Annotated in this window: 55 protein-coding genes and 1 pseudogene (2 of these 56 running past the window's edge); 25 read left to right on the top strand and 31 right to left on the bottom strand. The window is 74.2% G+C overall.

Annotated elements, in window-relative coordinates; all coding sequences use genetic code 11:
- The 3 genes in view from WCD41_RS13260 to WCD41_RS13250 are tightly spaced (at most 31 nt apart) and all read left to right on the top strand, a layout consistent with a single transcriptional unit that may run on beyond the window.
- Positions 1 to 688 carry the 3' portion of a hypothetical protein gene (locus WCD41_RS13260; RefSeq protein WP_337713890.1) on the top strand. 317 nt of this gene lie to the left of the window's left edge, so 688 of the gene's 1005 nt are visible here — the last part of the coding sequence; its start codon lies off the left edge, out of view; its stop codon occupies positions 686 to 688.
- A complete protein-coding gene (locus tag WCD41_RS13255; RefSeq protein ID WP_337713889.1) occupies positions 685 to 1125 on the top strand; it encodes a hypothetical protein in 441 nt (146 codons plus the stop codon). Before WCD41_RS13260 ends, WCD41_RS13255 begins: the two co-directional genes overlap by 4 nt.
- Before the next feature lie 31 nt (positions 1126 to 1156).
- Positions 1157 to 1936, top strand: coding sequence for a hypothetical protein (locus WCD41_RS13250; protein ID WP_337713888.1), 780 nt, complete (start codon positions 1157 to 1159; stop codon positions 1934 to 1936).
- Here WCD41_RS13250 and egtD read toward each other — a convergent pair.
- From egtD to WCD41_RS31125, 8 genes and pseudogenes are all read right to left on the bottom strand, one after another.
- On the bottom strand, positions 1887 to 2858 hold the full coding sequence (gene egtD, locus WCD41_RS13245) for an L-histidine N(alpha)-methyltransferase (protein ID WP_337713887.1): 972 nt from the start codon (positions 2856 to 2858) through the stop codon (positions 1887 to 1889). The genes WCD41_RS13250 and egtD overlap by 50 nt on opposite strands.
- Positions 2859 to 2950: 92 nt before the next feature.
- On the bottom strand, positions 2951 to 3745 hold the full coding sequence (egtC, locus tag WCD41_RS13240) for an ergothioneine biosynthesis protein EgtC (protein WP_337713886.1): 795 nt from the start codon (positions 3743 to 3745) through the stop codon (positions 2951 to 2953).
- A gap of 1 nt (position 3746) precedes the next feature.
- Entirely contained in the window at positions 3747 to 5126 is a 1380-nt protein-coding gene (gene egtB, locus WCD41_RS13235) for an ergothioneine biosynthesis protein EgtB (protein WP_337713885.1), read from the bottom strand.
- Complete coding sequence (egtA, locus tag WCD41_RS13230; protein WP_337713884.1) at positions 5123 to 6460, bottom strand: ergothioneine biosynthesis glutamate--cysteine ligase EgtA; 1338 nt, start codon at positions 6458 to 6460, stop codon at positions 5123 to 5125. Before egtA ends, egtB begins: the two co-directional genes overlap by 4 nt.
- 219 nt (positions 6461 to 6679) lie before the next feature.
- On the bottom strand, positions 6680 to 8542 hold the full coding sequence (locus WCD41_RS13225; protein WP_337713883.1) for an ABC transporter ATP-binding protein: 1863 nt from the start codon (positions 8540 to 8542) through the stop codon (positions 6680 to 6682).
- Positions 8543 to 8650: 108 nt separating this feature from the next.
- Positions 8651 to 8860 carry a helix-turn-helix domain-containing protein gene (locus WCD41_RS13220; RefSeq protein ID WP_133828818.1) on the bottom strand — a complete coding sequence of 70 codons (210 nt, stop codon included), beginning with the start codon at positions 8858 to 8860 and terminating at the stop codon, positions 8651 to 8653.
- A 158-nt stretch (positions 8861 to 9018) separates the two neighbouring features.
- On the bottom strand, positions 9019 to 9945 hold the full coding sequence (locus WCD41_RS31130; protein WP_373695138.1) for an ATP-binding cassette domain-containing protein: 927 nt from the start codon (positions 9943 to 9945) through the stop codon (positions 9019 to 9021).
- A 123-nt stretch (positions 9946 to 10068) separates the two neighbouring features.
- Positions 10069 to 10614, bottom strand: a pseudogene (locus WCD41_RS31125) (ATP-binding cassette domain-containing protein); the annotation flags it as partial.
- A 155-nt stretch (positions 10615 to 10769) separates the two neighbouring features.
- On the opposite strand from WCD41_RS31125, the gene WCD41_RS13210 reads away from it, so the two are divergent.
- From WCD41_RS13210 to WCD41_RS13190, 5 genes are all read left to right on the top strand, one after another.
- Entirely contained in the window at positions 10770 to 11543 is a 774-nt protein-coding gene (locus WCD41_RS13210; RefSeq protein WP_337713881.1) for an SDR family oxidoreductase, read from the top strand.
- Positions 11544 to 11620: 77 nt separating this feature from the next.
- Complete coding sequence (locus WCD41_RS13205; RefSeq protein WP_337713880.1) at positions 11621 to 12022, top strand: hypothetical protein; 402 nt, start codon at positions 11621 to 11623, stop codon at positions 12020 to 12022.
- Entirely contained in the window at positions 12019 to 13263 is a 1245-nt protein-coding gene (locus WCD41_RS13200; protein WP_337713879.1) for a lycopene cyclase family protein, read from the top strand. The genes WCD41_RS13205 and WCD41_RS13200 overlap by 4 nt, the downstream gene beginning before the upstream one ends.
- A gap of 68 nt (positions 13264 to 13331) precedes the next feature.
- Positions 13332 to 13778: a universal stress protein gene (locus tag WCD41_RS13195; protein WP_337713878.1), complete on the top strand. Its 447-nt coding sequence runs from the start codon at positions 13332 to 13334 to the stop codon at positions 13776 to 13778.
- A complete protein-coding gene (locus tag WCD41_RS13190; protein ID WP_337713877.1) occupies positions 13775 to 14806 on the top strand; it encodes an adenylate/guanylate cyclase domain-containing protein in 1032 nt (343 codons plus the stop codon). Before WCD41_RS13195 ends, WCD41_RS13190 begins: the two co-directional genes overlap by 4 nt.
- A 218-nt stretch (positions 14807 to 15024) precedes the next feature.
- On the opposite strand, the gene WCD41_RS13185 is transcribed toward WCD41_RS13190, so the two are convergent.
- The 7 genes from WCD41_RS13185 to WCD41_RS13155 are packed head-to-tail and all read right to left on the bottom strand — an operon-like array spanning position 15025 to position 21558.
- Positions 15025 to 15423, bottom strand: a complete 399-nt coding sequence (locus WCD41_RS13185; RefSeq protein ID WP_337713876.1) for a metal-sulfur cluster assembly factor — start codon at positions 15421 to 15423, stop codon at positions 15025 to 15027.
- Positions 15420 to 15881: a Fe-S cluster assembly sulfur transfer protein SufU gene (sufU, locus tag WCD41_RS13180; protein WP_133828827.1), complete on the bottom strand. Its 462-nt coding sequence runs from the start codon at positions 15879 to 15881 to the stop codon at positions 15420 to 15422. Before sufU ends, WCD41_RS13185 begins: the two co-directional genes overlap by 4 nt.
- Positions 15878 to 17182 carry a cysteine desulfurase gene (locus WCD41_RS13175; protein ID WP_337713875.1) on the bottom strand — a complete coding sequence of 435 codons (1305 nt, stop codon included), beginning with the start codon at positions 17180 to 17182 and terminating at the stop codon, positions 15878 to 15880. The genes sufU and WCD41_RS13175 overlap by 4 nt, the downstream gene beginning before the upstream one ends.
- On the bottom strand, positions 17179 to 17958 hold the full coding sequence (sufC, locus tag WCD41_RS13170; RefSeq protein ID WP_337713874.1) for a Fe-S cluster assembly ATPase SufC: 780 nt from the start codon (positions 17956 to 17958) through the stop codon (positions 17179 to 17181). The genes WCD41_RS13175 and sufC overlap by 4 nt, the downstream gene beginning before the upstream one ends.
- A 47-nt stretch (positions 17959 to 18005) precedes the next feature.
- Positions 18006 to 19268: a Fe-S cluster assembly protein SufD gene (sufD, locus tag WCD41_RS13165; RefSeq protein ID WP_337713873.1), complete on the bottom strand. Its 1263-nt coding sequence runs from the start codon at positions 19266 to 19268 to the stop codon at positions 18006 to 18008.
- A complete protein-coding gene (sufB, locus tag WCD41_RS13160) occupies positions 19265 to 20716 on the bottom strand; it encodes a Fe-S cluster assembly protein SufB (RefSeq protein WP_337713872.1) in 1452 nt (483 codons plus the stop codon). The genes sufD and sufB overlap by 4 nt, the downstream gene beginning before the upstream one ends.
- The gene (locus tag WCD41_RS13155; RefSeq protein ID WP_337713871.1) at positions 20713 to 21558 is read right to left on the bottom strand and encodes a helix-turn-helix transcriptional regulator; all 846 of its coding nucleotides are present in this window, start codon (positions 21556 to 21558) and stop codon (positions 20713 to 20715) included. Before WCD41_RS13155 ends, sufB begins: the two co-directional genes overlap by 4 nt.
- 68 nt (positions 21559 to 21626) lie before the next feature.
- Between WCD41_RS13155 and mptB the strand changes: the two genes are divergently transcribed.
- From mptB to WCD41_RS13130, 5 genes are all read left to right on the top strand, one after another.
- Positions 21627 to 23171: a polyprenol phosphomannose-dependent alpha 1,6 mannosyltransferase MptB gene (gene mptB / locus WCD41_RS13150; protein WP_337713870.1), complete on the top strand. Its 1545-nt coding sequence runs from the start codon at positions 21627 to 21629 to the stop codon at positions 23169 to 23171.
- A gap of 10 nt (positions 23172 to 23181) precedes the next feature.
- The gene (locus WCD41_RS13145; RefSeq protein WP_373695125.1) at positions 23182 to 24111 is read left to right on the top strand and encodes an ABC transporter ATP-binding protein; all 930 of its coding nucleotides are present in this window, start codon (positions 23182 to 23184) and stop codon (positions 24109 to 24111) included.
- Positions 24108 to 24881: an ABC transporter permease gene (locus WCD41_RS13140; protein ID WP_373695124.1), complete on the top strand. Its 774-nt coding sequence runs from the start codon at positions 24108 to 24110 to the stop codon at positions 24879 to 24881. Before WCD41_RS13145 ends, WCD41_RS13140 begins: the two co-directional genes overlap by 4 nt.
- 66 nt (positions 24882 to 24947) lie before the next feature.
- A complete protein-coding gene (locus WCD41_RS13135; RefSeq protein WP_373695137.1) occupies positions 24948 to 25880 on the top strand; it encodes a COX15/CtaA family protein in 933 nt (310 codons plus the stop codon).
- A 12-nt stretch (positions 25881 to 25892) separates the two neighbouring features.
- Positions 25893 to 26849 (top strand): quinone oxidoreductase family protein, encoded by a 957-nt coding sequence (locus tag WCD41_RS13130; RefSeq protein ID WP_337714219.1) that lies wholly within the window; start codon positions 25893 to 25895, stop codon positions 26847 to 26849.
- Between the two features lie 43 nt (positions 26850 to 26892).
- Here WCD41_RS13130 and WCD41_RS13125 read toward each other — a convergent pair whose 3' ends face one another.
- Both WCD41_RS13125 and WCD41_RS13120 read right to left on the bottom strand, forming a co-directional pair.
- Positions 26893 to 27777, bottom strand: coding sequence for an endonuclease domain-containing protein (locus WCD41_RS13125; RefSeq protein ID WP_337713868.1), 885 nt, complete (start codon positions 27775 to 27777; stop codon positions 26893 to 26895).
- A gap of 113 nt (positions 27778 to 27890) precedes the next feature.
- Positions 27891 to 28826, bottom strand: coding sequence for a heme o synthase (locus WCD41_RS13120; protein ID WP_337713867.1), 936 nt, complete (start codon positions 28824 to 28826; stop codon positions 27891 to 27893).
- A gap of 399 nt (positions 28827 to 29225) precedes the next feature.
- On the opposite strand from WCD41_RS13120, the gene tkt reads away from it, so the two are divergent.
- The 6 genes from tkt to pgl are packed head-to-tail and all read left to right on the top strand — an operon-like array spanning position 29226 to position 37464.
- A complete protein-coding gene (gene tkt, locus WCD41_RS13115; protein ID WP_337714218.1) occupies positions 29226 to 31313 on the top strand; it encodes a transketolase in 2088 nt (695 codons plus the stop codon).
- Positions 31314 to 31346: 33 nt separating this feature from the next.
- Positions 31347 to 32471: a transaldolase gene (gene tal / locus WCD41_RS13110; RefSeq protein ID WP_337713866.1), complete on the top strand. Its 1125-nt coding sequence runs from the start codon at positions 31347 to 31349 to the stop codon at positions 32469 to 32471.
- Positions 32468 to 34153 (top strand): phosphoglucose isomerase-related protein, encoded by a 1686-nt coding sequence (locus WCD41_RS13105; RefSeq protein WP_337713865.1) that lies wholly within the window; start codon positions 32468 to 32470, stop codon positions 34151 to 34153. Before tal ends, WCD41_RS13105 begins: the two co-directional genes overlap by 4 nt.
- On the top strand, positions 34150 to 35700 hold the full coding sequence (zwf, locus tag WCD41_RS13100) for a glucose-6-phosphate dehydrogenase (protein WP_337713864.1): 1551 nt from the start codon (positions 34150 to 34152) through the stop codon (positions 35698 to 35700). Before WCD41_RS13105 ends, zwf begins: the two co-directional genes overlap by 4 nt.
- A 16-nt stretch (positions 35701 to 35716) precedes the next feature.
- Entirely contained in the window at positions 35717 to 36679 is a 963-nt protein-coding gene (locus WCD41_RS13095; RefSeq protein ID WP_337713863.1) for a glucose-6-phosphate dehydrogenase assembly protein OpcA, read from the top strand.
- Positions 36676 to 37464 (top strand): 6-phosphogluconolactonase, encoded by a 789-nt coding sequence (pgl, locus tag WCD41_RS13090; RefSeq protein WP_337713862.1) that lies wholly within the window; start codon positions 36676 to 36678, stop codon positions 37462 to 37464. The genes WCD41_RS13095 and pgl overlap by 4 nt, the downstream gene beginning before the upstream one ends.
- Before the next feature lie 34 nt (positions 37465 to 37498).
- Here pgl and WCD41_RS13085 read toward each other — a convergent pair whose 3' ends face one another.
- Positions 37499 to 37777: a hypothetical protein gene (locus WCD41_RS13085; RefSeq protein ID WP_337713861.1), complete on the bottom strand. Its 279-nt coding sequence runs from the start codon at positions 37775 to 37777 to the stop codon at positions 37499 to 37501.
- Positions 37778 to 37898: 121 nt separating this feature from the next.
- Here WCD41_RS13085 and yczR point away from each other — a divergent pair, with 121 nt between their 5' ends.
- Entirely contained in the window at positions 37899 to 39437 is a 1539-nt protein-coding gene (gene yczR / locus WCD41_RS13080) for a MocR-like transcription factor YczR (protein WP_337713860.1), read from the top strand.
- Here the strand turns inward: yczR and WCD41_RS13075 are convergent.
- The gene (locus tag WCD41_RS13075) at positions 39421 to 39684 is read right to left on the bottom strand and encodes a hypothetical protein (RefSeq protein WP_337713859.1); all 264 of its coding nucleotides are present in this window, start codon (positions 39682 to 39684) and stop codon (positions 39421 to 39423) included. The genes yczR and WCD41_RS13075 overlap by 17 nt on opposite strands.
- 94 nt (positions 39685 to 39778) lie before the next feature.
- Here WCD41_RS13075 and WCD41_RS13070 point away from each other — a divergent pair, with 94 nt between their 5' ends.
- Positions 39779 to 40270: an Lrp/AsnC family transcriptional regulator gene (locus WCD41_RS13070; RefSeq protein ID WP_337713858.1), complete on the top strand. Its 492-nt coding sequence runs from the start codon at positions 39779 to 39781 to the stop codon at positions 40268 to 40270.
- Positions 40271 to 40279: 9 nt separating this feature from the next.
- Here WCD41_RS13070 and mdlC read toward each other — a convergent pair whose 3' ends face one another.
- The 5 genes from mdlC to WCD41_RS13045 form a co-directional block, all read right to left on the bottom strand.
- Positions 40280 to 41920 (bottom strand): benzoylformate decarboxylase, encoded by a 1641-nt coding sequence (gene mdlC / locus WCD41_RS13065; RefSeq protein WP_337713857.1) that lies wholly within the window; start codon positions 41918 to 41920, stop codon positions 40280 to 40282.
- 6 nt (positions 41921 to 41926) lie between these two features.
- Positions 41927 to 43207 (bottom strand): TrpB-like pyridoxal phosphate-dependent enzyme, encoded by a 1281-nt coding sequence (locus tag WCD41_RS13060; protein WP_337713856.1) that lies wholly within the window; start codon positions 43205 to 43207, stop codon positions 41927 to 41929.
- Positions 43208 to 43255: 48 nt separating this feature from the next.
- On the bottom strand, positions 43256 to 43600 hold the full coding sequence (locus WCD41_RS13055; protein WP_337713855.1) for an RNA polymerase-binding protein RbpA: 345 nt from the start codon (positions 43598 to 43600) through the stop codon (positions 43256 to 43258).
- Positions 43601 to 43655: 55 nt separating this feature from the next.
- Complete coding sequence (secG, locus tag WCD41_RS13050; protein ID WP_116707491.1) at positions 43656 to 43892, bottom strand: preprotein translocase subunit SecG; 237 nt, start codon at positions 43890 to 43892, stop codon at positions 43656 to 43658.
- Between the two features lie 346 nt (positions 43893 to 44238).
- Positions 44239 to 45369, bottom strand: a complete 1131-nt coding sequence (locus WCD41_RS13045; protein WP_337713854.1) for a glycosyltransferase family 4 protein — start codon at positions 45367 to 45369, stop codon at positions 44239 to 44241.
- 23 nt (positions 45370 to 45392) lie between these two features.
- On the opposite strand from WCD41_RS13045, the gene WCD41_RS13040 reads away from it, so the two are divergent.
- Genes WCD41_RS13040 through WCD41_RS13030 form a run of 3 tightly spaced genes read left to right on the top strand, consistent with a single transcriptional unit; the run spans position 45393 to position 47961 of the window.
- Positions 45393 to 46574, top strand: coding sequence for a carboxylate--amine ligase (locus tag WCD41_RS13040; RefSeq protein ID WP_337713853.1), 1182 nt, complete (start codon positions 45393 to 45395; stop codon positions 46572 to 46574).
- The gene (locus WCD41_RS13035; RefSeq protein ID WP_337713852.1) at positions 46571 to 47611 is read left to right on the top strand and encodes an amidohydrolase family protein; all 1041 of its coding nucleotides are present in this window, start codon (positions 46571 to 46573) and stop codon (positions 47609 to 47611) included. The genes WCD41_RS13040 and WCD41_RS13035 overlap by 4 nt, the downstream gene beginning before the upstream one ends.
- A complete protein-coding gene (locus tag WCD41_RS13030; RefSeq protein WP_337713851.1) occupies positions 47608 to 47961 on the top strand; it encodes a Rieske (2Fe-2S) protein in 354 nt (117 codons plus the stop codon). Before WCD41_RS13035 ends, WCD41_RS13030 begins: the two co-directional genes overlap by 4 nt.
- Here WCD41_RS13030 and WCD41_RS13025 read toward each other — a convergent pair.
- Both WCD41_RS13025 and WCD41_RS13020 read right to left on the bottom strand, forming a co-directional pair.
- Complete coding sequence (locus tag WCD41_RS13025) at positions 47945 to 49018, bottom strand: Ldh family oxidoreductase (protein WP_337713850.1); 1074 nt, start codon at positions 49016 to 49018, stop codon at positions 47945 to 47947. The genes WCD41_RS13030 and WCD41_RS13025 overlap by 17 nt on opposite strands.
- Positions 49015 to 49806, bottom strand: a complete 792-nt coding sequence (locus tag WCD41_RS13020) for an RraA family protein (RefSeq protein ID WP_337713849.1) — start codon at positions 49804 to 49806, stop codon at positions 49015 to 49017. The genes WCD41_RS13025 and WCD41_RS13020 overlap by 4 nt, the downstream gene beginning before the upstream one ends.
- A gap of 78 nt (positions 49807 to 49884) precedes the next feature.
- On the opposite strand from WCD41_RS13020, the gene WCD41_RS13015 reads away from it, so the two are divergent.
- Entirely contained in the window at positions 49885 to 51048 is a 1164-nt protein-coding gene (locus WCD41_RS13015; protein WP_337713848.1) for a glycosyltransferase family 4 protein, read from the top strand.
- Positions 51049 to 51108: 60 nt separating this feature from the next.
- Here WCD41_RS13015 and tpiA read toward each other — a convergent pair whose 3' ends face one another.
- The 5 genes from tpiA to WCD41_RS12990 form a co-directional block, all read right to left on the bottom strand.
- The gene (gene tpiA / locus WCD41_RS13010) at positions 51109 to 51894 is read right to left on the bottom strand and encodes a triose-phosphate isomerase (RefSeq protein WP_337713847.1); all 786 of its coding nucleotides are present in this window, start codon (positions 51892 to 51894) and stop codon (positions 51109 to 51111) included.
- Positions 51894 to 53102: a phosphoglycerate kinase gene (locus tag WCD41_RS13005; RefSeq protein ID WP_337713846.1), complete on the bottom strand. Its 1209-nt coding sequence runs from the start codon at positions 53100 to 53102 to the stop codon at positions 51894 to 51896. The genes tpiA and WCD41_RS13005 overlap by 1 nt, the downstream gene beginning before the upstream one ends.
- A 5-nt stretch (positions 53103 to 53107) precedes the next feature.
- The gene (gap, locus tag WCD41_RS13000) at positions 53108 to 54124 is read right to left on the bottom strand and encodes a type I glyceraldehyde-3-phosphate dehydrogenase (protein ID WP_337713845.1); all 1017 of its coding nucleotides are present in this window, start codon (positions 54122 to 54124) and stop codon (positions 53108 to 53110) included.
- 122 nt (positions 54125 to 54246) lie between these two features.
- A complete protein-coding gene (gene whiA, locus WCD41_RS12995) occupies positions 54247 to 55236 on the bottom strand; it encodes a DNA-binding protein WhiA (RefSeq protein WP_337713843.1) in 990 nt (329 codons plus the stop codon).
- Positions 55227 to 56121, bottom strand: the 3' portion of a protein-coding gene (locus tag WCD41_RS12990) for a gluconeogenesis factor YvcK family protein (protein ID WP_337714217.1). The gene runs 176 nt beyond the window's last position; the window shows 895 of its 1071 coding nt (coding positions 177–1071); the start codon falls outside the window, past its right edge; it ends in the stop codon at positions 55227 to 55229. The genes whiA and WCD41_RS12990 overlap by 10 nt, the downstream gene beginning before the upstream one ends.

Below are 56121 nucleotides of genomic sequence, written 5' to 3'. Positions count from 1 at the left end.
CGCCACGGCCGGCCCGGCGGCCCACCCCACCCCCGCGGCGAACCCGGGCCCGGCCCGGCCGGCCGAGCTCCCCGCGGGACCGTCGTCGACGGAGACGTCCCGGGGCCCGTCCCCGGAGCCGTCGGCGGCACCTCCCCCCGCGCGACGGTCGAACCCCTGGCCCGTCCGCGTCCCGTCCACGACCCGCTCGCCGGCAGCCTCGTCGATGCCGCCGCCGACGAGCGGACCGGCGACCCCGGTGGGCACCGCTGCCCTGGCGCCCGCCGCGTTGCCGGCTCCGGCTCCGGCTCCGAACCGACCGGACACGCCGAATCGGCCGGACCGACCGTCCCGAGCGGCGCCGGTGTCCGCCCCGGCGGCGGCACCGGTGTTCCGGACCTCGCCGCCCCGGTCGGCAGCGCCGCCGACACCGCCGCCGACACCGCCGCCGACGTTGCCGGCACCCCGCCGCCCGGCCCCCGCGGACACGCTGCCCGCGGGCCCGGCCCCGCCGGCGGACGAGGACGCGGCACCGCCCCCGGACTCGGCCGGTGTGCTCGGCCAACGCTGGCGCACCGACCCGGAGACCTTGCGGCGGGTCCTCGCCGGCCTGCTCCGCCTGGGGCGGACACCCCACCCGGCACTCGCCGGTAGCCCCGAAACCACCACCCGCTCCCCCGGAGCGACCCCGACACGGAGGAACCCATGAGTGATGTCGAGTACGCCCTGAACGCCGCCGCCAACATCAAGGGCGCGTTCGCCGTGGCGATCGTCGACTACGACAGCGGCATGACCCTCGGGTCACGCGGCGGCAGTGCCGAGTTCGACCTGGACGTCGCCGCGCCCGGCAACAGCGAGGTCGTCCGCGCGAAGTTCGACGTCATGCAGAAGCTGGGCCTGCGCGAGACGATCGAGGACATCCTGATCACCCTCGACACGCAGTACCACCTGATCCGGCCGATCTACTCGAACGGCGACGACAAGCTGTTCTTCTACCTGGTCCTCAACCGCCAGCAGGCCAACCTCGCGATGGCCCGCCGCGACCTCAAGGTCATCGGCCAGCGCTTCTACCTCGACGACCCGTCGTCGGCGCCGGCCGTCCCCGCGCAGGACCAGGGCTACTACCAGCAGGTCGGACGCCGCTGACACCGGATCACTACCGAGGGGAGCCGCGAGGGTGGGGCGACACCGCCACCTGACGTGCGTGCGGTCGGACGGGCTGTCGGCGGTGCTCCGCCCGCTGCTCGACGACCGCCGCATCGTCGCCGCCACCCTCGTGGACGTCGACAGCGGCCTGATCCTCGACGGCTACGCGAGCGATCCGGCCGACCCGGGCGCCGGGCCCGCGTTCGCCGACCTCGACCTGCTCGGGGCGGCGCACGCCGACATGGTGCAGGCCGCCTCGGCGGTCTCACCGCAGCTCACGGAGCTGACCGTGAGCACCGACGACGGCCACCACCACGTCCTGCTCGCCGTGCCCGACCCGCACGGCGAGCGGCTGGTGGTGGCCGTCGTCGTGCACGGGGCGCCGCGTCACGTCGCCCGGGCCCGGCTGCGCCTGCAGGCGGTGTCGGTCGAGGCGCTGACCGCCGGCCCCACCCTCGCCCGGCGTCCCGTCGACGGCAGCTGGGTCGTCGAGGAGCCGGTCCCGGAACGCACCGGGCCGGACGGGGACGCCGCCGCCGACGGCACCGCCGACGGGAGAGACGACGGCACCCCCGCGGACGTCCCGATGCCCAGCGGTGCACCGCTGTCGGCGATGGCCCCGCGCGGCATCACGGCCCCGAGCGCGGACAGGGCCCCCTCGGCGACCGTGTCCTCGGTGGCGTCGTCGCTCGCCACGGGCCTCTCGCCGGGGCTGTCGTCCCCCCTCGTGCCCGTCAGCCCCGTGAGCCCGGCCAGTCCCGTCAGCGCCGCACGGCCAGGGACAGCGCGAACCGGCCCCGCGGGTCGGTGAACCACCCGTCGTGGGAGAACCCCGCGGCGGCCAGCTCGTCCCGGACGCGCTCGCGGGTGAACTTCGTGGAGATCTCGGTCCGCATCTCCTCGCCCTCGGCGAAGTCGATCGCGAGGTCGAGCTCGGGCACCCGCACGTGCATGGGCCGCCGGGCCCGCAGCCGCATCTCGATGCGGCTGGACTGCGGCACCCACACGGCGAGGTGCTCGAAGCCGTCCGGGTCGAAGTCGGCGCCCAGCACGCGGTTGAGCACCGAGAGCACGTTGAGGTCGAACGCCGCGGTGACGCCCTGCGGGTCGTCGTAGGCCGCGACGAGGGTCGCCTCGTCCTTGACGAGGTCGGTGCCGACGAGGAACGCCTCCCCCGGGTCGAGGGCGTCGGCGAGCGCTTCGAGGAACGCCTGGCGGCCGGCGGGCTCGAAGTTGCCGAGCGTCCCGCCGAGCAGCGCCACCAGGCGGCGCCCGTCGCGCGGCACGCTGCGCAGGTCGCTGGTGAAGTCGGCGACGACGCCGTGCACGTCGAGCCCCGGGTAGGCCTCGACCAGCCCCGGCACGGCGTCTTCGAGCGCGGAGGGCGACACGTCCACCGGGATGTAGCGGCGCAGGGTCCCGGCCCGGTGCAGGGCGTCGAGCAGCACCGGCGTCTTCGACGACGACCCCGAGCCGAGCTCGACCAGCGTGTCGGCGGCCGCGGTGCGGGCGATCGCGTCGGCGTGCTCGGTGAGGGCCTCGCGCTCGGCGGTGAAGGGGTAGTACTCCGGCAGCGCGGTGATCTCCTCGAACAGCTCGCTGCCCCGGGCGTCGTAGAGCCACTGGGGGGTGAGCACCTTGGGGGTCGAGGTCAGGCCACGGCGGGCGTCGGCGCGCAGGGCGGCGTCGGCGTCTTCGGCGGTGAGGTGTACGTCGAGCGCGGGCAGGCTCATCGGTGTCGGGTCACGTCCTGGGGTCGGGGCACGCGCCGGTCGGGCGCGCGCGGCCTTCACGGCGTCGGGAAGGGCAGCCGGCAGCGCTGGGTCTACAGCGGCGACACGGCGACGGAGGGCGGGTCGTGCACGCCGCCCGGCCGGGCGACGAGCAGCGATCCGTCGGGCACCGGGACCCACGAGGGGTCGGGGTCCAGGGGCTCCGAGGCGACGGTGACGGCACCGTCGGGGTGGGTCCGGTAGGACAGGGCGTGGTCGACGGCGGTGGCGACGATCTGCCCGCCGTCGCCGACCAGCAGGTTCAGGCGCGAGCCGGGGGCGGCGGCCAGGGTGTCGGCGACGACGCCCGCGACCGCGTCGGCGACGTCCTTGCCGGCGGACAGGCGCGCCCGGACGAGGGCCCAGAGCAGGGCCGAGTCGGTCGCGGCCTCGAGGGTGAGCAGGTCGAGCGCGGGCAGCGTCGCGGCCAGGTCGGCCATGCTGTCGGGCCAGCCGCGGACGACGCCGTTGTGGCTGAACAGGAGCCCGTCCGCCCGGAACGGCGCGCACGCCGCGGTCGACACCGGCATCCCGACCGTGGCGGAGCGCACGGCCGCCACCAGCGCGGTCGTCTCCACCCCACGTGCGACGTCGAGGAACGACGCGTCGGTCCACATCGGGTCGTCGCGCCGATACAGCACCGGCTCCGTATGTGAGCGAACTTCGGTGCTATAGCCCCGAAGTTCGCTCACATACCAGCCCGCCCCGAACCCGTCGGCGTTGACCGTGCCGCCGCCCCGCATGTCGGACGGCGCGTAGCTCTGCACGAGCAGGGAGTGCTCCGGCTCGGTCAGCAGCGACGCCAGCGTGACCGGCGTCGGGCCCACGTGGGCCAGGTGGCGGCACACCTCAGGCGGACCGGGACACGGAGCGGGCGCAGCGGAAGCCGGAGAAGATCTGGCGACGGATCGGCAGGTCCCAGTTGCGGAACGTCGCGCGCGCGTTCGGGGTGCCGACGCCGAACGACGAGCCGCGCAGCATGCGGAAGTCGCCGCCGAAGAAGACCTCGGAGTACTCCTTGTACGGGAACGGCTCGAAGCCCGGGTAGCCCTCGAACCCCGAGTCGCACCACTCCCAGACGTCGCCGATCAGCTGGTGGACGCCCCGCGGCGACGCGCCGGCCGGGTAGGCGCCGACGGGCGCGGGCTGCAGGTGGCGCTGGTCGAGGTTGGCGCGCTCGGGCGTCGGGTCGTCGTCACCCCACGGGAAGCGGCGGGTGGTGCCCGTCGCGGGGTCGTGGCGGGCCGCGAACTCCCACTCGACCTCCGTCGGCAGGCGCTTGCCGGCCCACGCGGCGTAGGCGGCGGCCTCGCCGAAGCTCACGTGCAGGACGGGCTGGTCGGCCACGTCCCCGATCGCCTCGCGCACCCCGAACGACGTCCGGTGCCACACCCCCTCGACCTGCTCCCAGGTCATCGGCGCGGTCCAGCCCTCGGCGGTGATGTGCTCCCAGGCGGCGTCCGACCACAGCGACCGGTCGCGGTACCCGCCGGCGTCGACGAAGCGCGCGTACTCGGCGTTGGTGACCGGCGCGGCGTCGAGCCAGAAGTCCGCGACCCGCACGGGGTGGGCGGGCTTCTCGTTGTCGAGCGCGGCGGGCTCGGTGGAGGTCCCCATCAGGAACTCCGCACCGGCGTGGAACACCTCGGTGCCCGGCAGTCCGGGCACCGACGACGCCGGCGGCGGGTCCGCGTGCAGCACGGGCGCGCCGGCGCGGAGCTGGTGGGTGGCGAGCATCGTCTCCACGTGCTGCTGCTCGTGCTGCACGATCATCGAGAAGACGAAGCCGTCGGCGAGGGTGCGGCGCTCGTCGAACGCTGCGGCCTCGAGGTGCTCCAGGGCGCGCTCGCGCACCCGGTCGCCGTAGACCCGGGCGCCGGCGGGGTCGAGCAGCGGCAGCGCGGGACGGCCGGCGCGCGGGTTGGTGAACGCGTCGTAGAGGTGGTCGATGTCCTCGCGCACGCCGGCGACGAGGTCCGCGTCGGGCGCCGCCCGGCGCGCCAGCCAGTAGTCCTCCATGTTCGCGATGTGCGCGACGTCCCAGTGCAGGGGCGACATCAGCGGGGAGTGCTGGCGGGTCAGGTCCGGGTGGTCGCTGCCGAACACGTCGTGCGTCAGCGACCGCGTCCGGGCACGGGCCGCCGCGAGCTCGGCCGCGAGGCGGTGGCGCAGAGCGGTGCGGTCCGTGCGGCCGGTGCGGTCGGTGCTGCCGGGGGTCGTGGCGGTCATGCGTGCTCACCTCCGAGGAGGGGGACGTCGGGATCGTCGGGCTCGAGCGGCTCGTCCGACGGCGGGCCGGAAGCGAGGACGTCCTCGGCCGCGTCGAGCGGGTCGTCGGCGGGGCAGCGGCCCCGCAGCACCCGCTCGGTGATGAACCGGTCGACGAGCTCGTGCACGTCGGACGGGAGGTCGGCGAACGCCGGGCCGGCGAGCGTGCGGTGGGCCTGCGCGAACACGTCCCCCGCGGCGCGGCGCAGCACGCGGTCGGCGAGGCCGTACCGCGCCGCGGCGGTCCAGCGGTCGACGGCGGGCTCCGCCGCGGCGCGGGCGCGGGCCACGGTGTCCGGGTCCTGCATCAGCGCCGCGACGACGACCAGCGGGACGACCCACTCGTCGCCCGCCTGCTGGTCGAGGTAGCGGACCTCGAGGTGGCCCTGCGGCCGGACGGGCGGGAAGAGCGTCGTGAGGTGGTAGTCGAGGTCCGCCCGGACGGGCGCGGGGGCGAGCCCGCCGTCGATCCACTGGGCGAACGTGACGTCGGGCGCGTCCCACGCCCCGTCCCGGCGCAGGCAGAGCAGCCGGGTGTCGAGCGCGCGGCGGGCGTACTCGGAGGCCGGGTCGTCACCGAAGGTGCGGGGCGGGCCGGTGCGCTCGGGGTCGAGCGCCATCCACGCGGCCCAGCGGGACGACTTCCACCCGGTGCGGCGACCGTGGACGGCCGGGGAGTTGGCGAACGCGGCGAGCAGGACCGGGCCCAGCTCGTGCAGGGCTGCCCAGCGCCGGGCGACGTCGTCACCCTCCCCCGCGTCGACGCAGACCTGCACCGCCGTGGTGGAGCACATCATCGTGCGGCCGTGCGGGCCGATGCGGTCGAACGTCGCCTCCATCGCCGCGTAGCGCGGGATCCGGAGCAGGCGGCGCGGGGGACGCAGCGGGTCGCTCGCGCGCGGCACGGTGGTCAGCCCCTCGGCGGCGAGCAGGGTGTGCAGGCCGGCCACGTCGGTGCGGACGGCGCGCACGAGGGCGCCGACGGTCGGCAGCGGCGGGCTGGCGATCTCCACCTGGCCACCGGGCTCGACGGTGACCGTGCCGCCTGCGGGGAGGGGCGCGGGGCCGGAGCCGTTGGTGCGCGCGTGGGGTGTGAGGGTGCCGGGCGCGTGCGGTCCGAGGGCACGGGCCAGCACGGCGGGGTCGAGGGGGCGGGCGGGGTCGTCGTCGTGGCGCACGAGCCATTCGAGCTCGGTGCCGACGAGGCGCGGCGGACCGTGCTTGAAGCACACGGACGCGACGTAGGCCTCGGCCGCGGCGCGGTCCGGCAGCGGGCCGTTGGGGTCGATCGCCACGCGATCACGAGCCGCGGTCGACACGCCGCCCGCGCCGGAGCGCACGGAAGGTGTCGGAGCCGGCACGGAGCCTCCCTGATCGACCGACACCGGCAGTGATCACCGGGGTCGCTGTTGCAGACGCACACGGACTCTCAGCGACGCTACACGCGGGTCGGGCGACCCGCAGGAGGTCCGAGAACGATTGGCCGCGATGCGAAGGTCACAGTGAGTGATCGCTCAGGCGACGGCGCGCGACGGGGCGAACTGCGTGTGGTAGAGGTCCGCGTACCGGCCGCCCCGCTCGAGCAGCGACGTGTGCGTGCCCTGCTCGACGACCCGCCCGTGCTCCACGACGGCGATGGTGTCCGCCGCCCGGACCGTCGAGAGGCGGTGGGCGATCACCACCGACGTGCGCCCGACGAGGGCCTCGGTGAGCGCCTCCTGCACCGCGTGCTCCGACTCCGAGTCCAGGTGCGCGGTGGCCTCGTCGAGGATCACGACCCGGGGCGACGCCAGCAGCAGGCGCGCGATCGTGAGCCGCTGGCGCTCACCGCCGGAGAGCCGGTGGCCCCGCTCCCCCACGACGGTGTCGAGCCCGGCCGGCAGGGCGTCGAGCAGCTCGCCGAGCCGTGCCCGGACCATCGCCTCGCGCAGCTCGGCGTCCGTGGCGTCGGGCGCGGCGTAGAGCAGGTTGGCCCGGACCGTGTCGTGGAACAGGTGCCCGTCCTGGGTGACGACGCCCACCGCGTCGCGCAGGTCGGCGAACGAGAGCTCGCGCACGTCGACCCCGCCGACCGCGATGCTCCCGCTGTCGACGTCGTAGAGGCGCGGGATCAGCGACGCGATCGTCGACCTCCCGGCACCGGACGGGCCCACCAGGGCGAGCATCCGCCCCGGCTCGACGTGCAGGTCGACGCCGTGGAGCACCTCGTGGTCGGGGCGCTCCTCGAGACGGGTGACCTCCTCCAGCGAGGCGAGCGACACCGCCGAGGCCGCGGGGTAGGTGAACCGGACGCGGTCCATCGTCACCCCGAGCGGGCCGGCGGCCAGCGGGGTGGGGTGCTCCGGCTCGGTCAGGGCCGGCTGCAGGTCCAGCACCTCGAAGACCCGCTCGAAGCTGACGAGGGCGCTCATGACGTCGATCCGGGCGTTGGCCAGTGACGTGAGCGGCGAGTACAGGCGCGTGAGCAGCAGCGCGAGGCTGACGACCGTGCCGGCGTCGAGGCGCCCGGTGACGGCGAGCCACCCGCCGAGGCCGTAGACCAGCGCCTGCGCGAGCGCGGCGACGAGGGTCAGGCAGGTCAGGAAGACGCGGTTGACCATCGCCGTGCGCACGCCGACGCCCCGGACGCGGTCGGCACGGTCACCGAACTCGTCGGCCTCGGCCTCGGGGCGGCCGAAGAGCTTCACCAGCGTGGCGCCGCCGGCGGAGAAGCGCTCGGTCATCTGCCCGGTCATGGCGGCGTTGAGGTCCGCCGACTCGCGCTGCAGCGCGGCGATCCGCCGGCCCATCCGGCGCGCGGGCAGCACGAAGATCGGCAGCAGGATCAGCGCCAGCAGCGTGACCTGCCAGGCGAGCGCCACCATGACCACGACGGCCAGCACGAGCTGGATGACGTTGGTGACGAGGCCGGAGAGCGTCGAGGTGAAGGCGCGCTGGGCCCCGATCACGTCGTTGTTGAGCCTGCTGACGAGCGAGCCGGTGCGCGTGCGCGTGAAGAACGCGAGCGGCATGCGCTGGACGTGCGCGAACACCGCCCGGCGCAGGTCGTAGATCAGCCCCTCGCCGATCCGGGCGGACAGCCAGCGCTCGCCGAGGGTGAGCCCCGCGTCGAGCACGGCGAGACCCGCGATGACGAGCGCGATGGTCACCACGACCGACGGCGCGGAGCGCTCGGTGATCGCGGAGACGACCCGCCCGGCGAGGACGGGGGTGGCCACGCCGATCACCGCCGAGGCCGTCGACAGCAGCAGGAACACCGCCAGCGTCCGGTGGTGACGCGCGGCGAAGCGCCAGATGCGCGGCAGTGTCCCCTTGGGCACCGACCGCGGCACGCTGTCCGCCTGCGCCGCGGACTGCATCAACGACCAGGCGTCCATCGCCCGCTCCCGTCGCTCGAGGACCGTGTGCCCCGCGAGCGTGCGACCTCGACCTTGGTGGAGGTCAAGTCCGAGGTGGAGGGAACCCCGCCGCGCGGGGCGGGCCCGCTACTTCTTCTTGGTGCGCGTGGCGCCCCCGCGCCCGCGCAGCGTGACCCCCGATTCGGAGAGCACGCGGTGCACGAATCCGTACGAACGTCCGGTCGACTCGGCCAGCGAACGGATGCTCGCGCCCTTCTCGTACTTCTTCTTCAGGTCATTGGCGAGCTTGTCGCGCTGGGTGCCGGTGATCCGCGCACCCTTCTTCAGGTCGGCCATCTCGTGTTCCACCCCTCGTCCGACCGCAGGTCCGGTCGACCCATGATGATCGTTCGGAGGGGTGTGCGCCACGGCACAATTCCCGTGATCGGTAAGCGGTTCGGCCGATCGGCGTGATCGAGGTCCGTTTGTCTGATCCTTCGGGAGGTGCACAAACCTCAGGCGAGCTCGACCAGTTCGAGATGGTCGGCAGAGAAATGGTCCTCCGTCCCGTCGGGGAGCAGGATCACCCGCTCGGGTTCGAGGGCCTCCACCGCACCCGGGTCGTGGGTCACGAGCACCACCGCGCCCTCGAAGCGCCGCAGGGCGTCGAGCACCTTCTCGCGGCTCGCCGGGTCGAGGTTGTTGGTCGGCTCGTCGAGCAGCAGCACGTTCGCGGCGCTCGACACGAGACCGGCGAGCGCGAGGCGGGTGCGCTCGCCGCCGGAGAGCGTGCCGGCGGGCTGCTCCAGCTGCTCGCCGGTGAACATGAACGCGCCGAGGAGCGTGCGCAGCTGCTGCTCAGGGGTGTCCGGGGCGGCGCTGCGGGCGTTCTCCCAGACCGATCGCGCCATGTCGAGGGTGTCGTGCTCCTGCGCGAAGTACCCGGTGCGCAGGCCGTGGCCGGCCTGGACCTCCCCGGTGTCGGGCGTCTCGGCCCCGGCGAGAATACGCAGCAGCGTGGTCTTGCCGGCGCCGTTGAGGCCGAGGATCACGACCCGCGACCCGCGGTCCACCGCGAGGTCGACGCCGGTGAACACCTCGAGCGAGCCGTAGGTCTTCGACAGGCCCTCGGCGGTCATCGGCACCCGGCCGCACGGGGCGGGCGCGGGGAACCGGATGTGCGCCACCTTGTCGTCGACGCGCTGCTCGTCCAGCCCGTCGAGCATGGCCTGGGCGCGTCGCGCCATCTGCTTGGCCGCGACCGCCTTGGTGGCCTTCGCCCCCATCTTCGCGGCCTGCACCTGCAGCGCGCCCGCCTTCTTCTCGGCGTTGGCGCGCTCGCGGCGCCGGCGGGCCTCGTCGTCGGCACGGGCCTGCTGGTACTTCTTCCAGCCCATGTTGTAGACGTCGAGCTCGCCGCGGGTGGCGTCGAGGAACCACACCTTGTTCACCACGGCGTCGATGAGCTCGGTGTCGTGGCTGATGACCACGACCCCGCCCTCGTGGGCCTGCAGGAACGAGCGCAGCCAGCCGATCGAGTCGGCGTCGAGGTGGTTGGTGGGCTCGTCGAGCAGCAGCGTGGTGCCCGCGTTGCCCCCGGCGTCACCGCTGGCGGCGAACAGGATGCGGGCGAGCTCGACGCGCCGGCGCTGCCCGCCCGAGAGCGTGCGCAGCGGCTGGGCCAGTACGCGGGAGGGCAGGCCGAGGTTCGAGCAGATCCGCCCGGCCTCGCTCTCCGCGGCGTAGCCGCCGAGGTCGGCGAAGCGCTCCTCGAGGCGCCCGTACTTGGCGATGGCCCGGTCGCGCGCCGCGTCGTCGGCGAGCTCGGCCATCGCGGTCTGGGTCTTCTCCATCTCGCGCAGCAGCTCGTCGAGCCCGCGGGCCGAGAGCACCCGGTCGCGCGCGAGCACGGTGAGATCGCCCTCGCGCGGGTCCTGGGGCAGGTAACCGACCGGCCCGGTGGAGCGGATCGTGCCGCCGTAGGGCTCGCCGGTGCCCGCGAGGCAGCGCAGCGTCGTCGTCTTGCCCGCCCCGTTGCGGCCGACCAGCCCGATCCGGTCGCCCGGCTGGACGCGCAGCGTCGCCCCGGCCAGCAGGACGCGGGAGCCGGCGCGCAGCTCGAGCTCGGACGCGGTGATCACGGTGGAGGTCCTCTGAGAGGTTCGGGGAGGTCGGTGGCGGGCGCTACGGGGCGCCACGCGGACCCCTCCACTGTACCGGCGTCGATCTGCCGGCCCGCCGGTGCGCGCCGCTCTAGGGTGCGGCCATGACCGACGCCACTCCCCCTGCCCAGGACCTCGCCGGGCGCGCCGCCCTCGTCACGGGCGCGAGCCGCGGCATCGGGTTCGGGGTCGCGCGCCACCTGCTCGCCCGCGGCGCCGCGGTGACGATCACGGCGCGCAAGCAGGCCGAGCTGGACGAGGCCGCCGCCTCGCTCGGCGCGCCGGACCGCGTGCTGGCCCTCCCCGGCAACGCCGGCGACGCCGCGGCGCGGGCGGCGGCCGTCGACGCCACCGTCGAGCGGTTCGGGTCGCTGGACGTCCTCGTCAACAACGCCGGCATCAACCCGCAGTACGGACCCCTCGTACACGCCGACCTCGGCGCCGTGTCGAAGATCTTCGAGATCAACGTCGTCGCGGCCCTCGGCTTCGTCCAGGAGGCCCACCGGGCGTGGATGGGCGAGCACGGCGGCGCGATCGTCAACATGGCGTCGGTGGGCGGGCTGCGCTCCAGCGGCGTGATCGCCGCCTACGGGGCGTCGAAGGCCGCCCTCATCCGCCTGACCGAGGAGCTCGCCTTCCAGCTCGGGCCGACGATCCGGGTGAACGCCGTGGCGCCCGCGGTGGTGAAGACGAAGTTCGCCGAGGCCCTCTACGCCCACGGCGAGGACGAGGTCGCGTCCCGCTACCCGATGAAGCGGCTGGGGACGCCGCAGGACGTCGCCACGCTCGTCGGGTTCCTCGTCTCCGACGACGCGTCGTGGATCACCGGGGAGACCGTGCGCGTCGACGGCGGGATGCTGGCCACCGGGAACGCGTGAGCCACCCGGGATCCGAACCCCACGGGCATCTCAACCGGACACCGGCACAATGAGGGTGACCAGGAGGTGAGCGCGGCATGGGGCTCTTCAGCAGATGGCGTCGCGGCGGTGGCTCCGGCGGGGTGGGCGGCGAGGGCGTCCGCCAGGTGCTCGACCGCGAGGCCGGGCCGGCCGACCTCGACCACCTCAAGGCCTTCGCGAAGAGCCGCGAGGGCGTGGCGTTCTACATCGAGCCGGAGACCACGGCCACCGACACCACCGTCGTCGCGGTGGCCTTCGACGGCGAGTGGACCCGCCGGCGCGTCGGGTCGCCGCGGGCCGCGCAGAAGCTGGCGCGCTCGGTGAAGGTCGCGTGCCACGACGTCACGGTCACCGGCTACCCGCCCGAGATGCGCCGCTGGAACGCGCGTGCCAAGGCCGACCGCGCGGCGCTCGAGGAGATGGCCCGCGCCGAGACCGAGAACGATCGCGACCGGTGAGCCCCCCCGCCCCGGTCGCCGACGTCGTCGTGGCCGGCGCGGGACCCGCCGGCCGGTCGCTCGCGCGGTCCTGCGCCGCCCGCGACCTGCGCACCCTGCTCGTCGACCCCCGCCCGCAGCGGGCGTGGACCCACACCTACGGCGCGTGGGCCCACGAGCTGCCCGACGACCTGCCGGGCGAGATCGTCGCGGCCCGCGGGCGCGGCGTGGCGATCGCGCAGCGCACCCACGACCTCGACGACGAGTACGCCGTGCTCGACACCGCGGCGCTCCAGCAGCACCTCACCGACCCCGCGGTGGCCGTCCGCCGGGCCCGCGCCGTCGGCGCCACCCCGGCCGGGGTCGGCCGGCACCCGGCGCTGCTGCTCGAGGACGGCAGCACGATCACCGCCCGCGTCGTCGTCGACGCCACCGGCGCCCGCCAGGTGCTCGCGCGCCGCGGCACGGCCCGGGAGCTCGACGGCGGACGCCCGCGCGCCGAGCAGACGGCGTTCGGGGTCGTCGTCCCCCGCGCGGTGGCCGCCCGGGTCAGCGGCGACCGCCTGCTGTTCATGGACTGGCGGCCCGCGCACGGACGTCCCGGGTGGCCGACGTTCCTGTACGCGGTGCCCCTCGACGACGAGCGGGTGCTGCTCGAGGAGACCTCGCTCGCGCGCCGGCCGGGGCTGCCGATGCCCGAGCTGCGCGCGCGGCTGCGGGCCCGGCTGCGCGCCGCGGGCCTGTCCGACGCCGAGATCCCCGACGACCCCGCCGACACAGAGAAGGTGCGCTTCCCCGTCGACTCGCCGCGGCACCGCTCCCCGTCCGGGGTGCTCGCCGTCGGGGCCGCGGACCCGCTCGTGCACCCCGCGTCCGGGTTCAGCCTCGCGACGTCGCTGCAGCTGGCCCCGCGCATCGCGACCGTGCTCGCCGACACGCTGCGCGGCGGCACCGAACCCGTCGGCGTCGCGCGGGCGGCCCGGCGGGTGGTCCGCTCCCCCGCCGCGGTGACCGTGCACGCGCTGCGCCGGCGGGGGCTCGAGACGCTGCTCGCGATGCCACCCGGCGAGGTGCCGGCGTTCTTCGACCGCTTCTTCGCGCTCCCGCCGACCCACCGGCGCGCCTACCTGAACGCCCGCGAGGACGTCGGCGCATCGGTGGCGGCCATGACGTCGTTGTTCGGACGACTGACCCCACGGCTGCGCGGCCACCTGATCAGGGGAACGCTGCTCGGGGCCAGGAGCGTCCGAACGGAGCAGTAGCGGTACGCTCGCGAACCGTAATCGTGACGGGTTCGTGACCCGCCACCGAGGAGGAGGGATTCTCCGCGATGGGTGCTTACCAGACCGTGGCCGTCGGCACGGACGGCTCGGAGTCGTCGTACCGGGCCGTCGACCGCGCGGCGACGATCGCGGCCGACAGCGGGGCCCTGCTCCTGATCATCTGCGCCTACAAGCCGGCGAGGTCCACCGGCGAGGCCCAGCAGGCGCTCGGCGAGGACGCGGCCTTCCACGTCGTCGGGTCGACGCCCGCCGAGGAGACGCTGCGCGACGCCCGCGAGCGGGCCGCCGCCAAGGGCTCGGTCGAGATCGACACGGTGGCCGTCGAGGGCGACCCCATCGAGCGCGTCACCGAGGTCGTCACCGACCGCAAGGCCGACCTCGTCGTCGTCGGCAACCGTGGCCTCAACAGCCTGGCCGGTCGCCTGCTCGGCTCGGTCCCGCAGGGGATCTCGCGGCGCGCCGGCAGCGACGTGCTCATCGTCCACACCACGTGACGGCGGGTCCGGAACCCGCGTCCCCACCCACCGGGGCCGACCCGCAGCGGTGGGCGCGGGCGCAGGAGCGGATCGAGGACCTGCTCCTGCGCGGTCCCCGGACCATGACCCGCGGCGAGGTCCAGGAGCGCACCGGGTTCACCCCGGAGCACACGGCGCGCCTCTGGAGCGCCCTCGGGTTCCCGGCGACGCCCGACGACGTGCGCGGGTTCGCCGAGGCCGACGTCGACGCCCTCGAGCTCTCCGGACGCCTGCTCGACGAGGACACCTTCGACGAGGCCGAGGAGCTCGCCGTCGCCCGCGCGCTCGGCCAGGGCCTGGGGCGCCTCGCCGAGTGGCAGGCCACGCTGGTGCGCCGCACGATCGCCGACGCGGGGCTCGCGCACGACCCCGACGCGATCGCCGACGCCGTCGAGGCGCTGGTCCCGACCCTCGAGCGGCTGCAGTCCTACGTCTGGCGCCGCCACCTCGCCGTCACCGCCGGACGCATGCTCTCGACGCTCGCGCGCCCCGACGGCGACGGTCCGGCGGAGAACCGCATGGTCGTGGGCTTCGCCGACATCGTCGGGTTCACCAGCCTGTCCCGCAAGATCGACGAGGTCGAGCTGCGGGCGGTGCTCGAGCGCTTCGAGACCGTGTCCGCCGAGGTCGTCGCCCGGGGTCGGGGCCGGATCGTCAAGACCCTCGGCGACGAGATCCTCTTCGTGTGCGAGCGGGTCGAGGACGCCGTCGACATCGCCTTCCGCCTCCACGAGGAGGTCCCCGACGGCGAGGAGCGCCTGACCCTGCGCGTGGGCCTCGCGCTCGGGGAGGTCCTGCCCCGGTACGGCGACGTCTACGGGCCGGTCGTGAATATCGCCAGCCGCCTGACGTCCGAGGCGCGCCCGGGCACGGTGCTCGTCGACGAGGACATGACCGAGGCCCTGCGCGCGACCGACCTCGACCTCGACATCCGCTCCGTGCCCGGCGTCGCCGTCCGCGGCTACCGCCACCTGCGCCCGCACGTGGTGCGCGAGCGGCGTGGGTAGCAGCGAACGTGCTGTTCGCTGCTTCTAGGCGCGCGAACTCCGCGTTGATCACCGGGCGCCGGTGATCGCGGCGCCGCGACCGGCACGTTGCGCATGATCACCCGGTGTCCGGGCCTGCCGAACGTGCCGCTCGCGCCGGCAACGCGGCCTCGACGAGCGAACGGCGCCCTCGCTGCTACGGAAGCAGCGAGAGCGCCGTTCGTTCCCCGGAGGGTCGTTCAGACGGTGAAGCCGAGCGCGCGGAGCTGCTCGCGGCCGTCGTCAGTGATCTTGTCCGGACCCCACGGCGGCATCCAGACCCAGTTGATGCGCACGTCGTTCGCCAGCCCGCCGCCGGGGCCCTGGGTCAGGGCGGCGCGGGCCTGGTCCTCGATGACGTCGGTCAGCGGGCACGCCGCCGAGGTCAGCGTCATGTCGAGGGTGACCACCGGGCCGGCGTCGTCACCGTGCACGTCGATGCCGTAGAGCAGGCCGAGGTCGACGACGTTGATCCCGAGCTCGGGGTCGACGACGTCGCGCATGGCCTCCTCGAGGTCGTCGTAGGAGGGCAGGTCCGCGCTCGGGGCCGGGGCCTCGGGCATCCCGGCCGCGCCGCGCTGAACGGTCTCTTCGGTCATGGGTTACCTCCAGCTTGAGCCTGGGCGACGGCGTCCTTGAACGCCAGCCAGCCGAGCAGGGCGCACTTCACGCGCGCGGGGTAGGCCGCCACGCCCGCGAAGGCGACGGCGTCGTCCAGCACGTCCTCGTCCGGCTCGACCTTGCCGCGACCCTGCACCATCTCCTGGTACGCGTCGAGGGTCTCGAACGCCTCGCCGACGGTGTGCCCGACGAGCAGGTCGTAGGCCACCGAGGTCGCCGCCTGGCTGATCGAGCAGCCCAGCGCGTCGTACGAGAGGTCCTCGACCTTGGCGTCGCGCCCCTCGCCGCCGGAGAGGTGCACGCGGACGGTGACCTCGTCGCCGCAGGTCGGGTTGACGTGGTGGACCTCGGCCTCGAACGGGTCGCGCAGCCCGCGGCCGTGCGGGTTGCGGTAGTGGTCCAGGATGATCTCCTGGTACATCGAGTCGAGCTTCACGACGGCACCACTCCGAAGAACTCCTGCGCGCGGCGCACGCCCGCCACCAGCGCGTCGACCTCGTCGAGCGTGTTGTACACGTGGAAGCTCGCGCGGATCGACGACTGCACGCCGAACGCCCGGTGCAGCGGCCACGCGCAGTGGTGCCCGACGCGCACGGCGATGCCGGAGTCGTCGAGCACCTGCGACGCGTCGTGGGGGTGGATGCCCTCGATCTCGAAGGCCACCGCCCCGCCGCGGGCCTCGGTGCTGCGCGGGCCGATGATCCTGACGCCGGGCAGGTCCTGGAGCTTCACCAGCGCGGCGCCGGTGAGCTCGTTCTCGTGGGCCTTCACGGCGTCCATGCCGATCGCGGAGAGGTAGTCGACGGCCGCGCCGAGGCCGATGGCCTGCGACGTCATCGGCACGCCGGCCTCGAAACGCGCCGGCGGCGGCGCGTAGGTCGAGCCCTCCATGCGCACCAGCTCGATCATCGAGCCGCCGGTGAGGAACGGCGGGAGCGCCTCGAGCAGCTCGCGACGCCCGTAGAGCACGCCGATCCCCGACGGCCCGAGCATCTTGTGCCCGGAGAACGCCGCGAAGTCGACGCCGAGCGCGTGCAGGTCGACCGGCGCGTGCGGCACCGACTGGCAGGCGTCGAGCACCGTGTACGCACCGACCGCGCGCGCCCGGCGCACCAGCTCCTCCACCGGCGGGACGGTGCCCAGCACGTTGGACTGGTGGGTGAACGCGACGACCTTGGTGCGCTCGGTGATCGGGTCGTCCTCGAGGTCCAGCCGCCCGTCGGACGTCACCGAGAACCACCGCAGCGTCGCGCCGGTGCGCCGGCAGAGCTCCTGCCAGGGCACCAGGTTGGCGTGGTGCTCCATCTCGGTGGTGACGACCTCGTCGCCCGGCCCGAGACGGAAGCGCTCGGCGGCCGCCTCGACGCCGTCACCGACGGACGCGTTGCTCATGCCGTACGCGACGAGGTTGATCCCCTCGGTCGCGTTCTTGGTGAACACGATCTCGCCGACGTCGGCGCCCACGAACGCCGCGATCCGCTCGCGGGCGGACTCGTAGGCGTCGGTGGCCTCCTCGGCGAGGGCGTGCGCGCCGCGGTGCACGGCGGCGTTGGACGTCTCGAGGAACGCGCGCTCGGCGTCGAGCACCGGCCGCGGGCGCTGCGAGGTCGCGCCCGAGTCCAGGTAGACCAGCGGCTTCGCGTCGCGGACGGTGCGGCTCAGGATGGGGAAGTCCGCACGGATCTTCGCGACATCCAGGGTCGCACCCCCGGCGGCGGTGGGTGCGAGAGCGGTCATGCCGGCTGCTCCTCCTTCTCGGCCGCGGCGCCCGTGAAGCGCTCGTACCCGTTGGCCTCGAGCTCCTCGGCGAGCTCCGGCCCGCCGGACTCGGCGACGCGGCCGTTCACGAACACGTGGACCTTGTCCGGCGCGATGTAGCGCAGGATCCGCGTGTAGTGCGTGATCAGGAGGATGCCGACGTCCGAGGCCGCCTTGTAGTCGTTGACGCCCTTCGACACGACGCGCAGGGCGTCGACGTCGAGACCCGAGTCGGTCTCGTCGAGGACCGCGATCTTCGGCTTGAGCAGCGCCATCTGCAGCACCTCGTGGCGCTTCTTCTCGCCGCCCGAGAAGCCCTCGTTGACGCTGCGCTCGGCGAACGCCGGGTCGATGTCGAGGTCGGACATCGCGCCCTTGACCTCCTTGACCCAGTGCCGCACCTTCGGCGCCTCGCCGCGCGTGGCGGTGGCCGCCGAGCGGAGGAAGTTCGACATCGAGACGCCGGGCACCTCGACGGGGTACTGCATCGCGAGGAACAGCCCGGCGCGGGCCCGCTCGTCGACGGCCATCTCGAGGACGTCCTCGCCGTCGAGGAGGACCTGGCCCCGGGTGACGGTGTACTTCGGGTGGCCCGCGATCGAGTACGCGAGCGTCGACTTCCCGGAGCCGTTCGGACCCATGATCGCGTGGGTCTCGTTCGAGCTCACGGTGAGGTCGACCCCGCGCAGGATCTCCTTGGGGCCGGACTCGGTCTCGACCTCGACGTGCAGGTCGCGGATCTCGAGGGTGGACATCAAGCCTCTTTCAGCAGTACGTGGTGGAAGGGGGGATCAGCGCCGGCTCAGACGCCGACGACCTCGAGCTCGGCCTCGATGGCCGCCTCGAGGCGGTCGCGCAGCGCCGGCACGCGGACCTTCTGGATGACCTCGCCGAAGAAGCCGCGGACGACCAGACGGCGTGCCTGGGCCTCGGGGATCCCCCGCGCCATCAGGTAGAACAGCTGCTCGTCGTCGAACCTTCCCGTGGCGCTGGCGTGGCCGGCGCCGACGATCTCGCCCGTCTCGATCTCGAGGTTCGGCACCGAGTCGGCGCGGGCGTTGTCCGTCAGCAGCAGGTTGCGGTTGAGCTCGTACGTGTCGGTGCCCTCGGCCGCCTTGCGGATCAGCACGTCGCCGATCCAGACGGTGTGGGCCGCGGTGCCCCCCTCGATGCCCTGCAGCGCGCCCTTGTACATCACGCGCGACCGGCAGTTGGCCACGGAGTGGTCGACGAGCAGGCGCTGCTCGAAGTGCTGACCGCCGTCGGCGAAGTAGAGGCCGTCGAGCTCGACGTCGCCGCCGGGCGCCCGGTAGTTGATGACCGGGGACAGGCGCACGAGGTCGCCGCCGAGCGTCACCGACGTGTGCCGGATCGTCGCGTCGCGGCCCACCGACAGGTGCTGCGCGCCCACGTAGACGGCGTCGTCGGCCCAGTCGTGCACCTCGACGACCTCGAGCTTCGCGCCGTCGGCGACGACGAACTCGGTGTTGGCGGCGACGGTGCCCGACCCGCGGTGGTCGAGGACGACCACGGCCTCGGCGTGGTGCTCGAGGCGCAGCTGCAGGTGCGCGTACGCGCTCGACCCCTCGCCGGGACCGGTGACGGTGATCGTGAGCGGCTCGTCGTCCGAGCGCGCCTCGTTCACCGTGACCACGTGGGCCTCGGTGAACGACGACCACGCCTGCGCCGCGACGCGGTCGGCGGGGATGCCGCCGTCGCCGAGGCGGGCGTCGTCGCGACCCACCGTCTCGTGCTTCGTGCCCGTGCCGGCGAGGTCGCCCTCGTTGTCACCGAACCCGGTGCGCACGGTGACCCCGACGGCGCCGTCCGCCGACGCCGAGCCGTCGTGCAGCCCGCGCAGGCGGCGCAGCGGCGTGAACCGCCACTGCTCCTCGCGCCCGCGCGGGACCTCGAAGGACTCGACGTCGTAGGAGGTGTGCCGCTCCTCCCACGGAGCGATCTTCGGTGACGACGCGGTCTTGATGCCGGGGTCCACGTCGAGGACCGGGGCGCCGGGGGCGGTCGTCGAACCGCCCCCGGTGGAAGCGACAGGAGTGTCGGTCATCCGACAGCGCCCTCCATCTGCAGCTCGATCAGGCGGTTGAGCTCGAGCGCGTACTCCATGGGGAGCTCGCGCGCGATGGGCTCGACGAACCCGCGCACGATCATCGCCATGGCCTCGTCCTCGGTGAGGCCGCGGGACATCAGGTAGAAGAGCTGGTCCTCGCTGACCTTCGAGACGGTCGCCTCGTGGCCCATCGTCACGTCGTCCTCGCGGACGTCGACGTAGGGATAGGTGTCCGAGCGGCTGATCGTGTCGACCAGCAGCGCGTCGCACTTCACCGTCGACCGCGAGTGGTGGGCACCCTTGTTCACGCGGACCAGCCCGCGGTACGAGGTGCGTCCGCCGCCGCGCGCCACCGACTTCGAGATGATCGTCGACGACGTGTGGGGCGCGAGGTGCACCATCTTGGCGCCCGCGTCCTGGTGCTGGCCCTCGCCGGAGAACGCCACCGAGAGCACCTCGCCCTTGGCGTGCGGCCCGGTCAGCCAGACGGCCGGGTACTTCATGGTCACCTTGGAGCCGATGTTGCCGTCGACCCACTCCATGGTCGCGCCCTCTTCGGCCTTGGCGCGCTTGGTGACCAGGTTGTAGACGTTGTTCGACCAGTTCTGGATGGTCGTGTAGCGGCAGCGGCCGCCCTTCTTCACGACGATCTCGACGACCGCGGAGTGCAGCGAGTCGGACGAGTAGATCGGCGCCGTGCAGCCCTCGACGTAGTGGACGTAGGCGTCCTCGTCGACGATGATCAGCGTCCGCTCGAACTGGCCCATGTTCTCGGTGTTGATCCGGAAGTAGGCCTGCAGCGGGATGTCCACGTGGACGCCCTTGGGCACGTAGATGAACGAGCCGCCGGACCACACCGCCGAGTTCAGCGCGGAGAACTTGTTGTCACCGGCCGGGATCACCGAGCCGAAGTACTCCTCGAACAGCTCCGGGTGCTCGCGCAGGCCGGTGTCGGTGTCCATGAAGATGACGCCCTGCTGCTCCAGGTCCTCGCGGATCTGGTGGTACACGACCTCGGACTCGTACTGCGCCGCGACGCCGGCGACGAGGCGGGCCTTCTCGGCCTCGGGGATGCCGAGCTTGTCGTAGGTCGCCTTGATGTCGTCGGGCAGGTCCTCCCAGGAGGCGGCCTGCTTCTCCGTGGACCGCACGAAGTACTTGATGTTGTCGAAGTCGATGCCCGAGAGGTCGGAACCCCACTGCGGCATCGGCTTCTTCTCGAACGTCGAGAGCGCCTTGAGCCGCGCCTGGAGCATCCAGTCCGGCTCGCTCTTCTTGTCCGAGATGTCGCGCACGACGGCCTCGTTGAGGCCGCGCTGCGCGCTCGCTCCGGCGACGTCGCTGTCGTGCCACCCGAACTGGTACTGCCCGAGCGCCGCGAGGGTCTCCTCCTGGGTGAGCTCGGCCGGGGCGGTGGGGGTGGTCCGCTCCGCGGAGGTGGTCATACGACCTGCCTTCCCTTGACGTCGGTGGTGGTGAGGTCCTGCTGTCCGTGCGGCTGTCCGTGCTGCTGTCGCGGCACGTGGGTGGTGCACGCGGCGTCGCCGCGCGCGATCGTGGACAGCCGCTGGACGTGGGTCCCCAGCAGCTCGGCGAAGATCTCGGTCTCCGCCTCGCAGAGCTGGGGGAACTCGGCGGCCACGCCGGCCACCGGGCAGTGGTGCTGACACAGCTGCGCGCCTGAGCTGGTCGGCCGCGACGACGCCGCGTAGCCCTCCCGGGACAGCGCCCCGGCCAGGGCCTCGACCCGCTCGGTGCGGTCGGGCGCGCCCTCGATCTCGTGCTGGTGGGTCTCGAGGAGCCCCAGGATGCGCCGGCGGGCGAAGGCGCGGACCGCGTCCTCCCCCGCCACGTCGGACAGCTCGCGCAGCGCGGCGACGGCGAGCTCGGCGACGTCGGCCTCGCCGCGTCCGGCTCGCCGGCGGCCCTGCTCGGTGAGCAGGTGCTGACGGGCCGGCCGTCCCCGTCCCCGGCCGGAGGCCCGGGGCGCGTCGCGGGTGGCGACGGTCTCGTCGGCGACCAGGGCGTCGAGGTGGCGGCGCACCGCGGCCCCCGACAGGCCCAGCACCCCGGCGAGATCCATCGCCGTGGTCGGGCCGTGCTCGAGGAGCCTGCGGACGATGAGGTCCCGCGTCCGACCGTCGTGACCGTCGACCATGGTCCTCACCTCCTGCACGTTCTTGTTAGGGCTGCCTTGTTTTTGACAACACCAGTCTTGCTTATTTGTCGCCGCCGGGCAAAGCGGACCCCCGCACCGGGCGAGGTGATCGCACTCACGCAGGGTCACCTAACCCGCACGCCGCCCCGGGGTACGGCGGGCGGGGCCGGCGGACGGCCTCGGTATCGTCCCCGCCCGTGACCGGCACCGCGGAGGCACCTGCGCCGGTGCCCGCTGCCGTGTCGCCGTCGGTGACCCCGCCGGGCGCGCAGCCTCCCCCGCCGACGCCCGACGAGCGGCGACGTCTCCGCACGGTGCGCCGCTTCGGCACGACGGGCGCGCTGCTGATGGCCGTCGGTGCGCTCGGGTGCGGCGCGACGCCCGCTCCGGCGTACAACCCGCTGCTCGGCACGCGGGTGCTCGGCCTCTGGGGCCGCATGCCGACGGTGTCGCTGACGCTGGCCTACATCGGCATGGGCATGCTCGTGCTGGCGTGGCTCTGGCTCGGGCGGCTCGCCTGGCCGGGCCGTGTGCGCCTCTCGGTGCGCCAGCTGACGCGGATCCTCGTCATGTGGATGGCGCCGCTCGCCGTCGCGCCGCCCCTGTTCTCCACCGACGTCTACGGCTACCTCTCCCAGGCCGAGGTCGTCTCGCGGGGCTTCGACCCCTACATCTACGGCGCCGCACAGGCGCTCGGGCTCTCCGATCCCCTCGTCGCGAGCATCCCGACCATCTGGCGCACCACACCGTCGCCGTACGGGCCCGGCTTCCTGTCCTTCGGACGTCTCATCACGGCGATCGCGGGCGACGACATCGTCCTGGGCGTCTACCTGCACCGGGCCCTCGCGCTCGCCTCCCTGGGCCTCGTGATCTGGGCGGTGCCGCACCTGGCGCGGCGGGCCGGCGTCGAGCCGATCGCCGCGCTCTGGCTCGCGATCAGCCCGCTCGTGCTGTTCCACCTGGTGAGCGGCATCCACAACGACGCGATCATGATGGGCGTCGTCCTCGCCGGCATGGAGATCGGCATGCGGCGCTCCTGGGTGCTCGGCGCGCTGCTGATCGGGCTCGGCGCCTCCGGGAAGATCCCGGCGGTCGTGGCGCTCGGGTTCCTCGCCGCGCACGTCGCCCACGAGCGCGGGGGCGGGTTCGCCCGGCTGGTGCGCTACGGCGCGGGGTGCTCGGCGCTGGGGCTCGGCACGGTCGCCGCCGTCTCGGTGGGCAGCGGGCTGGGCTTCGGCTGGATCCAGGCCCTCGCCGTGCCGAACCTGCTGCGCAGCTGGCTCTCGGTCACCACGGACCTCGGGGTGCTCGGCGGCTGGCTCGGCGGGATCCTCGGTCTCGGCGACCACACCGACGCCGTCCTCGACCTCACCCGTGCCGCGGGGCTCGGCGTCGCCGCGCTGGTGTGCGTCCTGCTCGTGTTCATGGTGCTGAACGGGCGCCTGCACGCGATCGCGGGCATGGGCTACGGCTTCGGCGCGGTGTTCCTCGCCGGGCCCGTCCTGCACCCCTGGTACCTGCTCTGGGCCGTCGTCCCGCTCGCCGCGTCGGTGCGCAACCCGAAGATCCGCGGCTTCGCCGTCGCCGTGTGCGCCATCGTCGCCCTGCTGGTGCCGCCCACCGGCGCCGACTTCTCGTTCCGCACCTACCAGCTCCCCATGGCCATCACGGCGGCAGCGCTGCTCGCGCTGGTCCCGCTGGCGGCGGTGCGTGGGCGCGTGACGCGCACCCCCTCCACCTAGGCTGTCCGACGTGTCGCGATCAGCGGGCGCTCTCGAGGTGCGCGACCTCGTGGTGCGCTACCAGGGCCGCGCGGCCGTGGACGGGCTCGACCTCGACCTCGCCCCCGGCCAGGTGCTGGCCCTGCTCGGGCCCAACGGCGCCGGCAAGACCACCACCGTGGAGGTCTGCGAGGGCCTGCGTCCCCGCGACGGCGGGCACGTGCGCGTGCTCGGCACCGACCCCGCCGGCGCACCGGACGCGCTGCGCGCCCGCATGGGCGTCATGCCCCAGGGCGGCGGCGCGTACCCGGGTGTGCGCGTCCGCGAGATGGTCGGGCTCGTCGCGGCCTGCTCCGCGCGCCCCCTCGACCCCGACTGGCTCGTCGAGACGCTCGGGCTGGGGGCCTGCGCGCGCAAGCCGTTCAAGCGGCTCTCCGTCGGCCAGCAGCAGCGCCTCGCGCTCGCCTGCGCCGTCGTCGGACGCCCCGAGCTGGTGTTCCTCGACGAGCCCACCGCGAGCCTCGATCCCCAGGGCCGCCGCCTCGTGTGGGACCTCGTACGCGCCCTGCGCGCCGACGGCGTCGCGGTGCTGCTGACCACGCACCTCATGCAGGAGGCCGAGACCCTCGCCGACCACATCGTGATCATCGACCACGGCCGGTGCGTCGCCGAGGGCAGCCCGGACACCCTCACCGCCGCCGGGGCCGACCGCGAGCTGCGCTTCCGCGCCGCGGCGGGCATGGACCTGCGCCTGCTCGCGGACGCCCTGCCCGAGGGGTGCACGGTCTCGGAGCCGACGCCGGGGAGCTACCTCGTCGAGGGCTCCATCGACCCGCAGGTGCTCTCGACGGTGACGTCGTGGTGCGCGCGACAGGGCGTGCTCGCCGACGACCTGCGCGTGGCGCGCCGCAGCCTCGAGGACGTGTTCCTCGAGCTCACGGGACGCGAGCTGCGTTCGTGAGCCCCTTCGAGGCCGGCACCTTCACCCCCGCTCCCGGGCGGGGGCCGTTGGGGCGGATGCTCACCACGCAGGTCGCCCTCGAGACGCGGCTCGCGCTGCGCCAGGGCGAACAGGTCCTGCTCACGCTGATCATCCCCCTCGCGCTGCTCGTCGGGCTCACCCTGCTGCGCGTCGTGCCGCTGCCGGAGCCGCGCGCGACGTCGGCGCTGGGCACGGTCCTCGCGCTCGCCGTGATGTCGACGGCGTTCACCAGCCAGGCGATCTCGCTGGGCTTCGACCGCCGCTACGGGGTGCTGCGCCGCCTCGCGGCCACCGCCGTGCCCCGCTGGTTGATCGTGTGCGGGCGCCTCGGCGGGATGGCCGGCGTGGTGCTCGTCCAGGTCGTGGTGCTGGGGCTGGTCGCCCTGGCCCTCGGGTGGCGGCCCGGCGCGGGCTCGCCGGGCTGGGTGCTGCTGCTCGTGGTCCTCGGCACGGCGGCGTTCGGGGCCGTCGGCGTGCTGCTCGGCGGCAGCGTGCGCGCCGACATCGTGCTCGCCGTCGCCAACGTCGTCTGGTTCGTGCTGCTGTTCGCCGGCGGCGTGCTCGTGCCGGCGGCGGCGCTGCCCGGCCCCCTCGCGGCGGTCGTCCAGCTGCTCCCCTCCGGCGCCCTGGCCGAGGGGCTGCGCACGGCGCTCGCCGGTGGCACCCCGTCGGTGGGTCACGTCGTCGTCCTGCTCGTGTGGACGGTCGTCGCCGGCGGGATCGCCACCCGCACCGTGCGCTGGAGCTAGCCCCCTACGACGGGACGTAGGATCAGCCCTGTGCTGGAGCGCCTCCCCGCCACCCCGCCCGGGCTGATGCGCGGGCTCGCGATGGCCGCGGTCGTCGGCCAGGCCGGCATCGCGGTCACGGGGGCCGTCGTCCGTGTCACCGGTTCCGGTCTCGGCTGCCCGACCTGGCCCGAGTGCTTCCCGGGCAGCCTCGTGCCCGTGCCGCACCCCGAGATCGCGGTGCTGCACCAGTGGGTCGAGTTCGGCAACCGGCTGCTCGGGATCGCGCTCGTGCTGATCACGGCGGCGTGCCTGCTGGCGGCGCTGAACGTGCGGCCGCGGCGGGGGCGGCTCGTGCTGCTGGCCGCCACCATGCCCCTCGGCGTCGTCGCCCAGGCCGTGATCGGCGGCGTCACCGTCCTCACGGGGCTGGCCTGGTACACGGTCGCGCCCCACTTCCTCGTCACGATCCCGCTCATCTGGCTCGCCGTGCTGCTCGTCCGCGAGTCCTCCCCCGCCGCGATGGCGGCACCGGCCGGGACCCCGTGGCGCCCCGCCGTCCCGTCGGCGCTGCGCGGCCTGCTCGCCGTCACCTCGGTCGTCCTCGTGGCCCTGCTCGTCGCGGGCACGCTGGTCACCGCGGCCGGCCCGCACGGCGGCGACGCCGCGACGCCGCGCCTCGAGGCCGTCCCGCTGCCCACCCTCGCGACCGCCCACGCGCACCTGCTGTTCGCCTTCCTGGGCCTGCTGGTGGGCACGGGCTTCATGACGCACGCGGTCGGCGCGCCCCGGGCCGTGATCGTGCGCCTGCGGGTGCTCGTCGTGCTCACCCTCGCGCAGGGCGCCCTGGGCGGCATCCAGTACGCCCTCGGGGTCCCCGAGCTCCTCGTCGCGCTGCACGTGCTCGGCGCGGTGACCACGGTCGCCGCGGCGGCGTGGCTCTGGGCCGCGACGGCCGAGCCGGACACGGCGCCGCGCGCCGCCGAGGCGCCCGCTCCTGCCCTCGCCGGGAGGCCGTGACCCGTGCGCGCGATCCAGGTCGCCCGCCTCGGCGGGCCGGAGGTCCTCGAGCCCGCCGACCTCCCCGACCCCGAGCCCGGCGTGGGCGAGGTGCTCGTCGAGCTCGCGGTGGTCGGCGTCAACTACATCGACACCTACTTCCGCGCGGGCATCTACCCGACGGCGCTGCCCTTCGTGCCCGGCCTCGAGGGCGGCGGCACCGTCCGGGCGGTCGGGCCGGAGGTCACGACCGTCGCCCCCGGCGACCGGGTGGTGTGGACCAACGCGATCGGCTCCTACGCGACGCTGGCGACGGTCCCGGCCGCCGAGCTGGTCACGATTCCCGACGACGTGGGGCTCGAGACCGCGACGGCCGTGGCCCTGCAGGGCATGACCGCGCACTACCTGCTCCACGACACCTACCGCGTGGCCGTCGGCGACACGGTCCTCGTGCACGCGGCGGCCGGCGGGATGGGCCTGCTGCTGTGCCAGATGGCGCGGGGGCTCGGCGCCCGCGTGATCGGCACGACCTCGTCGGAGGAGAAGGACGCGCTCGCCCGCGAGGCGGGCGCGCACGAGGTCCTGCGCTACGGCGACGACCTCCCCGAGCGGGTCCGTGCCCTCACCGGCGGCGAGGGCGTCGCGGTGGTCTACGACGGCGTCGGCGCCTCGACCTTCGACGCCTCCCTCGCGTGCCTGCGCGTGCGCGGCGTGCTGGCGCTCTACGGCGCCGCGAGCGGCCCGGTGCCGCCGGTCGATCCCCAGCGGCTCAACAGCGGCGGCTCGCTCTACCTCACCCGCCCCTCGCTGTTCTGGCACGTCCGGACACCCGAGGCCCTCGCCCACCGCGCGTCGGAGGTGTTCGGGGCCGTGGCCGCCGGCGACCTGTCGGTGCGCATCGGGGGCCGCTACGCCCTCGACGACGCCGCGTCGGCCCACCGCGACCTCGAGTCGCGCCGGACGACGGGGAAGCTCCTGCTGGTGCCCTGACGCGGTGCGAGAGGCACGCGCGGCAGGTCGCGGTGCCGTCTGATCATGCGGAACGTGCCGCTCGCTCCGCCGCGCGCACCTCCAGGGCTTCCCGTACCCGGGCAGCGAAGGTGGCGGGGCGGCGGTAGAGGTCCTCCCACGTCGCCGGGATGACGAGCCAGCCCGCCGCCGCGAGCACCGCGAAGCGCTCCTGGTCGCGGCGCCAGCGCTCGGGATCCGTGCGGTGGAGGTCGCCCTGGTACTCGACGGCGACCTCGAGGTCGGGCCACCCCAGGTCGACGTGTGGTAGCCACGCCGCCCGCACGCCGGGAACGGGGCACTGCACCACCGGGCGCGGGATGCCGTGCTCGACGAGCGAGAGCCGCAAGCGGGTCTCCGGCGGGCTCCCCGATCCCGGCTCGGCCGCCTCCACCGCGGGCGCGAGCCGCCGGTGACCCCGCGGCCGGGACCGCCCTCCGACGTGCTGCAGGATCGCCGCGGGGTCGAACTCCCCCACCGCCGCGAGGGCGTCGAGCGCCACGACCCCCTCGACGAAGCCCACGGCGCGCACCAGGTCCCGGGCTGTGCGCACGGGCGAGGTGACCGACACGCCGTCGACCACCTCGATCTCGTCGTCACGGAGGACGTCCTGCCTGATGGTCAGACCTGCGCGGGAGCGCAGACGACGCGGCCCGACGATCAGGTCGACGGGCGCCCCGCGCGGTGCACAGTCGGCACCGTGGAGGGCGGCCGCCGCGTAGCCGCCGACGACGGCGCCATCGACGAGCAGCGACGCGGCGTGCGCGCGCGAGACGAGATCGTCGGGCGTCGAGGCGGCGACGTGGGTGCCGCGGAAGGGGCTGCGGAAGCCGGGACCGGCGAGCCGGCCCCGCGTCGGCGCGCCGGCCTCCTGTGCGTCACGGGTCCGGAACGGGTGAGAGGTGTCCACACGGGTTGGAGGCGCCAGCACCCCGATCGGTTCCATCACGCCACGAGAGGCACGTTTCGCATGATCGAGAGGCGTCCGGACCTGCCGAACGTGCCTCTCGCCGTGGGAACGACCTAGAACGGCCAGCCGAAGACCGGCCAGCCGATGGCCGAGTCGACGGCCACCGCCACGAACAGGCCCGTCAGGTAGGTGTTCGAGAGGTGGAACAGGCGCATCGACTGCACGACCTCGTCGCGCTTGACGGCGGCGTCGAGGCGGTGCGCCGCGATGAGGAACCAGACGCCCCCGAGCGCCGCGACGCCGAGGTAGATCCACGACGTCGCGGGGACCAGCAACGCCGACCACGCCACCATCGCCCAGGAGTAGGCGACGATCTGGCGGCTCACGCGCCGGGGCGAGGCGACGACCGGGAGCATCGGGATGCCCGCGGCCGCGTAGTCGTCGCGGTAGCGCATGGCGAGCGCCCAGAAGTGCGGCGGCGTCCAGAAGAAGATGATCGCGAAGAGCACCCAGGCGGGCCAGCCGACGGTGCCCGTCACCGCGGCCCAGCCGATCACCACGGGCATGCAGCCCGCGGCGCCGCCCCAGACGATGTTCTGGGCGGTCCGGCGCTTGAGCAGCAGCGTGTAGACGAGGATGTAGAAGGCGATCGCCGCGACCGACAGGCCCGCGGCCACCCAGTTCGCGGTGAGGCCGAGCCAGACCGCCGACAGGGCGCCCAGCACCAGCCCGAACACCAGGGCGTGCGAGCGCGGCACGGCCTCGCGGGCCAGCGGGCGCTTGCGGGTGCGGGCCATCTTCGCGTCGATGTCGGCGTCGACGACGCAGTTCAGCGCGTGGGCGCTGGCCGCGGCACCGGCTCCGCCGACGAGGACGGAGAGCACGAGCCAGAGGGAGGGCACCGACCGCTCGGCGAGCATCATCGCCGGCACCGTGACCACGAGCAGCTGCTCGATGATCCGGGCCTTGGTCAGCGCCAGATAGGCCCGCACGGTGGTGAGCAGGCCGCCCCGCCGCGTCGCGGGGACCGGGCCGACCGCCGTGCTCACTCGGTGGCACCTCGCTGTGGTGGACGTACTTGCTTCGGGCACGACCCGCGTCTCCTACACGCTGTCGTCGGGGAAGTCTGCACCCCCGCGGCTCCGCCCGCTCGCGGGGGGCGTCCCCCGGCCGGTGCGGTGTCCGCCACGTCACGGCCGGGTGACGCGCCCGCGACGCGCTCCGGTCGGTCCGCCGAACGACGTCAGGATCGTAGTGGCCGGTGTCCGTCCGGGGGCGCCAGGGTATGTCCGGGGACAGTGTGATGACGAAGGATCGATGCAGGTCCGTAGGGACTTGAATCGATCCCGTGGGAGCATCGCCCCCACCCGGACCGACGCGCAGGAAGGCACCTCGTGACCGCCACCGACGTGAGCAACACACAGCCCGCGAGCGAGGACCCGGACGAGATCCAGGCGCTGCTGACGCCGCACCGCCCCGACGACTGGTCGGACCTCGACCAGAAGGCCGTCGACACCATCCGGGTGCTCGCCGCCGACGCCGTGCAGAAGGTCGGCAACGGCCACCCCGGCACCGCGATGTCGCTCGCGCCCCTGGCCTACACGCTGTTCCAGCACACGATGCGCCACGACCCGTCCGACCCGGGCTGGCAGGGCCGTGACCGGTTCGTCCTCTCGTGCGGGCACTCCAGCCTCACGCTCTACCTCCAGCTGTTCCTCGCCGGCTACGGCCTGGAGATGCGCGACCTGGAGGAGCTGCGCACCTGGGACTCGGCGACGCCGGGCCACCCCGAGTACAGCCACACCCCCGGTGTCGAGATCACCACCGGCCCGTTGGGCCAGGGCCTCGCCTCGGCGGTGGGCATGGCGATGGCCGCCCGCCGTGAGCGCGGCCTGTTCGACCCGGACGCGCCGCAGGGCGAGAGCCAGTTCGACCACTTCGTGTTCGTCATCGCCTCCGACGGCGACATCGAGGAGGGCGTGACGGCCGAGGCGAGCTCGATCGCCGGCCGCCAGCAGCTCGGCAACCTCGTCGTGATCTACGACGACAACCACATCTCGATCGAGGACGACACCACCGTCGCCCTGAACGAGGACGTGGTGAAGCGCTACGAGGCCTACGGCTGGCACACCCAGGTGGTGCGCGGTGGCGAGAACGTCGTCGGCATCCGCGAGGCGCTTGCCAACGCGAAGGCCGAGACGGGACGACCGAGCTTCATCGCGCTGCGGACGATCATCGGCTACCCAGCGCCCGAGAAGATGAACACCGGCGCCGCGCACGGCGCCGCGCTGGGCGAGCCCGAGGTCCGCGCGGTCAAGGAGATCCTGGGCTTCGACCCCGAGAAGCACTTCGCCATCGACCAGGACGTGCTCGCGCACGCGCGGTCGGTCGGCGAGCGCGGCAAGGCCGAGCACGAGCAGTGGGACAAGCAGTTCGCCGACTGGGCGGCCGCCAACCCCGAGCGCCGCGCGCTGCTCGAGCGGATGGCGCGCCGCCAGCTGCCCGAGGGCTGGCACGACAAGCTGCCGAGCTGGGAGGTCGGCGGCGACCCCGTCGCCACCCGCAAGGCGCTGCAGAAGATCCTGGGCGAGATCGGGCCGGAGCTGCCCGAGCTCTGGGGCGGCTCGGCCGACCTCGCGGAGAGCAACAACACCACGATCAAGGGCGCCGACTCGTTCGGGCCGTCGACGGTCTCCACGAACATGTGGGGCCAGATGAGCCCGTACGGGCGCACGCTGCACTTCGGTGTCCGCGAGCACGCGATGGGCTCGATCCTCAACGGGATCGCCCTGCACGGTGGCACGCGGGTGTACGGCGGCACGTTCCTGATCTTCTCGGACTACATGCGCCCCGCGGTCCGCCTCGCGGCACTGATGAAGCTGCCGACCACCTACATCTGGACCCACGACTCGATCGGCCTCGGCGAGGACGGACCGACCCACCAGCCGATCGAGCAGCTCGCCTCGCTGCGTGCGGTGCCGGGCCTGTCGGTCGTGCGTCCCGCCGACGCCAACGAGACCTCGGCGGCGATCCGCACGATCCTCGACAACCCGACCGGTCCCGCCGGCCTCGCGCTGACCCGGCAGAACCTGCCGATCCTCGAGGGCACCGACGCGGACGGCGTCGCGCGCGGCGGCTACGTGCTCCAGGACGCCACCGGCGGCCAGCCCCAGCTGGTCCTCATCGCCACCGGCTCCGAGGTCCAGCTCGCCGTCGAGGCGCGGAAGGTCTTCGAGGACGAGGGCGTTCCCACGAGGGTGGTGAGCATGCCGTGCGTCGAGTGGTTCCAGGCGCAGGACCGCAGCTACACCCGTCACGTCATCCCGCCCGAGGTCAAGGCGCGCGTGTCCGTCGAGGCCGCCATCGCCCTGACCTGGCACCAGTTCGTCGGCGACGACGGCGAGAGCGTCTCGATCGAGCACTTCGGCGCCAGCGCCGACTACAAGACGCTGTTCCAGCAGTTCGGCTTCACGACGCAGCACGTGGTCGAGGCCGGGCGGCGCACGCTCGCCCGCGCGGCCGAGCACAACGCCTGATCCGGCCAGAGACAGCGGCTCCAGGAGGACCCCATGGCCAACACCCCGCTCGCCGACCTCTCCGCGGCCGGCGTCTCCGTCTGGCTGGACGACCTGTCCCGCCAGCGCATCGAGTCCGGCAACCTCACCTCGCTGATCGAGGACTACGAGGTCGTCGGCGTCACCAGCAACCCGACGATCTTCGCGAGCGCCTTCGCGGACGCCGACCACTACGCCGAGGACCTCGACGGGTTCGCCGCCCGCGGCGCCTCGGTGGAGGACGCGATCCGCGAGCTCACCACCGAGGACGTGCGCCGCGCCTGCGACGTGTTCCGCAGCGTCTGGCAGCGCACCGGCGGCGTCGACGGGCGCGTCTCCCTCGAGGTCGACCCGGGCAAGGCCCACGACACCGAGGCGACCGTCGCCGAGGCGGCCGACCTGTGGAAGACGGTCGACCGCCCCAACCTGATGATCAAGATCCCGGCCACCCGCGAGGGCATCCCGGCGATCACGCGCACGCTCGCCGAGGGCATCAGCGTCAACGTCACGCTGATCTTCTCGGTGCAGCGCTACCGCGAGGTCATGGACGCCTACCTCACCGGCATGGAGCAGGCCCGCGCCAACGGCCACGACCTCACCGGCATGGCCTCGGTCGCGTCGTTCTTCGTCTCGCGCGTCGACTCAGAGGTCGACAAGCGCCTCGACGCCATCGGCACCGACGCCGCGCTCAAGCTGCGCGGCACGGCGGCGATCGCCAACGCCCGCCTCGCCTACGCCGCGTTCCTCGAGGTGTTCGGCACCGAGCGGTGGGCGGCGCTGAAGGGCGCCGGGGCCAAGGCCCAGCGCCCGCTGTGGGCGTCCACGGGCGTGAAGAACAAGGCCTACCCGGACACGCTCTACGTCACCGAGCTCGCCGCCCCGGACACCGTGAACACCATGCCGGAGGCGACGCTGAAGGCGTTCGCCGACCACGGCGAGCTGCACGGCGACGCCGTGACCGGCACCGAGGACGCCGCCCGCGAGGTGTTCGCGAGCCTGGCGCACGTCGGGATCGACGTCGACGACGTCTACCAGGTCCTCGAGGACGAGGGCGTCAAGAAGTTCGACGACTCGTGGGCCGAGCTCACGGCGACCGTGTCCGACCAGCTCACCCGCCGCAGCCCGGAGCAGGACAAGTGAGCGACGCAGCAGACGGCTCGATCGGGGTCCGGATCGTCGACGGTGCCCTCGCGGACGCCGCGAACGCGCTGATCGAGAAGCTCGTCGGGGACGCCGCGGCGTCCAAGCTCTCCGCCGGGGACGCCACGCTGTGGGGCCCCGACGCCGAGCCCGAGGCGAGCAAGCGCCTCGAGTGGGTGCGCCTGCACGAGACGTCGCGTCCGCTGGTGGACAAGCTCGCGGCCCTGCGCCGCGAGCTGCACGACGACGGCGTCGACCGGGTCGTGCTCGCCGGCATGGGCGGCTCGTCGCTCGCCCCCGAGGTCATCTGCGCGACGCGCTCCGGTGGCCCGGTCGGCGGCGAGTACCCGCTGGTCGTGCTCGACACCACCGACCCGATGCAGGTCTCCGACGCCCTCGCCGGCGACCTCACGCGCACGGTGCTCGTCGTCTCCTCGAAGTCCGGCGGGACGGTCGAGACCGACAGCCAGCGCCGGGTGTTCGCCGAGGTCTTCGAGGCCAACGGCATCGACGCCGCCTCGCGGATGGTCGTCGTCACCGACCCGGGCACGACGCTCGGCGACCTCGCGCGCGACCAGGGCTACCGCAAGCTGATCGAGGCCGACCCCGGCGTGGGCGGGCGCTACTCGGCGCTCACCGCGTTCGGGCTCGTGCCCTCGGCGCTCACCGGTGTCGACATCGGCGCGCTGCTCGACGAGGCCGCCGCGGCGGCCCCGGAGCTCGCGCGCGACAGCGCCGACAACCCGGCGGTCGTGCTGGCGGCGGCGATGGCGGCCGCCCACAACGCCGGCGCCGAGAAGCTCGTGCTCGCCGACACCGGCTCCGGGCTGGTCGGCTTCGGCAACTGGGCCGAGCAGCTCATCGCCGAGTCCACCGGCAAGCAGGGCACCGGGCTGCTCCCCGTGGTCGTCGAAGGTCCGGACGCGCCGGGCTACGCCGACCACGGCACCGACGCGACCGCCGTGTCGATCGGGCCGGCGGACGCCGGCGCGCAGGTCTCGGTCACCGGCACCCTCGGCGGCCAGCTCCTGCTCTGGGAGCACGCCGTCGCGCTGGCCGGGCGCCTCATCGGGATCAACCCGTTCGACCAGCCCGACGTGGAGTCGGCCAAGCAGGCCACGCGCGACCTGCTCGCCTCCGCGTCGAGCGGCTCGGGGGACGCGGGCGCCGACGACGCGCCGATCGTCACCGACGGGGTCATCGAGATCCGGGCGGCCGGCGACGCGAGCTGGCTCGGCACCCCGGACACGGTGATCGACGCGATCCAGGCGCTGGTGGACGCCGCGCCCGACGCGGGCTACATCGCGGTCCAGGCCTACCTCGACCGGCTCGACGACGCCTCGTTCGCCACCCTCCGCCCGGAGCTCGCGAAGGCCACCGGGCTGCAGACGACCTTCGGGTGGGGCCCGCGGTTCCTGCACTCCACGGGTCAGTACCACAAGGGCGGGCACCAGAACGGCGTCTTCCTGCAGATCACGGGCTCGGTCGCCGACGACCTGGCGATCCCGGGGCAGCCGTTCTCGTTCGGCACCCTCGAGCACGCGCAGGCCCGCGGCGATGCCGGGGTGCTCGCGGCGGCCAAGAACGGCGGCACGCCGCGGCCCGTCCTGCGGCTGCACCTCGCCGACCGTGCGGCGGGACTGGTGGCGCTGGCGAACGCCGTGCGGGAGGTGCGCCGGTGACCCGTGCGCCGGGGCACACGGTCGAGGAGTGGACCAACCCCCTGCGGGACGCGCGCGACAAGCGGCTCCCGCGGATCGCCGGCCCCTCGGGCCTGGTGCTGTTCGGCGTGACCGGCGACCTGGCGCGCAAGAAGCTCATGCCGGCGATCTACGACCTGGCCAATCGCGGCCTGCTGCCGCCGGGCTTCGCGCTCGTCGGGTTCGCGCGCCGCGACTGGGCCGACCAGGACTTCGCGGAGGTCGTGCACGACGCGGTGCGCGAGCACTCCCGCACGCCGTTCCGCCAGGAGGTCTGGGACCGCCTGGCCGAGGGCCTGCGGTTCGTGCAGGGCACCTTCGACGACGACGACGCGTTCGACCGGCTCGCGGCGTGCGTCGCCGAGCTCGACGCGGAGCGCGGCACCAACGGCAACCACGCCTTCTACCTGTCGATCCCGCCGTCGGCGTTCCCGACCGTGTGCAAGCAGCTCTCGCGCTCGGGTCTCGCCGACGACGAGGGCGACGTGTGGCGCCGCGTCGTCATCGAGAAGCCGTTCGGGCACGACCTGCGCTCGGCGCAGGAGCTCAACGGGATCGTCAACGACGTCTTCCCCGAGGACTCGGTCTTCCGGATCGACCACTACCTCGGCAAGGAGACGGTCCAGAACCTGCTGGCGCTGCGGTTCGCCAACGAGCTGTTCGAGCCGATCTGGAACGCCCACCACGTCGACCACGTGCAGATCACGATGGCCGAGGACATCGGGGTGGGCGGGCGCGCCGGCTACTACGACGGGATCGGCGCGGCCCGCGACGTCATCCAGAACCACCTGCTGCAGCTGCTCGCGCTGACCGCGATGGAGGAGCCGGTCTCCTTCTCGCCGCACGACCTGCGCGAGGAGAAGATCAAGGTCCTCTCGGCGACGACGCTGGCCGAGCCGATCGGCGAGACCACCGCGCGCGGACAGTACGCGGCCGGGTGGCAGGGCAGCTCGGAGGTCAAGGGCCTGCAGCAGGAGGAGGGCTTCCCGCCCGACTCGGTCACCGAGACCTACGCGGCGATCACCTGCTCGGTGAACACCCGCCGCTGGGCGGGCGTCCCGTTCTACCTGCGCACCGGCAAGCGCCTGGGGCGGCGGGTCACCGAGATCGCGGTGGTGTTCAAGCGCGCCCCGCACCTGCCGTTCGACCAGACCATGACCGAGGAGCTCGGCCAGAACGCGCTCGTCGTGCGCGTGCAGCCGGACGAGGGCGTGACCCTGCGGTTCGGCTCGAAGGTGCCGGGCTCGGGCATGGAGGTCCGCGACGTCACGATGGACTTCGGGTACGGCACGGCGTTCACGGAGGCCTCCCCGGAGGCCTACGAGCGCCTGCTGCTCGACGTCCTGCTCGGCGAGCCGTCGCTCTTCCCGACCAACACCGAGGTCGAGCTGTCCTGGCGCATCCTCGACCCGGTCATCGAGAAGTGGCACCGCGAGGGCTCCCCCGACAGCTACGCGGCCGGCACGTGGGGCCCGCCCTCGGCCGACGCGCTGCTCGAGCGCACCAGCCGCCAGTGGCGGCGTCCGTGAACCCGGAGAGGAAGCCATGATCGTCGACCTGCCGTCGACCGACACGTCGGCGGTCAACCGGACGATGGTCGACCTGCGCGAGAGCGCCGGGGCGGTGGCGCTCGGGCGGGTGCTGACGCTGCTGATCATCACCGAGGACGGCCCGGAGGCCGAGGCCGCCATCCAGGCCGCCAACGACGCGAGCCGCGAGCACCCCTGCCGCGTGCTCGTCCTCGCCCGGGGCGTGCGCCGGGCGGCGTCGCGCCTCGACGCCCAGATCCGGATCGGTGGGGACGCCGGCGCGAGCGAGGTCATCGTGCTGCGCATGTACGGCCCGCTGGCCGACCAGGGCGGCGCCATCGTCGTGCCGCTGCTGCTGCCCGACGCGCCGATCGTGGCGTGGTGGCCGGGCGAGGCGCCGCCGGTGCCCGCGGAGGACCCGGTGGGCACCGTCGCGGGGCGCCGCATCACCGACGTCTCGACGGCCAAGTCGCCGTCGAAGGCCCTGGGCAAGCTGCGCCAGCGGTACCACCCCGGCGACACCGACCTCGCGTGGAGCCGGATCACGAGCTGGCGCGCGTTGCTCACCGCGGCGCTCGACCAGCCACCGCACGAGCGCATCACCGCCGCGACCGTCTCCGGCGCGCCGGACTCGGCCTCCACCGACCTGCTCGCCGGCTGGCTGTCGTCCCGGCTGTCCTGCCCGGTGACGCGGAAGAACGAGGACGTCCCCGGCGGGGCCGGCGGGCAGATCGCCGCCGTGCGCCTCGAGCGCCCGAGCGGCGCGGTCGAGCTGCGCCGGCTCGACGGGAAGAGCGCGGTGCTGTCCCAGCCGGGCCAGCCCGACCGCCGCGTCGCGCTCGCCCGCCGCACGACCCGGGAGTGCCTCGCCGAGGAGCTCCGCCGCCTCGATCCCGACGACATCTTCGCCGAGGCGCTGGACGCCGCGCAGAGCAGGCCGACGGGACGGTCCCGATCGTCGAAGAAGGTGACCGCATGAGCACGAGCGCCGGGATCGAGGTCGTCGTCCACGCCGACGAGGACTCCGCCGCCCGTGACGCCGCCGACCGCCTGCTGACCGCGCTCGCCGCGGCCCAGGCCGCGCGCGGGTCGGCGTCGGTGGTGCTGACCGGCGGCGGGATCGGGATCGCGATGCTGCGCGAGGTCGCCGCGTCCGCTCGCCGGGACGACGTCGACTGGGGCGCGGTCGAGGTGTTCTGGGGCGACGAGCGCTTCGTCCCGGCCGGCGACGCCGAGCGCAACGACGCCCAGGCCCGCGAGGCACTGCTCGACGCGCTGCCGCTCGACCCGGCCCGGGTGCACCCGATGGCGGCGTCCGACGCCCCCGAGGACGCCGGGGGCGGGGATCCGGACCACGCCGCCGACGCCTACGCGAAGACGTTGTCGGCGGCGGCCTCGCGACTCGGTGGGTCGAGCGGGGCCGGTCCGATCCCGGCGTTCGACGTGCTCCTGGCCGGGTGCGGGCCCGAGGGCCACGTGCTCTCGATCTTCCCCGACTCCCCCGCCGTGCACGCGGCCGACGCCGGGGTGGTCGCGGTCCGCGACTGCCCCAAGCCGCCCCCGACGCGCGTCAGCCTCACGCTGCCCGCGGCGCGCCACGCCCGCGAGGTCTGGCTGGTGGCCGCCGGCGGCGGCAAGGCCGAGGCGCTCGCGCGGGCCCACGGCGGCGCGTCCGAGGTCGACGTCCCGCTGGCCGGGCTGCGCGGGGCCGAGCGGACGCTGTGGGTGCTCGACCGGGAGGCTGCCGCGCAGCTCGGGAGCTGACCCCCTCCTGCAGCGAACGTGGTGTTCGCTGCTTCTACGCGCCGGAAGTCCGCGTTCGCACCGGGGCCGGCGCCTCCCACGGCCGCAGGCTGCGCTCGAAGAGCTCCCAGCAGCGCCGGTGGGCGAGCCAGGCGCGGACGAGCCGGAGATCCGACGCGAACGTGTGCTCGCGCACCGGGGTGGACGGCCACACCGGGTCGCGGCCGGTCGGGTCGCCGGTGGCGCGGGAGTCGGCGCCGTAGCGCGCGACGAGCAGGAGCCCGGCGACGACCGCAACGATCGCGATGCCGAGCACGGTGACGGTCTGGACCATCGGGAGCTCCTCGGGGAGAAGTGGCTGGACGTCGTCCAGAGTGGCTGCCATTGGCAGGCCGCGCCACGGCCAATCAGGAGCAAGTGGCACCCATAGTGGCAGAAGTGGCAGACTGTGTGGCATGGACGACCACCTCGGTGCCGGCAGCCTCGCCCGCCTGCTCGGCGGGTGGCGCGAGGGCGCCGGTCCCGGGGTGAGCGCGCAGGCCGCGCTCGCCGGCCGGATCGCCACGCTGCTCTCCGACGGCCGCCTCGCGGTGGGGACGCGCGTGCCCAGCGAGCGCGAGCTCGCGGTGGCGCTCGGCGTCGGGCGCGGCACGGTGGCGTCGGCGTACCAGGAGCTGCGCGAGGACGGCTACCTCCTGCGTCGCCGCGGCTCGGGGACGTGGACCGCGATGCCCGCGACGCCGGCGGCCGGAACGGGCACCGGCGCCGCCGCCCCGCTCGACGGCACGCTGCACGTCGGCTCCACCGGCGTCGCGCCGTTCGCCCCGATGGGGACGCCGATCACGCCGGCGGCCGGGGGCCGCGCGGTCATCGACCTCGCGCACGCGGCCCCGTGGGCGCCGATGGAGGCCGTGGGCGCCGCGGCCACCCGCGCGCTGGCCGAGCTCCCGATGCACCTGGCCTCCACCGGCTACGACGTGCTCGGCCTGCCCGCGCTGCGCGAGGCCGTCGCCGCACGGCTGACCGCGCAGGGGCTGCGGACGGCGGCGGACGAAGTGATGATCACCGCGGGCGCCCAGCACGCCCACGCGCTCGTGGCCCGCACGCTGGTGCGTCCCGGCGACCGGGTGCTCATCGAGCAGCCCACCTACCCCGGCGCGATCGACCTGTGCCGCCACGTGTCGGCGCGGGCGGTGCCGGTGGCGATGGTGGAGGACCCCGCGAGCGGGCGTCCGGGCTGGGACCTCGACGCGCTGTCGGCCGCCATGCGCGCGGCCACCCCGACGCTCGGCTACCTCGTCGTCGACCACCAGAACCCCACCGGGGCGGTGATGCCGCCGGAGACGCGCGCCGCGGTCATCGCCGCCGCGGGGCGCCACGGGGTCACGCTCGTCGTCGACGACTGCCTGCGCGACATGTGGCTGGACGGCCCGGTGCCCCCGCCGCTGGGTGCCTGGGCCGGGGCCGGCGGTACACCGGTGATCACCACGGGCGGGCTGTCCAAGACGGTCTGGGGTGGGCTGCGCATCGGCTGGCTTCGTGCCCCGCGCACCCTGCTGCGCCGGATCGCGGCTGCCCGCGCCTCCGACGACATCTCGACGCCGGTCCTCGAGCAGCTCGTCGCGGTCGGGCTCCTCGAGCAGCTCGACGACCTCGTCGCGGAGAGCCGCCGCGTCCTGCGTCACCGCCGCGACCACCTCCGCGCGGCGCTCGCCCGGGCCCTGCCGGAGTGGCGGGTGCCGAACCCCTCGGGCGGCTTCAGCCTCTGGGTCGACCTGGGCGTCCCGCGGTCGAGCGCCCTGGTCGAGGCGGCGGGGCGCTTCGGTGTGCACCTCGCCGCCGGACCCCGCTTCGCCACGGGCGGGGCCTTCGAGCAGTACCTGCGCCTGCCCTACACCCTCTCCCCCGACGCTCTCGACGACGCCGTCGCGCGTCTCGCCGAGGCCTGGGACTCGCTCGGCGTCGACACCTCCACGCTCACGACCGTCGTGTGAGCTCGCTCTGCTCGCTCTCCCACGGCCGCAGGCTGCGCTCGTAGGCCGACCACAGCTGCCGGTGCGCGGACACCCGGCGGGCGAGCTCGCCCAGCAGCACCGCGTCCCCGCGCACCGTGTGCGGGCGGCGGGTGACCGGCCACGCCGGATCGCGACCCGTGGGGTCGTCGCCGCTGCGACTGTCGACGCCGTAGCGCGCGACCGCCAGGAACCCCACGACCAGGAGCACCCCCAAGAACGTGACCATCTCGACCATCCCCTCGACCCGTTCTGCTGGTGGGGACAATCATCCAAGGCCATAGGTCTGGACTCCATGGCGTTCTCACGGGGATAGTGGCCAGATGACTGCAGTTCCCGAAGTGCGGGGCGCGCCGCGCCTGGAGAACGACAAGCTGCTCGACGAGACCAACCGGCGCATCCTCGCGGAGCTCGAGAGCGACCCCCGGCAGAGCATGTCGGCCCTCGGCCGCCGGGTCGGGATGTCGGCGCCCGCGGTGACCGAGCGGGTCCAGCGCCTCGAGCGCACGGGCGTGATCCGGGGGTACCGCCTCGACATCGACCCCGGGGCGCTCGGCTACCCGATCGCGGCGTGGGTGCGCGTCCGGCCGGCCCTGGGCCAGGGGAAGATCTCCGAGCAGCTCGCGGCCCGCCAGCCCGAGGTCGTCGAGTGCCACAAGATCACCGGCGAGGACTGCCTGCTCATGCGCGTGCAGGTCCGCGACGTCGCCGACCTCGACCGCGTGCTCGAGATCTGGCAGGACCACGCCGCGACCGTCACGGCCGTCGTGAAGTCCAGCCCGGTCGAGCTGCGGAACATGCCGACCGACGTCTGAGCCGGGCCCTCAGGCCACGATCACGTCGAGCACCACCGGCGCGGGCGAGCGCAGCGCGTCGGCGAGGGCGGGCTCGAGCTGGTCCGGGTGCTCGACGCGCACGCCCGCGACGCCCTGACCGGCGGCGAGGGCGACGAAGTCGAGGCCCGGTAGTGCGGTGCCGACGGGCTTGGTGATGCCGAAGTGCTCGGCGAACTGGTCGAGGGCGCGGTAGCGGGCGTTGTGCACGATGACGATCGTCAGCGGCACGCCCAGCTGCGCGGCCGACCACAGTGCCTGGATGCTGTACATCGCCGAGCCGTCGCCGATCAGGGCCACCACCCGCTGGGTGTTCCCCCGCAACGACCGCCCCCGCGGCCGCTCCTGCGTCGCGTCCGCAGGGCCTTCGGCGGGGGTGGCGCTGCGGGCCAGCGCCATCCCCACCGCCGCCGGCAGGCCGTGGCCCAGCCCGCCGCTCGCGCAGGTGTAGAAGCTCGCGGCCCGGTCGAACGGCAGGTGGGCGTGCATGGGCCCGCGCGTGGCCGGCGCCTCCTCGACGACCACGGAGTCCGCCGGCCGCAGGTCGGCGAGGGTCTGGAGCAGCAGTTCCTCGGTGATGACGTCGCCGCCGGCCGCGACCCGGTCCACCGACGCGGCGGGCGCGGGCAGCGGGCGCTCCGGCGGCGGCGGGCCGGCGAGCAGCGCCCGCACGCCGTGACGCAGCCCCGTCACCACCGAGGTGCCGACGGGGGTCCAGGCGGCGTGGGCCGGGTCCTCGGTGAGCTGCACGAGCTCGGTGCCCTCCGGGACCGCGGTGTCACCCGGCACGGCACCCTCGGTGTGGAACGGGAAGACCGGCGAGCCCAGCACCAGGACCACGTCGTGGGCGTCGAGCGCGGCGCGGATGCCGTCGTGGGCGGCGGGCAGGAAGCCGCCGAAGAGCCGGTGGCGCTCGGGGAAGCCACAGCGCGGTGACATCGGCGCGACGTACACGCGCGTCGCGTGCCGCTCGGCGAGGGCGACGACGTCGTCGAAGGCCCCGTCGCGGTCCACCTCGCCGCCGACGACCAGCGCCGGCGCCCGCGCGGCGGCCAGCCGGGCGGCGACGTCGGCGAGGACCTCGGGGTCGCCGGACGTCGTGCCCGCCACGACGTGGGCGGGCACGGGCGGCGCCGGCTCGTCCCAGTCGTCCACCGGCACCGAGAGCAGCACCGGCCCGCGGGGCGGGGTCAGGGCCACGTGGATCGCCCGCGCGAGGGTGGCCGGCACGTCGGCCGCCCGCGCGGGCTCGCGGCTGTACTTCACGTACGGCTCGGGGAACTCCGCCGGCCGTTCGGCGAACAGGAACGGCTCGCCGGTCAGCAGTGAGCGGGCCTGCTGACCGGCGACGAGCACGAGCGGCGTGCGGTTGCGGAACGCGGTGAACACGTTGCCCAGCCCGTGCCCCACGCCGGCGGCGGAGTGCAGGTTCACCAGCGCCGCCCGCCCGGTGCCCTGCGCCCAGCCGTCCGCGGCACCGACCGCCACCGACTCCTGCAGACCCAGCACGTAGCGGAAGTCGTCGGGGAAGTCGCGGAACATCGGCAGCTCGGTGGAGCCCGGGTTGCCGAAGATCGTCGTGATGCCGTGGCGGCGCAGCACGGCCAGGGACGCCTCGCGCACGGTGACCATGTGGGCTCAGGGCTCGTCGACCAGCTCGCCCGACAGGTACTCCTGGTAGGCGGCGAGGTCGAGCAGGCCGTGGCCGCAGTAGTTGAAGAGGATCACGCGCTCCTCGTTCTTCTGCGTCGCGTCGTTCGCTTCCTGGATCACCGACGCGATGGCGTGGCCGGCCTCGGGCGCCGGGACCTTGCCCTCGACACGCGCGAACAGCACGTTGGCCTCGAACACCGCGCGCTGACGGTGGGCCACCGCCTCCATCCGGCCCTCGTGCACCAGCTTGGAGATGATCGGCGAGTCGCCGTGGTAGCGCAGGCCGCCCGCGTGGATGCCCGGCGGCACGAAGTCGTGGCCGAGCGTGTACATGTTCATCAGCGGCGTGAGGCCGGCGGTGTCGCCGAAGTCGTACTCGTAGGTGCCCTGGGTGAGCGTCGGGCACGACGCCGGCTCGGCGGCGAGCAGGCGCACCGACGGGTCGGGCAGGAACGGCAGCGCGACCCCGCCGAGGTTCGACCCGCCGCCGCACGGCGCGACGACGACGTCCGGCCGGGTCTCCCCCGCGCTCGCCAGCTGCTGCTGCGCCTCGAGCCCGATGACCGTCTGGTGCAGCAGCACGTGGTTGAGCACGGAGCCCAGCGCGTAGTGGGTGTCGTCGCGGCCGACGGCGTCGCGGACCGCGTCGGAGATCGCGGCACCGAGCGAGCCGGGGTGCCCCGGGTCGTCGATCGGCGAGGGGACGACGGAGCCGCCCCACGTCTCCATGATCACCTTGCGGTAGGGCTTCTGCTCGAAGCTCTTGCGCACCATGTAGACCGCGCACTCGAGGTCGTACTGCGCGCAGGCGAACGCCAGCGCCGTCCCCCACTGGCCCGCGCCGGTCTCCGTGGAGAGGCGCGTCATGCCCTCCTTGGCGTTGTAGAACGCCTGGGGCACCGCCGAGTTCGGCTTGTGCGAGCCGGCGGGCGACACCGACTCGTCCTTGAAGTAGATGCGCGCGGTGGTGCCCAGCGCGGCCTCGAGGCGGCGGGCGCGCACCAGCGGCGTCGGCCGCCACAGGCGCAGGACGTCGAGGACCTCGCCCGGGATGTCGATCCACGGATCGGCCGACATCTCCTGTGCGATCAGCTCCTGCGCGAACAGGGGCGCGAGGTCGTCGGGGCCGACGGGCTCGCGCGTCGCGGGGTGCAACGGCGGATCGAGCGGGGACGCGAGGTGGGGCGCGACGTTGAACCACGCCGTGGGCAGCTCGGACTGGGAGAGCGAGAACCGTGTGTCGGTGAGCTCGGTGGGGACCGCCATGCCCCGGATACTGTCAGCTCCGCGCCCTGTGGGTGGAGGGCGTTCTCGTCAGCTCTCGCCGCGCCGCGCGCGCAGCTTCGCCAGCGCCTCGTCGAGCAGCGCCTCGCCGTCGGAGTCCGAGCGGCGCTCCTTCACGTACGCGAGGTGCGTCTTGTAGGGCTCGGTGCGCTTGGCGGGCGGCGGGTTCTTCTCGTCGGTGTTGGCGGGCAGTCCGCAGCGCGGGCAGTCCCACGACGACGGGATGTCCGCGTCGACCGCGAAGGACGGGCGCGTCTCGTGCCCGTTGGAGCACCAGAACGAGACCACGGTGCGTGCCGCGCTCTCCCCGCGCTCGGACTCCCCCATCGGGCCCGAGCCGACCCGGGTGCCACGGATCGCGTTGCCAGTCGCCATCGCCGGAGTACCTCCGTGTCAGGGGCGGCCCCGGCGCCGTGGCCCGGGCCGCCCGTCAGCCTTCGATCTTGACGAGCAGCCCCGTGCCGACGATCGAGATCAGCCAGATGGCCCCGACGAACAGGGTGAGCCGGTCGAGGTTCTTCTCGACGACGCTCGACCCGGCGAGGCTCGACTGGACGCCACCGCCGAACAGCGACGACAGCCCGCCGCCCCGCCCGCGGTGCAGCAGCACCAGCAGCACCAGCAGGACGCTGGACGCGATGAGCAGGATGTCGAGGAACAGTCGCATGTCGGTGTCCGTGACCTCCGGGTGCCGACCCCGCCCGGTCCGGGAGGGGCTCTGGCCGTCCCGACGTGCGGGAACGGCGCTTGTGGAGGACGATACCCCGCCCTCGTCACGGCCCCGCCACGACCCGTCGGCGCGTCGGTGCCGGCGCCGCACCGGCCGTCACCCCGGGCGTACGCCTCCGATCACGCAGCGTCGAACACTGGTCAGCAACGGGGTGACGAGTGTTACTCTCCGCAGCATGTTCCGGGGGGATAGCCGAAGCTGTGCGTCTGTTCAGGGGTGTCGACACGCCGATGCACCCCGGATCACCCGTGCTTCGGCGCCGGAGAGTCACGACGCCCGTGCCCTAGTGCCGCAGCGCGTCCTCGTAGACGGACCGCAGGCGTTCCGCCCAGCGCTGCGCCGTGAACTCCTCCTCGTACACGCGCCGCGCCGCGGCACCCATCCCGGCGCGCCGCTCCGGGTCGTCGACGAGCGCGCGCAGGGCCGCCCCGAGGTCCTCCTCGTCGACCGGCGCCGGGAGCAGCAGGCCGGTCACCCCGTCGCGGACGATCTCCGGGACGCCGCCCACCGCGGTCGCGACCACCGGGACCGCGGCGCGCGCGGCCTCGAGCAGCGCGGTCGGGAACGCGTCGGCGGCCGTGGGGTGGACCAGGACGTCGGCGGCGTCCAGCAGCGCGGCCACGTCGTCGCGGTGCCCGAGGACGTCGACGCACGGTCCCGCGGCCGCCGCGAGCGCCCCGATCCGGGCGCGCTCCGGCCCGTCGCCGGCGACGAGCAGCCGCACCGGGCGGCCGGCGCGGGCCAGGGACGCCACGGCCGCCACCGCCTCGTCGTGCCCCTTCCCGGCGCGCAGCACCGCGAGCTGGAGCAGGACGACGTCCCCGGCGTCGATGCCGAGCTCGGCGCGCACACGGCGGCCGGCGCCGGCCGAGACGTCGTCGACCACGCCGTTGTGGACGGTGACGACGTGGGACGGCCGGTCGCGCCCCGCCGCGAGGTAGGCCGCCCGCGCCTGGTCGGACACCGCGACGACGCGGGCCGTCCCGCGACGGCGGGCGAGCGCGAAGAGCGCGGACTTCACCCCGTCCCGCCCCGCCCCGCGGTCGCGGGAGGACATGACGTGGATCGTGCACACCGCGGGGACGCCGAGCGGCCGGGCCGCGAGCACGCCGAGCAGGTCGGAGTACCCGAGGTGGGTGTGCAGGACGTCGGGCCCGACGGCGCGCAGCCAGCGACGGACCCGGCCCACCGCGTCGCGCTGGAGCATCCGGTCGACGCCCAGGAGCTCCACGGGCACGCCGTGGGCCCGCAGCCGCGCGGCCATCGGGCTGCCGTCCTTGTCCTCGAGGTAGCCGACGACCACCTCGACGCCGATCGCGCGGGCGCCGAGCGCGAAGTCGACCAGCAGCGCCTCCGCCCCGCCCCAGCCGAGGCCGTCGATCAGGGCGGCGATCCGGAGGCCCCCGTCGCGCACGCGGCCGAGCATAGGGACCCGAGGTGACGCCCCCGGGTGTGGTCCTGCTCGGCGGCGACACCAACGCGCTCGCGATCGCCCGCAGCCTCGGCCCGCGCGGCATCCCGGTGACCACGCTGGGCGCCGACGATTTCGTCGGCCGCTCCCGCTTCGCCCGCGCGGTCCCCGGCGTCCCGGCCGACGCGACGGCCTGGGCGGAGCACCTGCTCGGCACGGCCGCGACGCCGCTGCACGGCTCGGTCCTGCTGGCGACGAGCGACACCGGGATCACGGTGCTCCTGCGCCACCGGGAGGCCCTCGCGGAGCGCTTCGTCCTCGACGCCTGCGAGCCGACGGCCCAGGCCGCCATGCTCGACAAGCTCGCCACCTACGAGGCCGCCCGCGCCGCCGGGGTGCCGACGCCCCGGTTCTGGCGGGTCGACACGCCCGACGACCTGGAGCGCGTGCGCGACGAGCTCGTCTACCCGCTGATCGTCAAGCCGCTGTTCTCCCACGAGTACCAGCGCCTGTTCGCGGGCCGCGGCAAGTTCCGCTCCGTCGGGGACCCCGCCGGGCTGGACGGCGCGTACGGCGACCTCGCCCGGGCCGGTCTGTCCGTGATGCTGGTCGAGAAGATCCCCGGCGACGACGACCGCCTGTGCAGCTACACCACCTACGTCGACGCCTCCGGACGCCCGACCGTCGACTACACGAAGCGCATGGTGCGCCGTCGACCGCCGGGCGAGGGGCTCGGGTGCTACCACCTCACCGACCACGTGCCCGGCGTGCGGGACGCCGCGCTGCGCCTGCTCACCGGCGTCGGGCTCCGGGGGCCGGCGGCCGTGGAGTTCATGCACGACGAGCGCGACGGCGTCCTCAAGCTCATCGAGTGCAACGCCCGCTTCTCCGCGGCCCTGCCCCTGATGGTGGCCGCCGGGCTCGACCTGCCCTACCACGTCTACCGGCGGGCGCTGGGGCTGCCGCACGAGCTCCCGGACCGCTACCGGCTCGGGCGCCGGCTGCTCCACCCGACCGACGACCTGCGGTCGTTCCTCGCGCTGCGCCGAGCCGGGCGCATGGACGCCGCCGCCTGGCTGGCGAGCCTCGCCCACCGCCAGACCTTCCCGGTCTGGTCCCCACGGGACCCGGCCCCCGCCCTGGCCCGTGCACTGGCCAGGGCGGCCCGTGCCCTCCCGACGACGAGACCATCGAGGGTGACCGCGTGAGCATCATCGACACCGACGTCCACCCCAACCCGCGGAACGCCGACGAGATCCGCAAGCACCTGCCCGCGCCGTGGCGCGACGGCTTCGCGATGCCGCGCCGGCCCTTCTACCACAACCCGATCCACGCCAACCGGCTCGACGCCACGCCCCCGGGCGGCGGTCCGGCCGCCTCGGACCCGGACTTCCTGCGCGAGCAGCTGATGGGGACCTACGGCATCCGCCACCCGATCCTCATCCCCCGCACGTTCGCCAACATCCACCCGAACCCCGACTACGGCTCGGCGGTCGCGACCGCGTTCAACGCCTGGCTGGCCGAGACGTGGCTGGAGGCCTACAACGACGACGGCGCGTTCAAGGGCTCGATCACGATCAACCACCACGACCCGCTCGCGGCGGCGGCGGAGATCGACCGGTGGGCCGACCACCCGCACATGGTGCAGGTCGTCACCGACTCCGGGGCCCGCGCGCCGCTCGGGCAGCGTCAGTACTACCCGATCTACGAGGCGTGCGAGCGCCACGGGCTGCCGTTCGCGATGCACCCGGGCACCGACGGCATCGGCGGCAACACCCTGCCCACGCCGGGCGTCCCGACGCACTACATCGAGTACCACTGCGGGATGTCGCTCGCCTTCCAGGCCCACCTGCTCTCGTTCCTCACCGAGGGCGTGTTCGAGCGCTTCCCGACGCTGCGCATCGCGCTGCTCGAGGGCGGCGTGGCCTGGCTCGCGCCGCTGCTGTGGCGGCTCGACGCCTACTGGCGCGCCCTGCGCAAGGACACCCCGTGGATCACCAGGCCGCCCTCGGAGTACCTCGACGAGCACGTTCGGCTCTCGACCCAGCCGCTGGAGCGTCCCGGCCGCGACGAGCACCTGCTCGCCCTGTTCGACGCCGTCGGCGCCGAGCGGGTCCTCATGTTCTCCAGCGACTACCCGCACTGGGACTTCGACTCGCCCACCCGCGCGTTCCCGTCGTCCATGCCCGACCCGCTGCGGCAGCGCATCATGCACGACACGGCCGCGGAGCTGTACGGGCTGTGACCGCGCACGCCGTCGCCCGGCTCGACGAGCTGCCGCCCGGAACCCGCAAGATCGTCGAGGTCGACGGCCGGTCGATCGGGGTGTTCAACGTGGGCGGCCGCCTGCACGCCCTGCGCAACACCTGCCCCCACCAGGGCGCCCCGCTCTGCCTCGGCACGGTCGGCGGGACGATGGCCGACGGCGCGCCCGGGCAGTACGTGCCCGCCCGCGAGGGCGAGATCCTCACCTGCCCCTGGCACGGCTGGGAGTTCGACCTGACCACCGGGCGCAGCCTCGTCGACCCGGCGCGGACGCGCGTGCGCGCCTACGAGGTCACCGTGGACGGCGACGCCGTCATCCTGCACGCCTGAGCGCCCGCGACACCCACCGGGCGGCGTCGTGCAGCCCGTGCGCCTCGGCCGCCGCGGCCCACCGACGCAGCTCGGCGGCGGGCACCGGGATGCCCTCAGCCGAACGGTGGGCGGCCGTCGCCGCCGCCCGCTCCCCCGGGAAGCGCACCCGCTCGACGCCGTCCACCGTGGGGAGGGCGTGCAGACGGTCGACCACCGCCTCGAGGCGGCCGAGACCGCTCGCCCGGTCCTGCAGGCGCCACGGGTCGACGACCACGACGACGTGCCCGATGTCCTGCGGCGCCTCGGCCGGGTAGGTCGGGGCGATCTCGTCGTCGAACGCCGCGCCGCCGAGGAGGCCGGCGAGCAGGGTGATCGCCGTCCCGAGCCCCGACCCCTTCGCCCCCGCCACCGGCAGCAGGGTGCCCAGCAGCGCCTCGGCCGCGTCGTCGGTGGGACGTCCCGACGCGTCGAGGGCCGTCCCCGGCGCCAGGGCCCGTCCCTCCTGCGCGGCCCGGCGGACGCGCGCCCGCGAGGGACCGGTGCCCATGTCGTGCACGAACGTCCCGTGCCGGCCCAGCGGGATCCCGATCGCGAGCGGGTCGGTGCCCAGGAACGGCGTCGCGGCCCCGACCGGCGCGACGCTGGCCGGTGCGGTCGAGGAGACGATCGCGACCAGCTCGTGGCCCGCCGCGGCGCGGTGGGCGTAGAAGCCCGCGGCGCCGAGGTGGGTCGAGCGGCGGACGGCCACGAGCCCGAGGCCGTGCTCGCGCGCGAGGGCGACGGCCAGGTCGGTGGCGCGCACCGCCGCGAGCGGCCCCAGCGCCCCGCCCGCGTCGAGGCGCCGGACCGCCCCGGAGCCGGCCGCCACGGTGATCGCGGACCCGTCCCGCGCCAGGCCCTTCGCGACCCGCTCCAGGTAGGCCGGCAGCCGGTGGGTGCCGTGGCTGTCGAGACCGCGCAGGTCGGCGTGGACGAGCACCTCGGCGACGAGCGCCGCGTCCGCGTCCGGGATGCCGAGGCCGGTGAAGCAGGCGGCGGCGAAGCGGGACAGCTCGCCCGCCCCGAGCAGGATCATCCGGTGATCGGCGCGTTCGGGTCGATGTCGAGCCCCGGCTCGATCGGGCAGGCGTGGGCGTCGAGCTGCTCGTCGACCCACGCGTTGGAGAACTCGCCCTGCTGGACCGCGGTCAGGTAGGCCCGGTTGGTGCCGAGGTAGCGGCGCAGCCGCTCGAGCAGCTCGTGCGCGACGGCCTGCGGCACCACGACGACGCCGGCCTGGTCGGCGACGACGATGTCGCCGGGGTTGACCACGACCCCGCCGCAGGCGATCGGGTAGTTGATCTCGCCCGGTCCGCGGTGCAGCGGGCCGATCGCGCTCGTCCCGCGCGCGTAGACCGGCATGTCCAGCGGGGTGATCGCGGGCAGGTCCCGGATCAGACCGTCCACCACGTACCCGGCGATCCCGCGGTGCCGGGCCTTGGTCGAGATCACGTCGCCGAGCACGGCGTAGGCGCGGGAGCCCGCCGCGGCCACGACGACGATGTCACCCGGCTTCGCGATGTCGAGGGCCTTGTGCACCATGAGGTTGTCGCCGAGGTAGACGCGCACGGTGCAGGCGAGGCCGCTGATGCTCTCCGGCGGACCCGCCAGGCACCGGATCTCCCCGTCGAGCGCGTAGAGGCGGTTGAGCATGTCGGAGATGTCGGTGGTCGAGAACTCGCGGTACGCGGCGACCGTGATCGCGTCCACGCGCGGGAAGTCCTCGCGGATCCGGAAGCCCGGTCCGGGGTGGATGGCGGCCGAGTCGGGCACGCGCCGGCCCGCCGAGGGGGCCTCCGAGCGTGCCTCTGATGCAGTGGTCACGGACACCCGGCCTCTCGCTGGCGGACCTTCGCCCCAGATGGTAGGTCCAGTCAGCCCAGCCTTCTATGCTTACGCACCGTGAAAGTTGCGATCGTCGAGTTCACCCCTTCGGGCGGGTTGTTCCAGTTCTCGTCACAGTTCGCTGACGGTCTCGCCGAGTCGTGCGAGGTCCATCTGATCACCGGCCCGGACCCTGAGCTCGGCCCGCAGCACCCCGCGCACCACGTCCACGCGGTCCTCCCGACGTGGCACCCGGCCGACGCCGAGCCCGTCGGGCCGTGGACGCGCACGGTGCGCCGGGCGTTCCGTGCGGTCCGCCTCGTGCTGGCGTGGGTGGTCGCGGCGATCCGCCTGCGGCGGCTGCGTCCCGACGCGGTGATCTGGTCGAGCTGGCGCTTCAGCATCGACGCCCTGGGCGCCCTCGCGGTCCGCCGCCTGCTGCCGCGCGCGGTGCTCGCGCTCGTGGCGCACGAACCCGTCGGGCGCGTGCGGCGGGACACCACCCGCGAACGGCGCGGGCGGGTGCTCGACCTGACCATGGAACGGGCCTGGGCGTGCCTCGACGTCGTGTTCGTGCTCGGCGAGACGGCCCGCGCCGCCGTCCTCGCGTCGCGACCCGTCCGCGGACGGGTCGTGGTGATCCCCCACGGCGACGAGTCGGCGCTGCGCCACGGGGCCCCGGTGCCGGCCTGCCGCGACACCGGGCCGGTGGTGCTGTTCTTCGGCGGATGGACGGCCTATAAGGGCATCGACCTGCTGCTCGACGCGGTGCCCCGGACCCGCGCGGCGGTGCCGGACGTCCGAGTGGTGCTCGCCGGCGCCGTGCTGCACACCCCGCCCGCGCTGCTCGAGCGGGCGGCCGACCTCGGTGTCGACGCCCGGCCGGGCTACGTACCGGTCGACGAGGTGCCCGCGCTGCTCGCGAGCGCGCGGGTGGTCGTGGTCCCCTACCGACGGGCGACCCAGAGCGGCGTCGTGCACCTGGCCTACACCTTCGAGCGGCCCGTGGTCGCCACGGCCGTCGGGGAGCTCCCGGCGGTCGTCGCCGACGGCGGCACCGGACTGCTGGTCGAGCCCGGCGACGCGGACGCGCTCGCGGACGCGCTCGTCGCCCTGCTCGCCGACCCGGACCGCGCGCACCGTCTCGGCGCCGCGGGCGCGGCGTGGCTGGCCACCGAGTCCTCGTGGCCGGCCATCGGCCGCCGTGCCCACGGCGCCCTCCTCGCCGCGCGAGGCAGATGACCCCGCCGGGCGTGTGAGCGCTTTCCCGTGCCGGGGCACGGGAGAGCGCTCACGAGCCCGCTAGGGCAAAGGTCCGCCCGCGGCGAGGGCGCACAGCTCGGCGAAGCCCTCGGGGTCGAGGCTCGCGCCCCCGACGAGCGCGCCGTCGACGTCGTCGGACTTCACGAGGTCGCCGACGTTGTTCGACTTCACCGAGCCGCCGTAGAGGATGCGCAGCCCGTCGGCCACCGGCCCGCCGTGCACCTCACGGACCCGCTCCCGCAGGGCGTGGCACACCTCCTGGGCGTCGGCGACCCCGGCGGACTTGCCGGTGCCGATCGCCCACACCGGCTCGTAGGCGACGACGACCTTCGCGACCTCGTCGGCCGAGAGCCCCTTCAGCGCCGCGTCGAGCTGGGCGGTGCAGTGGCCGACGTGCTCGCCCGCGTCGCGGACGTCCTCGCCCTCCCCCAGGCACAGGATCGGGGTGATGCCGTGGCGCAGGGCCGCGCGCACCTTGCGGTTGACCAGCTCGTCGTCCTCGCCGTGGATCGTGCGGCGCTCCGAGTGCCCGACGACGACCCAGGTGCAGCCGAGCTTCGCGAGCATCGCGCCGGACACGTCGCCCGTGAACGCCCCGGAGTCCTCCGGCGAGAGGTCCTGGCCGCCGTAGGTGATCGGCATCGAGTCGGCGTCCACGAGCGTCTGCACGCTGCGCAGGTCGGTGAACGGCGGGAGCACCGCGACGTCGACGACGTCGAAGTACTTGCCGGGCAGGGCGAACGCGAGCTTCTGGGTGACGCCGATGGCCTCGAGGTGGTTGAGGTTCATCTTCCAGTTGCCCGCGATGAGGGGCTTGCGTGCCATCAGGCGCCCTCCTCGAGGACGGCGATGCCGGGCAGGACCTGGCCCTCGAGGAACTCCAGCGAGGCGCCGCCCCCGGTGGAGATGTGGCCGAAGCGGCTCTCGTCCAGGCCCGCCGCGCGGATCGCCGACGCCGAGTCGCCGCCGCCGATGACGCTGAACGCCGGCGAGTCGGCGACCGCCTCGGCGACCCCGGTGGTGCCCGCCGCGAACGGCGCCATCTCGAACACGCCCATGGGGCCGTTCCAGAAGACCGTCGCCGCGTCGGCCAGGTGCGAGCCGAACAGCTCGACGGTCTGCGGACCGACGTCGAGGCCCAGCCAGCCCTCGGGCATGTCCGAGACACCGACGGTCCGCGTCTGCGCGTCCTCGGCGAACTCGGAGGCCACGACGACGTCGGTGGGCAGGACCAGGGTGTCCGCGTACCTGCTGAGCAGGTCCTTGCAGGTGTCGATCTGGTCGGACTCGAGCTTCGAGCCACCCACGTCGTGGCCCTGCGCCGCGAGGAACGTGAAGCACATCGCGCCGCCGACCAGCAGCTTGTCGACCGTGGGCAGCAGGTTGGAGAGCACCCCGAGCTTGTCGGAGACCTTCGACCCGCCGAGGATCACGACGTACGGGCGGGCGGGGTCGCCGACCAGCCGGCGCAGCACCTCGGTCTCGCGGGCGACGAGGTCGCCGGCGTAGGCCGGGAGCTTGCGGGCCACGTCGACCACCGACGCCTGCTCGCGGTGCACCACGCCGAAGCCGTCGGAGACGAACGCCCCGTTCGGCACCAGCTCGGCCAGCTCCGACGCCAGCTGCTCGCGCTCCTCGGCGCTCCCGGTCTCGCGCGGGTCGCAGCGCACGTTGGCGAGCATCTCGATGCCGCCCGGCTCGAGGTCCTCGGCGTGCTTGCGGGCCGAGGGGCCGACGACGTCGTCGGCGAGCATGACCCGCTGGTCGAGCAGCTGGCCCAGCCGCCCGGCGACCGGCGTCAGCGTCATCTTGGTGTCGCGCCCGCCCGGCTGCCCGCCCTTCGGGCGCCCGAGGTGCGCCGCGATCACGAGCTTGGCCCCGGCGCCGATCAGCTTGGTGATCGTCGGCAGGGCCGCCTGGATGCGCCCGTCGTCGGTGATCGTGTAGCCGTCGAGGGGGACGTTGAAGTCGGCGCGCAGCAGGACGAAGCGGTCCCGCACTCCTTCGGCGATCAGGTCGTCGAGGGTCTTCATCCGGGTCAGAGCTTCGAGCCGACGAGCGTGGTCAGGTCGACGACGCGGTTGGAGTAGCCCCACTCGTTGTCGTACCAGCCCACGATCTTGACGGTGCGGTTGCCGAGCACCTTCGTCATGCCCGCGTCGAACGTGCACGACGCCGGCTCGCCGACGATGTCGGTGGAGACGATCGGGTCCTCGGTGTAGACGAGCACGTTCTTCAGCTCGCCGTCGGCGGCCTTCTTGAACGCGGCGTTGACCTGGTCGACGGTGACGTCGGTGTTCAGCGTCGCGGTGAGGTCGGTGACCGAGCCGTCGATGACCGGCACGCGGTAGGCCAGCCCGTTGAGGCGCCCCTCGAGCTCCGGCAGGGCCAGCGCGGTGGCCTGGGCGGCGCCGGTGGTGGTCGGGATGATGTTGTCCGCGGCGGCGCGGGCGCGGCGCAGATCCTTGTGCGGGGCGTCGTGGATCCGCTGGTCGCCGGTGTAGGCGTGGATCGTCGACATGAACCCGGTCTCGAGCCCGAACGCGTCGTGCAGCACCTTGATCATCGGCGCGACGCAGTTCGTGGTGCACGAGGCGTTGGACAGGATGCTCTGGCTGCCGTCGTAGGACGAGTCGTTGATGCCCATGACGACCGTGAGGTCCTCGCCCTTGGCCGGGGCGGAGATGACGACCTTCTTGGCGCCGGCCTTGAGGTGCTTCCCGGCCGAGTCGGCGTCGGTGAAGATCCCCGAGGACTCGATGACCACGTCGACGCCCAGGTCGCCCCACGGCAGCGCCGCCGGGTCCTTCTCGGCCAGGGCCTTGATCGACCGGCCGTTGACGACGAGCGCGTCGTCGGAGACCTCGATGGTGCCGTCGAAGCGGCCGTGCACCGAGTCGTACTTGAGCAGGTGCCCGAGCGTCTTGTTGTCGGTGATGTCGTTGACCGCGAGCACCTCGATGTCGGCGGTGCCCGCCGCGCGCTGCTTCTCCAGCGCCCGGAACACATTCCGTCCGATACGACCGAACCCGTTGATCCCGATACGGACCGTCACTGAACCTCGCCCTGCCTCTCGTGCCGCGGTCGTCTCGCCGAGGGGGGTCACCCCTCACGGGCGCACCCTAACGAATCCGGCCGACCCGTCCGGGTCCCGCGAACGACGTCACGGCAGCCGGCTCACGTGTCCGCCATCTCCGCCATCTCCTCGGTCACCACCGAGGACGTGTCGGGGACGCGCAGGTCCTTGGCCTTCTTGTCCGCCATCGCCAGCAGACGCCGTATCCGGCCGGCCACCGCGTCCTTGGTCATGGGCGGGTCGGCGAGCTGGCCCAGCTCCTCCAGCGACGCCTGCTCGTGCTCGACGCGCAGGCGGCCGGCCTGCACCAGGTGATCGGGGACCTCGTCGGCGAGCAGCTCGAGCGCCCGGCTCACGCGTGCCGAGGCCGTCACCGCGGCCTTCACCGAGCGCCGCAGGTTGGCGTCGTCGAAGTTCGCGAGGCGGTTCGCGGTCGCGCGCACCTCGCGGCGCATGCGCCGCTCCTCCCACGCGAGCACCGAGGTGTGCGCGCCGAGGCGGGTGAGCAGCGCGCCGATCGCGTCGCCGTCGCGCACCACCACGCGGTCGGCGCCGCGCACCTCACGGGCCTTGGCCACCACGCCGAGCCGCCGGGCGGCGCCGACGAGCGCCATCGCGGCCTCCATGCCCGGGCAGGTGATCTCCAGCGCCGAGCTGCGCCCGGGCTCGGTGAGCGAGCCGTGGGCCAGGAACGCCCCGCGCCACGCGGCCTCGGCGTCGCACACGCCTCCGGAGACGACCTGCGGGGGCAGGCCGCGGACCGGGCGACCGCGGGGGTCGAGCAGGCCGGTCTGGCGCGCGAGCGAGTCGCCGTCCGCGGCGACCCGCACGACGTAGCGCGTGCCCTTGCGCAGCCCGCCCTGGGACAGGACGTGCACCTCGGGGTTGTGCCCGTAGAGGTCGTGGATCTCGCCGCGCAGGCGGCGGGCGCCGGCGCCGGTGTCGAGCTCCGCCTCGACGACGACCCGTCCGCCGACGATGTGCAGGCCCCCGCCGAAGCGCAGGAGGGCCGCCACCTCGGCGCGCCGGCAGCAGGTCTTCGTCACCGCGAGCCGGCTGAGTTCGTCCTTGACCGCAGCGGTCATGGCCACCTTCGGTCCTCCTCCTGGTGCGGGCGGGCAGGGTCGTGGGTGGGGTCCGGCGCGCCGTCGGCGCCGGTGCCGTTCGTCGCCGGTCCGGTCGAGGGGTGCTCGACCCGGTGGTGGGCGGCGTCGGCGAGGGCCGACGCGAGGGCGTCGGCGTCGTGCTTCGGGCTGCCGTCGGAGGCCCCGACGGAGGTCAGCAGGGTCTCCGCGCCGAACGCCTCGGCGCCGCGGCGCAGCAGGTCGGGCTCGGGCACGGCGTCGGTGTCGGCGACGACCACGTCGAGACGCAGCCGCGGCGCGTGCGCGGCGAGCACCTCGAGGTGCTGCTCGGGCGAGAAGCCCGCGGTCTCGCCGGGCTGCGGGGCGAGGTTGAGCACGAGCACCTTGCGGGCCTCGCTCTCGACCAGCGCGGTGAACAGCTCGGGGACCAGCAGGTGCGGCAGCACGCTCGAGAACCAGGACCCCGGCCCGAGGGTGATCACGTCCGCCGCCCGCAGGGCGTCGCACGCCTCCGGGCACGCCTTGGGTCGACGCGGGTCGAGGCGCACCTGCTGCACGCGGCCGGGCGTCGTCGCCACGGCGACCTGGCCGCGGATGCGGTGGGCGACGTCGCGGTCCTGATCGCCTCCGCTCGGTCCCCGGATGCCGGTGACGTCGGCCTCGATGTCCACCGGCTGCGTGCTCATCGGCAGCACCCGGCCGGTGACGCCCAGCAGGTGGCAGGCCTGGTCGAGCGCGGCCACCGGGTCGTCGAGGACCTCCAGCAGCCCGGCCAGTACGAGGTTGCCGACCGCGTGCCCGGCGAGGGCGCCGTGCCCGCCGTAGCGGTGCTCGAACACCCGCTGCCACAGCGTGTTCTCCGGGCCCGGGTCCACCTGGCCGGCCAGCGCG

Origin of the sequence: Actinomycetospora aeridis, from assembly GCF_037400275.1 — a bacterium.
Taxonomy (GTDB): Bacteria; Actinomycetota; Actinomycetes; order Mycobacteriales; family Pseudonocardiaceae; genus Actinomycetospora; species Actinomycetospora aeridis.
This window is presented reverse-complemented; position numbering and strand designations above follow the sequence as displayed.

Coding starts and splice junctions, on each gene's coding strand:
- WCD41_RS13255 (WP_337713889.1), top strand. CDS start 685: ATGAGTGATGTCGAGTACGCCCTGAACGCCGCCGCCAACATCAAGGGC.
- egtD (WP_337713887.1), bottom strand. CDS start 2,858: ATGAGCCTGCCCGCGCTCGACGTACACCTCACCGCCGAAGACGCCGAC.
- egtB (WP_337713885.1), bottom strand. CDS start 5,126: ATGACCGCCACGACCCCCGGCAGCACCGACCGCACCGGCCGCACGGAC.
- WCD41_RS13225 (WP_337713883.1), bottom strand. CDS start 8,542: ATGGACGCCTGGTCGTTGATGCAGTCCGCGGCGCAGGCGGACAGCGTG.
- WCD41_RS13220 (WP_133828818.1), bottom strand. CDS start 8,860: ATGGCCGACCTGAAGAAGGGTGCGCGGATCACCGGCACCCAGCGCGAC.
- WCD41_RS13210 (WP_337713881.1), top strand. CDS start 10,770: ATGACCGACGCCACTCCCCCTGCCCAGGACCTCGCCGGGCGCGCCGCC.
- WCD41_RS13205 (WP_337713880.1), top strand. CDS start 11,621: ATGGGGCTCTTCAGCAGATGGCGTCGCGGCGGTGGCTCCGGCGGGGTG.
- WCD41_RS13195 (WP_337713878.1), top strand. CDS start 13,332: ATGGGTGCTTACCAGACCGTGGCCGTCGGCACGGACGGCTCGGAGTCG.
- WCD41_RS13185 (WP_337713876.1), bottom strand. CDS start 15,423: ATGACCGAAGAGACCGTTCAGCGCGGCGCGGCCGGGATGCCCGAGGCC.
- WCD41_RS13175 (WP_337713875.1), bottom strand. CDS start 17,182: ATGACCGCTCTCGCACCCACCGCCGCCGGGGGTGCGACCCTGGATGTC.
- sufC (WP_337713874.1), bottom strand. CDS start 17,958: ATGTCCACCCTCGAGATCCGCGACCTGCACGTCGAGGTCGAGACCGAG.
- sufD (WP_337713873.1), bottom strand. CDS start 19,268: ATGACCGACACTCCTGTCGCTTCCACCGGGGGCGGTTCGACGACCGCC.
- sufB (WP_337713872.1), bottom strand. CDS start 20,716: ATGACCACCTCCGCGGAGCGGACCACCCCCACCGCCCCGGCCGAGCTC.
- WCD41_RS13135 (WP_373695137.1), top strand. CDS start 24,948: ATGCGCGGGCTCGCGATGGCCGCGGTCGTCGGCCAGGCCGGCATCGCG.
- tal (WP_337713866.1), top strand. CDS start 31,347: ATGGCCAACACCCCGCTCGCCGACCTCTCCGCGGCCGGCGTCTCCGTC.
- WCD41_RS13095 (WP_337713863.1), top strand. CDS start 35,717: ATGATCGTCGACCTGCCGTCGACCGACACGTCGGCGGTCAACCGGACG.
- pgl (WP_337713862.1), top strand. CDS start 36,676: ATGAGCACGAGCGCCGGGATCGAGGTCGTCGTCCACGCCGACGAGGAC.
- WCD41_RS13085 (WP_337713861.1), bottom strand. CDS start 37,777: ATGGTCCAGACCGTCACCGTGCTCGGCATCGCGATCGTTGCGGTCGTC.
- yczR (WP_337713860.1), top strand. CDS start 37,899: ATGGACGACCACCTCGGTGCCGGCAGCCTCGCCCGCCTGCTCGGCGGG.
- WCD41_RS13075 (WP_337713859.1), bottom strand. CDS start 39,684: ATGGTCACGTTCTTGGGGGTGCTCCTGGTCGTGGGGTTCCTGGCGGTC.
- WCD41_RS13070 (WP_337713858.1), top strand. CDS start 39,779: ATGACTGCAGTTCCCGAAGTGCGGGGCGCGCCGCGCCTGGAGAACGAC.
- mdlC (WP_337713857.1), bottom strand. CDS start 41,920: ATGGTCACCGTGCGCGAGGCGTCCCTGGCCGTGCTGCGCCGCCACGGC.
- WCD41_RS13060 (WP_337713856.1), bottom strand. CDS start 43,207: ATGGCGGTCCCCACCGAGCTCACCGACACACGGTTCTCGCTCTCCCAG.
- WCD41_RS13055 (WP_337713855.1), bottom strand. CDS start 43,600: ATGGCGACTGGCAACGCGATCCGTGGCACCCGGGTCGGCTCGGGCCCG.
- secG (WP_116707491.1), bottom strand. CDS start 43,892: ATGCGACTGTTCCTCGACATCCTGCTCATCGCGTCCAGCGTCCTGCTG.
- WCD41_RS13025 (WP_337713850.1), bottom strand. CDS start 49,018: ATGATCCTGCTCGGGGCGGGCGAGCTGTCCCGCTTCGCCGCCGCCTGC.
- tpiA (WP_337713847.1), bottom strand. CDS start 51,894: ATGGCACGCAAGCCCCTCATCGCGGGCAACTGGAAGATGAACCTCAAC.
- WCD41_RS13005 (WP_337713846.1), bottom strand. CDS start 53,102: ATGAAGACCCTCGACGACCTGATCGCCGAAGGAGTGCGGGACCGCTTC.